This is a genomic window from Pseudomonas spelaei (assembly GCF_009724245.1).
Lineage (GTDB): Bacteria > Pseudomonadota > Gammaproteobacteria > Pseudomonadales > Pseudomonadaceae > Aquipseudomonas > Aquipseudomonas spelaei.
Genome location: NZ_WNNK01000021.1, coordinates 1 through 55,881, shown reverse-complemented (window position 1 = coordinate 55,881; position 55,881 = coordinate 1). Strand labels below are relative to the sequence as shown.

General features: G+C 59.3%; 57 protein-coding genes and 1 pseudogene (1 of these 58 only partly in view). 18 read left to right on the top strand and 40 right to left on the bottom strand.

The window, feature by feature from the left end:
* Positions 1-389 carry the start of a LysR family transcriptional regulator gene (locus tag GNF76_RS22160; protein WP_155585212.1) on the bottom strand. 526 nt of this gene lie to the left of the window's left edge, so only the first 389 of its 915 coding nucleotides appear in the window; its start codon is at positions 387-389; its stop codon lies off the left edge, out of view.
* Between the two features lie 106 nt (positions 390-495).
* Here GNF76_RS22160 and GNF76_RS22155 point away from each other — a divergent pair, with 106 nt between their 5' ends.
* Positions 496-2,235, top strand: coding sequence for an amidohydrolase (locus GNF76_RS22155; RefSeq protein WP_155585211.1), 1,740 nt, complete (start codon positions 496-498; stop codon positions 2,233-2,235).
* Positions 2,236-2,316: 81 nt separating this feature from the next.
* Here the strand turns inward: GNF76_RS22155 and GNF76_RS22150 are convergent, their stop codons facing one another.
* Both GNF76_RS22150 and GNF76_RS22145 read right to left on the bottom strand, forming a co-directional pair.
* Positions 2,317-3,771 carry a serralysin family metalloprotease gene (locus GNF76_RS22150; protein ID WP_155585210.1) on the bottom strand — a complete coding sequence of 485 codons (1,455 nt, stop codon included), beginning with the start codon at positions 3,769-3,771 and terminating at the stop codon, positions 2,317-2,319.
* Positions 3,772-4,175: 404 nt separating this feature from the next.
* The gene (locus GNF76_RS22145; protein ID WP_246211957.1) at positions 4,176-4,997 is read right to left on the bottom strand and encodes a helix-turn-helix domain-containing protein; all 822 of its coding nucleotides are present in this window, start codon (positions 4,995-4,997) and stop codon (positions 4,176-4,178) included.
* 121 nt (positions 4,998-5,118) lie between these two features.
* Between GNF76_RS22145 and GNF76_RS22140 the strand changes: the two genes are divergently transcribed.
* Entirely contained in the window at positions 5,119-5,433 is a 315-nt protein-coding gene (locus GNF76_RS22140; protein ID WP_155585209.1) for a DUF2834 domain-containing protein, read from the top strand.
* Here the strand turns inward: GNF76_RS22140 and GNF76_RS22135 are convergent.
* A complete protein-coding gene (locus tag GNF76_RS22135) occupies positions 5,427-6,314 on the bottom strand; it encodes a LysR family transcriptional regulator (protein ID WP_155585208.1) in 888 nt (295 codons plus the stop codon). The two genes, GNF76_RS22140 and GNF76_RS22135, sit on opposite strands and share 7 nt — an antisense overlap.
* Before the next feature lie 132 nt (positions 6,315-6,446).
* Here GNF76_RS22135 and GNF76_RS22130 point away from each other — a divergent pair, with 132 nt between their 5' ends.
* From GNF76_RS22130 to GNF76_RS22120, 3 genes are all read left to right on the top strand, one after another.
* On the top strand, positions 6,447-7,433 hold the full coding sequence (locus tag GNF76_RS22130; RefSeq protein ID WP_155585207.1) for a zinc-binding alcohol dehydrogenase family protein: 987 nt from the start codon (positions 6,447-6,449) through the stop codon (positions 7,431-7,433).
* A 17-nt stretch (positions 7,434-7,450) separates the two neighbouring features.
* Entirely contained in the window at positions 7,451-7,930 is a 480-nt protein-coding gene (locus GNF76_RS22125) for a YybH family protein (RefSeq protein ID WP_155585206.1), read from the top strand.
* Positions 7,931-8,290: 360 nt separating this feature from the next.
* Positions 8,291-9,010 carry a glutamine amidotransferase-related protein gene (locus GNF76_RS22120; protein ID WP_155585205.1) on the top strand — a complete coding sequence of 240 codons (720 nt, stop codon included), beginning with the start codon at positions 8,291-8,293 and terminating at the stop codon, positions 9,008-9,010.
* A gap of 10 nt (positions 9,011-9,020) precedes the next feature.
* On the opposite strand, the gene GNF76_RS22115 is transcribed toward GNF76_RS22120, so the two are convergent.
* From GNF76_RS22115 to GNF76_RS22100, 4 genes are all read right to left on the bottom strand, one after another.
* Positions 9,021-9,641, bottom strand: coding sequence for a LysE family translocator (locus tag GNF76_RS22115; protein WP_155585204.1), 621 nt, complete (start codon positions 9,639-9,641; stop codon positions 9,021-9,023).
* Between the two features lie 169 nt (positions 9,642-9,810).
* Positions 9,811-11,025 carry an MFS transporter gene (locus GNF76_RS22110; protein ID WP_155585203.1) on the bottom strand — a complete coding sequence of 405 codons (1,215 nt, stop codon included), beginning with the start codon at positions 11,023-11,025 and terminating at the stop codon, positions 9,811-9,813.
* Positions 11,026-11,154: 129 nt separating this feature from the next.
* Positions 11,155-11,847, bottom strand: a complete 693-nt coding sequence (locus GNF76_RS29985; protein ID WP_257034192.1) for a methyl-accepting chemotaxis protein — start codon at positions 11,845-11,847, stop codon at positions 11,155-11,157.
* Between the two features lie 992 nt (positions 11,848-12,839).
* A complete protein-coding gene (locus GNF76_RS22100; protein WP_155585201.1) occupies positions 12,840-13,733 on the bottom strand; it encodes a LysR family transcriptional regulator in 894 nt (297 codons plus the stop codon).
* A gap of 94 nt (positions 13,734-13,827) precedes the next feature.
* On the opposite strand from GNF76_RS22100, the gene GNF76_RS22095 reads away from it, so the two are divergent.
* Complete coding sequence (locus GNF76_RS22095) at positions 13,828-14,994, top strand: MFS transporter (RefSeq protein ID WP_155585200.1); 1,167 nt, start codon at positions 13,828-13,830, stop codon at positions 14,992-14,994.
* A gap of 175 nt (positions 14,995-15,169) precedes the next feature.
* On the opposite strand, the gene GNF76_RS22090 is transcribed toward GNF76_RS22095, so the two are convergent.
* Complete coding sequence (locus GNF76_RS22090; protein WP_178123484.1) at positions 15,170-17,665, bottom strand: hypothetical protein; 2,496 nt, start codon at positions 17,663-17,665, stop codon at positions 15,170-15,172.
* A 428-nt stretch (positions 17,666-18,093) separates the two neighbouring features.
* Here GNF76_RS22090 and GNF76_RS22085 point away from each other — a divergent pair, with 428 nt between their 5' ends.
* On the top strand, positions 18,094-18,954 hold the full coding sequence (locus tag GNF76_RS22085) for an EcsC family protein (protein ID WP_155585199.1): 861 nt from the start codon (positions 18,094-18,096) through the stop codon (positions 18,952-18,954).
* 37 nt (positions 18,955-18,991) lie between these two features.
* Here the strand turns inward: GNF76_RS22085 and GNF76_RS22080 are convergent, their stop codons facing one another.
* The 5 genes from GNF76_RS22080 to GNF76_RS29635 form a co-directional block, all read right to left on the bottom strand.
* Positions 18,992-19,618, bottom strand: coding sequence for a glutathione S-transferase family protein (locus GNF76_RS22080; RefSeq protein WP_155585198.1), 627 nt, complete (start codon positions 19,616-19,618; stop codon positions 18,992-18,994).
* Positions 19,619-19,879: 261 nt separating this feature from the next.
* Positions 19,880-20,920 (bottom strand): alpha/beta hydrolase family protein, encoded by a 1,041-nt coding sequence (locus GNF76_RS22075; RefSeq protein WP_155585197.1) that lies wholly within the window; start codon positions 20,918-20,920, stop codon positions 19,880-19,882.
* 92 nt (positions 20,921-21,012) lie between these two features.
* Positions 21,013-21,387, bottom strand: a complete 375-nt coding sequence (locus tag GNF76_RS22070; protein WP_155585196.1) for a GFA family protein — start codon at positions 21,385-21,387, stop codon at positions 21,013-21,015.
* Positions 21,388-21,593: 206 nt separating this feature from the next.
* Positions 21,594-22,064, bottom strand: a complete 471-nt coding sequence (locus GNF76_RS22065; RefSeq protein WP_155585195.1) for a hypothetical protein — start codon at positions 22,062-22,064, stop codon at positions 21,594-21,596.
* Positions 22,065-22,471: 407 nt separating this feature from the next.
* A complete protein-coding gene (locus GNF76_RS29635) occupies positions 22,472-23,389 on the bottom strand; it encodes a fimbrial protein (RefSeq protein WP_246211956.1) in 918 nt (305 codons plus the stop codon).
* 458 nt (positions 23,390-23,847) lie between these two features.
* On the opposite strand from GNF76_RS29635, the gene GNF76_RS22055 reads away from it, so the two are divergent.
* On the top strand, positions 23,848-24,390 hold the full coding sequence (locus tag GNF76_RS22055; RefSeq protein WP_155585194.1) for an AAA family ATPase: 543 nt from the start codon (positions 23,848-23,850) through the stop codon (positions 24,388-24,390).
* A gap of 86 nt (positions 24,391-24,476) precedes the next feature.
* Positions 24,477-24,656 (top strand): annotated as a pseudogene (locus GNF76_RS22050) (GrpB family protein); the annotation flags it as partial.
* 13 nt (positions 24,657-24,669) lie between these two features.
* On the opposite strand, the gene GNF76_RS22045 reads toward GNF76_RS22050, so the two are convergent.
* The 8 genes from GNF76_RS22045 to GNF76_RS22005 all read right to left on the bottom strand — a co-directional run bounded on the left by GNF76_RS22045 (position 24,670) and on the right by GNF76_RS22005 (position 28,673).
* Positions 24,670-25,125 (bottom strand): hypothetical protein, encoded by a 456-nt coding sequence (locus GNF76_RS22045; protein ID WP_155585193.1) that lies wholly within the window; start codon positions 25,123-25,125, stop codon positions 24,670-24,672.
* 222 nt (positions 25,126-25,347) lie between these two features.
* Positions 25,348-25,566 (bottom strand): DUF4287 domain-containing protein, encoded by a 219-nt coding sequence (locus tag GNF76_RS22040; protein WP_155585192.1) that lies wholly within the window; start codon positions 25,564-25,566, stop codon positions 25,348-25,350.
* A gap of 331 nt (positions 25,567-25,897) precedes the next feature.
* Complete coding sequence (locus tag GNF76_RS22030) at positions 25,898-26,428, bottom strand: GNAT family N-acetyltransferase (RefSeq protein WP_155585191.1); 531 nt, start codon at positions 26,426-26,428, stop codon at positions 25,898-25,900.
* Positions 26,429-26,522: 94 nt separating this feature from the next.
* Positions 26,523-26,732 carry a YXWGXW repeat-containing protein gene (locus tag GNF76_RS22025; RefSeq protein ID WP_155585190.1) on the bottom strand — a complete coding sequence of 70 codons (210 nt, stop codon included), beginning with the start codon at positions 26,730-26,732 and terminating at the stop codon, positions 26,523-26,525.
* A gap of 90 nt (positions 26,733-26,822) precedes the next feature.
* A complete protein-coding gene (locus tag GNF76_RS22020) occupies positions 26,823-27,299 on the bottom strand; it encodes a periplasmic heavy metal sensor (protein WP_155585189.1) in 477 nt (158 codons plus the stop codon).
* A complete protein-coding gene (locus GNF76_RS22015; protein ID WP_155585270.1) occupies positions 27,296-27,733 on the bottom strand; it encodes a hypothetical protein in 438 nt (145 codons plus the stop codon). The genes GNF76_RS22020 and GNF76_RS22015 overlap by 4 nt, the downstream gene beginning before the upstream one ends.
* Positions 27,733-28,311, bottom strand: coding sequence for an RNA polymerase sigma factor (locus tag GNF76_RS22010; protein WP_155585188.1), 579 nt, complete (start codon positions 28,309-28,311; stop codon positions 27,733-27,735). The genes GNF76_RS22015 and GNF76_RS22010 overlap by 1 nt, the downstream gene beginning before the upstream one ends.
* A gap of 50 nt (positions 28,312-28,361) precedes the next feature.
* A complete protein-coding gene (locus GNF76_RS22005) occupies positions 28,362-28,673 on the bottom strand; it encodes a YXWGXW repeat-containing protein (protein WP_155585187.1) in 312 nt (103 codons plus the stop codon).
* Positions 28,674-29,169: 496 nt separating this feature from the next.
* Here GNF76_RS22005 and GNF76_RS22000 point away from each other — a divergent pair, with 496 nt between their 5' ends.
* Positions 29,170-29,598, top strand: coding sequence for a TOBE domain-containing protein (locus tag GNF76_RS22000; RefSeq protein ID WP_155585186.1), 429 nt, complete (start codon positions 29,170-29,172; stop codon positions 29,596-29,598).
* Between the two features lie 49 nt (positions 29,599-29,647).
* On the opposite strand, the gene GNF76_RS21995 is transcribed toward GNF76_RS22000, so the two are convergent.
* The 8 genes from GNF76_RS21995 to GNF76_RS21960 all read right to left on the bottom strand — a co-directional run bounded on the left by GNF76_RS21995 (position 29,648) and on the right by GNF76_RS21960 (position 38,810).
* Positions 29,648-30,265 (bottom strand): class I SAM-dependent methyltransferase, encoded by a 618-nt coding sequence (locus GNF76_RS21995; protein WP_155585185.1) that lies wholly within the window; start codon positions 30,263-30,265, stop codon positions 29,648-29,650.
* A 79-nt stretch (positions 30,266-30,344) separates the two neighbouring features.
* Positions 30,345-30,896 carry a GNAT family N-acetyltransferase gene (locus GNF76_RS21990; protein ID WP_379652594.1) on the bottom strand — a complete coding sequence of 184 codons (552 nt, stop codon included), beginning with the start codon at positions 30,894-30,896 and terminating at the stop codon, positions 30,345-30,347.
* 45 nt (positions 30,897-30,941) lie between these two features.
* A complete protein-coding gene (locus GNF76_RS21985) occupies positions 30,942-33,128 on the bottom strand; it encodes a GAF domain-containing protein (protein ID WP_155585184.1) in 2,187 nt (728 codons plus the stop codon).
* A gap of 64 nt (positions 33,129-33,192) precedes the next feature.
* Positions 33,193-34,044: a CAP domain-containing protein gene (locus tag GNF76_RS21980; protein WP_155585183.1), complete on the bottom strand. Its 852-nt coding sequence runs from the start codon at positions 34,042-34,044 to the stop codon at positions 33,193-33,195.
* Between the two features lie 80 nt (positions 34,045-34,124).
* Entirely contained in the window at positions 34,125-35,450 is a 1,326-nt protein-coding gene (locus tag GNF76_RS21975) for an MFS transporter (RefSeq protein WP_155585182.1), read from the bottom strand.
* Between the two features lie 59 nt (positions 35,451-35,509).
* Positions 35,510-36,703 carry an L-2-hydroxyglutarate oxidase gene (gene lhgO, locus GNF76_RS21970; protein ID WP_155585181.1) on the bottom strand — a complete coding sequence of 398 codons (1,194 nt, stop codon included), beginning with the start codon at positions 36,701-36,703 and terminating at the stop codon, positions 35,510-35,512.
* Between the two features lie 112 nt (positions 36,704-36,815).
* Positions 36,816-37,526: a FadR/GntR family transcriptional regulator gene (locus GNF76_RS21965; protein WP_155585180.1), complete on the bottom strand. Its 711-nt coding sequence runs from the start codon at positions 37,524-37,526 to the stop codon at positions 36,816-36,818.
* Positions 37,527-37,580: 54 nt separating this feature from the next.
* Complete coding sequence (locus GNF76_RS21960; RefSeq protein ID WP_155585179.1) at positions 37,581-38,810, bottom strand: MFS transporter; 1,230 nt, start codon at positions 38,808-38,810, stop codon at positions 37,581-37,583.
* A gap of 285 nt (positions 38,811-39,095) precedes the next feature.
* On the opposite strand from GNF76_RS21960, the gene GNF76_RS21955 reads away from it, so the two are divergent.
* Both GNF76_RS21955 and GNF76_RS21950 read left to right on the top strand, forming a co-directional pair.
* On the top strand, positions 39,096-40,022 hold the full coding sequence (locus tag GNF76_RS21955) for a LysR family transcriptional regulator (protein WP_155585178.1): 927 nt from the start codon (positions 39,096-39,098) through the stop codon (positions 40,020-40,022).
* Positions 40,023-40,073: 51 nt separating this feature from the next.
* Complete coding sequence (locus tag GNF76_RS21950) at positions 40,074-40,754, top strand: GNAT family N-acetyltransferase (protein ID WP_155585177.1); 681 nt, start codon at positions 40,074-40,076, stop codon at positions 40,752-40,754.
* Positions 40,755-40,919: 165 nt separating this feature from the next.
* Here GNF76_RS21950 and GNF76_RS21945 read toward each other — a convergent pair whose 3' ends face one another.
* Together GNF76_RS21945 and GNF76_RS21940 are read right to left on the bottom strand one after the other, a co-directional pair.
* On the bottom strand, positions 40,920-41,513 hold the full coding sequence (locus GNF76_RS21945) for a hypothetical protein (RefSeq protein ID WP_155585176.1): 594 nt from the start codon (positions 41,511-41,513) through the stop codon (positions 40,920-40,922).
* Positions 41,514-41,816: 303 nt separating this feature from the next.
* A complete protein-coding gene (locus tag GNF76_RS21940) occupies positions 41,817-42,428 on the bottom strand; it encodes a TetR/AcrR family transcriptional regulator (RefSeq protein WP_155585175.1) in 612 nt (203 codons plus the stop codon).
* A 65-nt stretch (positions 42,429-42,493) separates the two neighbouring features.
* On the opposite strand from GNF76_RS21940, the gene GNF76_RS21935 reads away from it, so the two are divergent.
* A complete protein-coding gene (locus tag GNF76_RS21935) occupies positions 42,494-43,108 on the top strand; it encodes an NAD(P)H-dependent oxidoreductase (protein ID WP_155585174.1) in 615 nt (204 codons plus the stop codon).
* Positions 43,109-43,115: 7 nt separating this feature from the next.
* On the opposite strand, the gene GNF76_RS21930 is transcribed toward GNF76_RS21935, so the two are convergent.
* Both GNF76_RS21930 and aroA read right to left on the bottom strand, forming a co-directional pair.
* Complete coding sequence (locus tag GNF76_RS21930) at positions 43,116-43,505, bottom strand: hypothetical protein (protein ID WP_155585173.1); 390 nt, start codon at positions 43,503-43,505, stop codon at positions 43,116-43,118.
* A 32-nt stretch (positions 43,506-43,537) separates the two neighbouring features.
* Positions 43,538-44,794 (bottom strand): 3-phosphoshikimate 1-carboxyvinyltransferase, encoded by a 1,257-nt coding sequence (gene aroA / locus GNF76_RS21925; RefSeq protein WP_155585172.1) that lies wholly within the window; start codon positions 44,792-44,794, stop codon positions 43,538-43,540.
* A 212-nt stretch (positions 44,795-45,006) separates the two neighbouring features.
* On the opposite strand from aroA, the gene GNF76_RS21920 reads away from it, so the two are divergent.
* On the top strand, positions 45,007-45,360 hold the full coding sequence (locus GNF76_RS21920) for a DUF1428 domain-containing protein (protein ID WP_155585171.1): 354 nt from the start codon (positions 45,007-45,009) through the stop codon (positions 45,358-45,360).
* A 225-nt stretch (positions 45,361-45,585) separates the two neighbouring features.
* Positions 45,586-46,215, top strand: a complete 630-nt coding sequence (locus tag GNF76_RS21915; protein ID WP_155585170.1) for a lytic polysaccharide monooxygenase auxiliary activity family 9 protein — start codon at positions 45,586-45,588, stop codon at positions 46,213-46,215.
* A gap of 60 nt (positions 46,216-46,275) precedes the next feature.
* Here GNF76_RS21915 and GNF76_RS21910 read toward each other — a convergent pair whose 3' ends face one another.
* Both GNF76_RS21910 and GNF76_RS21905 read right to left on the bottom strand, forming a co-directional pair.
* The gene (locus GNF76_RS21910; protein WP_155585169.1) at positions 46,276-46,830 is read right to left on the bottom strand and encodes a UPF0149 family protein; all 555 of its coding nucleotides are present in this window, start codon (positions 46,828-46,830) and stop codon (positions 46,276-46,278) included.
* Positions 46,831-46,872: 42 nt separating this feature from the next.
* Positions 46,873-48,180 carry a chloride channel protein gene (locus GNF76_RS21905; protein WP_155585168.1) on the bottom strand — a complete coding sequence of 436 codons (1,308 nt, stop codon included), beginning with the start codon at positions 48,178-48,180 and terminating at the stop codon, positions 46,873-46,875.
* A 148-nt stretch (positions 48,181-48,328) separates the two neighbouring features.
* On the opposite strand from GNF76_RS21905, the gene GNF76_RS21900 reads away from it, so the two are divergent.
* Positions 48,329-49,099, top strand: coding sequence for a class I SAM-dependent methyltransferase (locus GNF76_RS21900; RefSeq protein ID WP_155585167.1), 771 nt, complete (start codon positions 48,329-48,331; stop codon positions 49,097-49,099).
* A 91-nt stretch (positions 49,100-49,190) separates the two neighbouring features.
* Positions 49,191-49,976, top strand: coding sequence for a sulfite exporter TauE/SafE family protein (locus tag GNF76_RS21895; protein ID WP_155585166.1), 786 nt, complete (start codon positions 49,191-49,193; stop codon positions 49,974-49,976).
* A 129-nt stretch (positions 49,977-50,105) separates the two neighbouring features.
* Here the strand turns inward: GNF76_RS21895 and pcsA are convergent, their stop codons facing one another.
* The gene (gene pcsA / locus GNF76_RS21890; RefSeq protein WP_178123482.1) at positions 50,106-50,822 is read right to left on the bottom strand and encodes a phosphatidylcholine synthase; all 717 of its coding nucleotides are present in this window, start codon (positions 50,820-50,822) and stop codon (positions 50,106-50,108) included.
* A gap of 155 nt (positions 50,823-50,977) precedes the next feature.
* On the bottom strand, positions 50,978-51,916 hold the full coding sequence (locus tag GNF76_RS21885; RefSeq protein ID WP_155585164.1) for a class I SAM-dependent methyltransferase: 939 nt from the start codon (positions 51,914-51,916) through the stop codon (positions 50,978-50,980).
* Between the two features lie 191 nt (positions 51,917-52,107).
* Here GNF76_RS21885 and mdeB point away from each other — a divergent pair, with 191 nt between their 5' ends.
* On the top strand, positions 52,108-54,786 hold the full coding sequence (gene mdeB, locus GNF76_RS21880; RefSeq protein WP_155585163.1) for an alpha-ketoglutarate dehydrogenase: 2,679 nt from the start codon (positions 52,108-52,110) through the stop codon (positions 54,784-54,786).
* A gap of 121 nt (positions 54,787-54,907) precedes the next feature.
* On the opposite strand, the gene GNF76_RS21875 is transcribed toward mdeB, so the two are convergent.
* Positions 54,908-55,396 (bottom strand): DUF1289 domain-containing protein, encoded by a 489-nt coding sequence (locus GNF76_RS21875; RefSeq protein WP_155585162.1) that lies wholly within the window; start codon positions 55,394-55,396, stop codon positions 54,908-54,910.
* A 52-nt stretch (positions 55,397-55,448) separates the two neighbouring features.
* On the bottom strand, positions 55,449-55,881 hold a 433-nt coding region (locus tag GNF76_RS21870; RefSeq protein WP_178123136.1), incomplete at its 5' end, for a ribonucleotide-diphosphate reductase subunit beta.

The window sequence follows — 55,881 nt, the reverse complement described above, 5'->3', positions numbered from 1 at the left end:
TCATCGGTGAGGTCGACTTCGAGGCGCATCATTGGGTATTGCTCGAGAAAGCGGCAGCACGCTGCATTGAGAAACGCCGGCGCGAAGGAGGGTGGAGCCACCACGCGTAAGGTGCCGCACATCTCCTGCTGCAACTGGTCAATGTCTTCGCGGGCCTGCTGAAGCTGTGTCAGCACCTGTCGTGCACTTGCCAGGTAGATATGCCCGGCCTCGGTCAGGGCAATCCGGCGCGTGGAGCGCTCGAACAGGCGTGTTCCCAGTTCCGCCTCAAGGTGGGTCACGGCCCTGGTCAGGGCTGAAGTCGTTTTGCCCAGATAAGCGGCGGCACGGGTGAAACTGCCGTGGTGTGCGGTGGCCACGAACATGGTAATGGCGCCAAGCTGGTCCATTCGTTTTTTCCTTTTGGGAAAGTATGTGTTTCAGGCATCAAGTATTCTTAACCTCATCTGACTTGGCTAGTCTCTCGAGCACTCTTATAAAAAAGGTGTTGGGGCGATGAAGAACGTTCTCAGAGCGACACTGGCAATGGCGGTTGCTTTTTCATCAGTGGAAAGCATGGCGGCAGCCGATCTGCTCTTGTACAACGGCAAGGTGTTCACCGCCGAGCCAGGGCAGGCACTGCAACAAGCCGTTGCAGTGGTCAATGGCCGGATCGTCAAGGTGGGTAACGACGCCGAGGTGCTTGCGCTGAAAGAAGCCGGCACACAAGTGATCGATTTGCAGGGCAAGGTGCTGATGCCCGGCTTTATCGACAGCCATAGCCATGCGATTTTTGGCGGGGTGAAACTCAAGTCGGCCGACCTTGAATCGCAGATGCTGCCCTTCGATGAACTGGAGCAGCGTTTGCGTGCGTGGCGAGATGACGGCAAGGCCCGCCACGGTGACATGCTCAGTGTCGGTGGCTTCCCTTCGACCTACTGGAGCCAATTGGCCGAACTGGAGAGGCGCTTCAACCAGGGTGGATGGGCGGACACACCGATTGCCTTCATCGGCTGGGACTATCACACCGGTTGGGCCAACAAGGCGATGCTCAAGCGAGCAGGCATTGACGCCGAGCGGGTCAAGTCACTCAAGGGTGAAGCCGTGGCAACCATCGGCCATCATGCAGACGGCACGCCAAATGGCTTCGTGGCCGACGCCGGATTGTCGGCGGTGGTGTCTCAGCTTCCCGCGCCAACCTTTGACCAGTTGCTGGACGCAGGCCGGGCGGCGCGTGACCTGAATCATCGCCTGGGCATCACCGCACTCATGGACCCGGCGGCCAATGCGATGCCAGGCGACGCGGTATTCGATTTCAAACCTACCGCGCAGACGGTGGGGGTCTTGCCCGTCTACAAAGCGTTGTCGGACAAGGGTGAACTTGAGTTGCGGGTGGCCGCTTTGATGGTTGCCAACCCCAAGAGCACGCCTGCCGATCTGGCGGTGCTGGATCAGGTCAGAAAGCAGTTCTCCGGCGTCGACAACCTCAGCCTGCCGGGTATCAAGATCTTTGCCGATGGCGTGGCCGAGGTCCCCGCGCAAACCGCATCCTTGCTCGAACCCTACAAAAACTCAAAAAAAGCCGGAGAGCTGTTGATCGACCCCGCGCATTTCGGTGAGCTGGTCAGCGCCGCCGATGCACGCGGCTGGCTGGTGCATGTGCATGCGATTGGCGACCGTGCGGTACGCGAGTCGCTTAATGGCATCGAGCAGGCACGCCGCGACAGACAAAGTGAGGTCACCCATTCGATCACCCATCTGCAACTGGTCAACCCCAAGGAGTTTGCCCGCTTCAAACCGCTGAACGTCATTGCCTCGATGCAGCTGTATTGGGCCAGTGCGGACGAGACAAGCATTGACTTGCTCAAGCCCTATATCAACGCGATGCAATTCCAGTACATGTACCCGGCGCGCTCGCTGCTGAAAAATGGCGCCACCATCGCGGGCGCCAGCGACTGGCCGGTCAGCACCCCGGAACCCTGGAAAGCCATTGCCCAGGCAATCAGTCGCAAGGGGCCCAAGGGTGTGCTCAACAAAGACGAGGGGATTGACCGGGAAACGATGTTCTATGCCTATACCCGCAACGCCGCCCGAGCCATTGGCCTTGAGCAAGAGATTGGCTCGCTCACGCCGGGTAAACAGGCTGACCTGATCGTTCTGGATCGCGATGTATTCAACGTGGCTGACGAGCAATTGGCCGATACCCAGGTACTCAAGACCTACTTTTCCGGACGTGAGGTCTACAGCCAACCCTAGACGTTTGCGAGGGTGTTCATGAAAAAGGCCTGGATGCAACGGATTGCATCCAGGCCCTTTGATGACTACACGGGTTTTGCCTCAGGCAACAATGTCAGTGGCTGCGGCCTGACCTACCGTGGTGACGAGGAAATCCGCCACGCCCAGACCGGAAAAGTCGATGGCCAGGGTGCCCAGGTTGGTGGCCGAGGTGAAGGTCAAGACGGCATCGCCCGCTGCACCGGTGAAGGCATCGACGTAATGCAGGCCGGCGCCTTGGGTGATGCCGGTCAGGTCGATCTTGTCGCTGCCGCTGGTGAAGTCGAGGATCTGATCGGCTGCCCCGGGTTTGGAGTCAGAGCTGGCGCCAAACACGAAGGTGTCCGCGCCTGCGCCACCCCACAGTTGGTCGGCACCGCCGCCGCCGTAGAGCACGTCATTACCCGCACCACCCTTGAGGATGTTGTCTGCTGCGTTGCCCACCAGCAGGTCGTTACCAGAGCCGCCGATAGCATTTTCAACGGTCACACCCTTGGCGATGGAAACGTTACCCACCAAACCACCGACGTTGGAGAACGAACCTTCATTGAGGTTGATTTGCTGGGCTTTGCTGAAGCCGGAGAAGTCCAGGGTGTCGTTGCCGCCGCCGTCCCAGACAGCGAACACCAACTTGTCCGTCGAGGACGTGGCGCTCAGGTAGTCGCGGTCGGTGTTGGAGTTGAAACCGTAAGTGGTGTCGGTGGCGCGGGTGTCGTAGTTGGCGCCGTAGTGCTTCTGGATCGCGGCGATGTCATCGATCAGCGGCCCAGCCGAATAGGCGCGGGAGAAGTTCTGGTCGGTGTTGCTTTCGCTCCAGTAGCTCATGATGCTGTAGCCACGGGTATCTTCGGCATAGGACGCGCTCGAAGAGTAAGTCGGTGCGACGGTGTCACTGGCGTTGTAGCTGCCAGGGTGGGCGAGTCCCAGTGCATGACCGATTTCGTGGGTCAGGGTCTGGCGCCCATAATTACCGTTATCGGGGGTGCTGTTGACCTGATAGTCCTTGCTGATCTTGTACCAGGTTTCACTGGTGCCGCTGCCATTGGGATACTCACCGAACGCCGCGCCTTTGCTGTTGACTTTGGAGTCATAGTTGCCAAAGGTAATATGCGCCTCACCCTTGGTGTCGGACTCGGTAAACGAAAGCTTGGCCACATCACTCCAGGATTGGAGGGCGAGGGCGGCCTGGGCTTTTTGTTGATCGTTGAACTCGGTGACGCCACTCAATCCACGGGATTTGAAGGATGAGTTCTCATCCAGAAAACTATAAGTAACGCTGACAGTGCCATCGGCGTTTTTATCGTTCCAGTGGGGAATGTCGCGCACGTTTCCACGGGAGTCGGTGGAGGTCGTCAGTTGTTGTACGGCGCGCTCGATGGAGTAGGAGTCCTTGCCGTCTTTTACAAGACCATTTCCGCGATCATAGGCGTGACTGAAACTGTCCACCTGGGTAAAGCTTGAACTGGGTTGTGCGAGCGCCTCATTAGAGGTGGTGAAGAGTTTTTTGAGGTTTGCCATATCCCTATATCCTTGAGCTATAAGCTGAATAGAAAAGTTTGAACGGTTATTGGCTCTTGCAAACACCCGTGCAGATTATTCGTCGGGTAAAAAAATACTGACACTGGAGTGGGGGACTGTCCAAAAGTAATCGGGTCAGATGCCATCCATTGATGATGCGGACAGTTATATTTTTCTTTTTTAATCAGTGGGCTGACGGGATAAAGGTGCTTATATTTAATTATTAAATAGTGCTCGCCCTAAATTTTTGGTGGTGTTGAACGTCACGTTATTCAGGTGTATTCATTTAACGACTAAGTACTTAACAAAACGGTATGAGGCGTTGTTTTTCTTCGGCGTTGATATAGCCGGTTCACTTGCCATTTAATAAATATGCACTTTAACCGTGCGCTGAGTAGTTGCTTTCAGCCTGTGCCGAGGGTACTGGGTGACTGCGCATAGGCCGTAGTCATGACGTGCCATGTATACGCATCAGCCGGAATCAGGTGCTCGATCCGCAACGACGTCACGGTGATGTCCAGCGGCATGCCGAAGGTCGTGAAGGTCGACAGGAAACTCAACTCACCTTGCCGTGAATTGACGCGGGTCAGCACCAGTGGCGGCAGTTCATTGTCCATGGGCGCGAGGCTGTCCGGGGTCGGCAGGCTTTCCACGAGGCTGGCCAGTGCGGGGTTGTTCAGGGCCTCTCGCGATGCCCGCTGCCAGGCAATATTTCTGATTTCGTCGGCATTGATCAAGTGATCGCCGAGACCTCCAGGCCGCAGCAACGTGACCAGTAGATTCAGCCCTTCGGTCGCGCCTGGCGCCAGCCCCACCAGATCGAACAACACGCCAGTACTGGCATTGGCGGCGAGGACTTCCCAGTGGCTACCCAGCACAATCGCAGGGGCGGGATTGTTGGCGTGAAGCACATGGCTGATGGCGTCTCGAATTGCATCCATCGACGGTGAGGAGAGCGGGGTGGCCTCATAACGCGGGGCATAGCCCGAGGCCAGGAACACGTTGTTGCATTGTTCCAGCGGCACCTCCAACGCCATCAACAGATTGTGCAGCGTGCCAGGGCTCGGTTTGGCGCGGCCGGTCTCGATGCAGCTCAGGTGGCGCTGGGAAATCCCGGTGATCAGTGCGAGATCCAGTTGGCTCAGCCGGGCCTGCCGACGCAATTGGCGTAATTGCGCTCCGGCGGGGGTTGGGGGAGTCGTTCGGGGAAAAGTTTGGGGGCTCATGGGTTGACTCTGGCAGTGCGGGTCAATGACGTCCATGACCTGAGAGGTCATTGAGGGCAGGGCGACGTTATCACTAACGTGCTCAGGTCGATCAGACACTTTTGTCTCCAAGGAGGAGAAAATGCAACGACCCTATCTCGCCCTCGTCACCCTGCTGGGATTTTCCCTGTATACGGCGTACACGCTGGTGCTGGCTGATCAATCCCTGATTGCGTTCGGCCTGGAGCTCATGTCCCGTCCGGACACCGCGCAAGTAGTCATCGACCTCTATGTGCTCGCGGTCATGGCGTGCGTCTGGATGTACCGGGATGCGCGCTCGAAAGGACGCCCACTGGTTTCCATCCTTCCTTACTTGCTGATAACCGCGATCTTCGTGTCGATCGGTCCGCTGGTATACATCGTGGTCAACGGCTTCAGCCGCAGGCCCGGTCACTGATTCGCCGACGACACCTGCGCCAGATACCCCATGTACCCCTGCGCGAAATCCAGGTACGCCCGCACGATGGCAGACGGATGACGGTGTGAGGGGTAGAGCAGGTTGATCTGCTGTTCCGGCAATGGATGGTTGGGCAGCAATGCCATCAGCGTCCCTTCGCGGATGGCTGGCGCTGCCAGAAAAGGCGGTAGCTCCGTCACCAGATCACCTGACAGCGCCCGACTGCGCAGGTGTGCATAGTCATTGGTGGACAGCATCGCTTCGGGCTTGAAGAGCACGTCCCCCAACTGCCATGTTCCATGGCTGCCCCGACTCCAGACGCCGCAGGGAAAACCGTGTAATGCCTCGACATCGGCAGGTACGCCCAGCCGCTCAATCAGCGTTGGGCTGGCCACCAGCAAGTGGCGATAAGTCAGCAGGCGGCGGGCAACCATGGTCTCGTGGGTAATCATGCCGACCCGTAGCGCTACATCCACCCCGTCCTCGATCAGGTCGATGCGCCGCTCGGTGGTATGGACGCTGACCTGGACTTGCGGATAGCGGCGCTGGAACGCCGACAGGACGTCCCACCAGGGATCAAACGAGGGCGGCAGTGACAGCCGCAGGCGTCCTTTCAGCAGCGCCTGATCGCTGATGACTGCCTGTTCGCCTTCCACCAGTGCCTCGATGCCACGGCTGGCATGTTCATACAAACGCATCCCCGAATCGGTGAGCTTGGTGCCCCGTACCGAGCGTTCGAGCAGTTGTACCTTCAGTTGCTGCTCAAGCTCGCGAATGCGTCGGCTCAAGGTTGGCAGCGGAATGTCCAGGCGTTCGGCAGCGGCGGACAGGCTGCCGGTCTGCGCCACGCTGACGAACATGCGGACGGCGTTGAAATCCATGCTTAATCCTCTCATTTATGAAAGGAAGCTTATCTCGTGTGTGGATTATCTTCCAGTTTCGGTTGATGGATAGTGCAGCCACTTGCCTCAACGGCAATGTCTCAACCCACTACGTACTTGAGGAACACCCCCATGAAAGCTTACGTGATCGAACAAACTGGCGGCCCCGACGTTCTGCAACTGCGGGATATCCCGTCCCCCGAGCCGACGGCTGACGAAGTGCAGATCCGCGTCCGCGCCTTTGGCCTCAACCGCGCCGAAACCTATCTGCGTGCCGGCAAAATGGGCGACATCAGCGCACCTCGGGTGCCGGGTATCGAGGCGGTAGGCGAAGTCATCCAGGACCCCTCCGGCGTGTTGCGTACCGGCCAGCGCGTGGTGACGGCCATGGGCGGCATGCAATTCACCCGTAATGGCAGCTACGCCGAACAGGTGACGGTGTTGCGCAATAACGTGATCGCGCTGGACGACACCTCGCTGTCCTGGGAACAACTGGCTACGCTGCCGGAAGCCTACCTCACGGTCTGGGGCGCGCTGGACAAGAGCCTGGGCATTCAAAAGGGCCAGAGCTTGCTGGTACGCGGCGGCACGTCATCGGTTGGCCTGGCCGCTATCACTTACGCCAAGGCTCGGGGGTTAAAAGTCATCGCCACCACCCGTAGCGCTGAGAACAGCCAGCGCCTTTACCTGGCTGGGGCTGATGTGGTGGTGATCGACAACGGTGATATTGCCCCGCGCATCCGCGAAATAGCGCCTGAGGGGGTCGACGCGGCCCTGGAAATCGTTGGCGCCCCGACACTGCGCGATACCCTCAAGGCAGTACGCCCCTTCGGTGCGGTGAGCGTCATCGGATTGCTCGGCGGCGCGCCAGTCCTGGAGCAGTTCCACCTGATGCAGGACCTGCCTGGAGGTGTGCGGCTGAACTTCTTCCCGAGCGGTTTATTCGGCACACCCGCCTTGCCGTTGCAGGACACACCACTGCCGTGGCTGGCCAGGGAACTTGCCGCCAAGCGGATTCCTTCCATCCATACCCGAACCTTTGCCTTTGACGAAGTCCGCCAGGCACACCGCTTGATGGAGAGCGATCGTGCGTTGGGCAAACTCGTCGTTGTGCTTTGATATCAAGGAGAACAGTCATGCGTATCCCACTGATCACACTGTTTCTTGGCGCATTGTTGCTACCGCTCGCAGCCCAGGCGGCAACGCCTGCCACCGAGGAGGCGGTAAAGGCACAGGTCACCCAGCAGCTCAAACGCTATGAGACGGCACTGAATGCATCCGACCTTGACCAGGTCATGAGCTTGTATGCCCGCGATGCCGTCTTCATGCCGCAGAACAGCCCGCCAGCGGTAGGTCGTGACGCCGTGCGCGCGGCGTATCGCCAGGTCTTCGACCTGATCAAGCTGGACGTGCGTTTCACCCTTGATGAAATCCAGCCGCTGTCACGGGACTGGGCGTTTGCCCGGACGCGTTCCAACGGCACGGTCAAGCTGCTGAAGGGTGATCAGCCGGCCAGCGCCGAAGGCAATCAGGAGGTGTTCCTGTTGCATCGGGAAGCCGACGGGCAATGGCGATTTGCGCGGTACATCTTTGCGAGCACGCAGCCACCCAAGTAGACGGTAAAAATGCTGTTCACTTAAGAACAAACGCTGCTTGTCCCGACGCGGGCAAGCGGCGTTTGTGTTGGACCGCACCGAAAAAATTACACCGCTTCAGCCTGCTTTATTTTCTGTAGCCGCTGCCGAGGTACGAGGCTGCGATGCGGGCCGCAGGACCGCCCACCAGGGCCGCTATGTCGGAATGCCGCCCAGCCCCATCGCAGCAGTGGCTACAAGGCGAATGGAAGCTGGAAACTTTCGGTCTGGCGGTTGAACGTTGATGTGAAAATGAAGGCGGTAGGGTAACGGACTCTTGCATATGACACTATGTGTCATATACGATCTTTGGTGTTATGCGCCCGTTATTGAGGAACTCCAATGAAAATTCATTTCGTCGTTCACGAAGCCTTCGAGAGTCCCGGCGCCTATGAGGCGTGGGTCAAGGCGCGCGGATATGAAGCCAGCTACTCCCGTGTTTACGAGCACAGGGCCTTGCCCGGCAATGTCGACAATATCGACCTTCTGGTCATCCTCGGTGGCCCGCAGTCTCCTGCCACCACCCAGCAAGAATGCTCCCACTTCGACGCCGCTGCCGAATGTGCCTTGATTGCCAAAGCGGTCAAGGCGCAAAAGGCGGTGGTGGGGGTGTGCCTCGGTGCCCAACTGCTCGGTGAGGCCTTGGGGGCCAGGTTCGGTCACAGCCCTGAGAAAGAGATCGGCAAGTACCCGATTACCCTAACGGCGGCGGGCAAAACCTGCGACAAGCTTGCCGGTTTTGGTGACGTGCTGGACGTTGGCCATTGGCATAACGACATGCCCGGCCTGACGGACACCGCGAAGGTCCTGGCCTATAGCGAAGGCTGCCCAAGGCAGATCGTTGAGTACGGCCCGCTGGTGTATGGCTTTCAGTGCCATATGGAGCTCACTCGCGACGTCGTGGGGTCACTTATCGCTGCATCCGAGAGCGAGCTGGCCGCTGCGACGGACCGTCGTTTCGTTCAGCAATCGGCGGCGCTACTTGCCAACGACTATGACGAAATGAACCAGAAGCTTTTCGGCTTTCTGGACAAGTTGGTCGCGGACTACACCTTGCAATAACGCCGCCCCGTCAGGCCCGCCGCGCCATCAACAACACCGTCGCCGCCGCCGACAACAGCCCGGCGCAGCATCGATTGAATATCCGCTTGCCCCGAGGCTGTGCAAACCAGCGGCGCATATGCAGGCCCATATAGGCGTAGGCGCTGATGGCGATCCATTCCAGGGCCAGGAACATCGCGCCGAGCAGGGCGAATTGTGGGGTGATGGGCTGCGCAGGATCGACGAACTGCGGCAGGAAGGCGGTGAAGATCAGGATTGCTTTTGGGTTGCCCGCCGCCACCAGAAACTCCTGCCGCGCCAGCGCCCACAGTCCAATCTTGGCCGCCGTCGATTCGGCCTCTGCCTGCGGATTGGTGCGCCACAGTTGGTAGGCCAGATAAAACAGATACGCCGCCCCAAGAATCTTGATCCCGTAGAACAGCAACTCCGACGTTTGCAACACCACCGCCAGCCCGGCGGAGGCGAGGGCGATCATGCCGGCGAAGGCCAGCAAGCGACCGACACCGGCCAGGCACGAAGTGCGGTAGCCATAGCGGGTGGCGTTGCTGACGGACAGCAGGTTGTTCGGGCCGGGGGCCATGTTCAGGGCGAAGCAGGCGGGGAGGAAGAGGGTGAGGGTGGCGAGGTCCATGAACGGCTCCGGAAGGGCGGACGGGGAGCGTTAAACTGCCATTATCGGAAAGCCAGGGGCAAGCTCTATATTGCCCATCATCAGGCCTGGCTTGACCTTCCTCTGAGCGGATACCGCTGAATGATTCGCTTAGCTATGTGCTACCCGGCGTCGAGGGTAGGTAAAGCACTCATTGGGCGCGATCACCGGGTCCAGTGTCGTGGCGTTTGGAATAGGAGGCCCCCATCAGATAGAAGCACCCGCCCGCCACGATAAACGCCGCGAGCATATAGAACATGAAATGCGCCGGCTGTGATGCCAGGGCAAATCCGCACAACACCGGCCCCATCGCTCCGCCGAGGTTGGACAGGTTTTGCGCGCCGTAATACATACCGCGCAAGTGGTCCGGCGCGATGCGGTCGATGAACATGTACTCGGCCGGGAAGACGATGATTTCGCCTACGGTGAATATCGCCACGGCCAAGGCCCAATGCAGCACGCTGGTGGACAACGCAAAACCGACGACGCCCAGCAGGAACAGGCTGAAGCCTGCTGTCAGCCACTGATTCAAATGCTCATTGGTAATGCGCTTGCCCACCATGTACTGCAGGCAGATCACCACCGTCGCATTAACCGCCACCACCGTGCTGATGACCTGGTAGGTAAAGGCCGGTGTGCTTGTGGTCACCAGGTATTGCGAGATGTAGCCGGTGAACTGGCCGAACGCCACAGCGCTCAACGCGCCGCCAACCGTGAAGCAGACCAGGCGATAGTCCCTGAGCAGAATGCGCCCCACCGCGACGAACGACACCGGGGCATTGGCCGGGTCAGCGGAGCTGAGGGTCCTGTCGCCCCAGACCATGTAAGTCAGGAAGTAGCTCAGGCCCAGGATCGCTGACATCAAGAACGGCAGTTTCATATTCATGTGCGCGAGCCCAGCGCCAATGAACGGCCCCACCGCGTAACCAATGTTGATCAGTGTGTAGCGCACCGAAAACACTTTGCCGCGCTCGGCTTCCGGCAGCAGTTTGCCAAACGCAGCCTTGACCACGATGTCGATCACTGAATAGGCGAAATTGAACGACACCAGAAACAGGAAAAACAGCCACAGGTGCCGCGTGATGCACATGCCGATGAAACCTACGGTGAAAAACCCCGTGAAGCTCAGGATCAATCGATAGCTGGAGATTCTGTCTGTCAGGTAGCCGCCGTAAAGGCTGAGCAGCGAGCCGACCAGCATCGCACCGCCCACTACCAGACCGATGTCGCTGATGCCCAACGTGAAGTTGGATGACAGATAAATCACCATGTACGGCAAGGTAATGGCGCGACCCAGTGTCAAAAACAACGCAGACGACAGCAGCAGATTGACCGAAAACGGGTAGTGTCTGAAGGCAGTGAGCATCCGCGTTGGTTCCTGTCATGAACAGTATCAAGGGCTGGGACACATATGGTTACATAGCCAGCTTTGACTTGACAGCGGGATTTGTTGGCGTAGGCGTGCTACGCACGAGGCTCCGTACCATCCTCCCACTCACTGATGAAACCGGCGCCCCAACGCATCCAACCGCACTGCAATCGGCGGCAACCGCTCACTGCTCCTGGCCAACGTCTCCACATCCTGCGCCGTACTCTGCGCAATGCTCTGCACCGACTGCAGCCGTCCCACAATCTCCACATTCGCCGTGGATTGCTCGCGGGTGGTCGACACAATCCGTCCATTCAACTGATCAATGTGCGAAATGTCATTGCCCACCGCCTGCAGCATCTGCACCGCCAACTGGCTGTCTTCCACGCACCGCTCCACCCCCTGGCGGCTAGCGTGCATGGCTTCAACCGCCAGCCGGCTGCCTTGTTGCAACCCTTCAATAATGGTCTTGATCTCCTGGGTAGACACCGCCGTGCGCTGCGCCAGGCTGCGGACCTCATCGGCGACTACGGCAAACCCGCGTCCTTGCTCACCCGCGCGAGCGGCTTCGATGGCAGCGTTGAGGGCTAACAGGTTGGTCTGGCTGGCGATGCTGCTGATGACTTCCAGCACCGAGCCGATTTGCTGGGCTTGCACGGCCAGCCCCTGGACCGTCTCGTTGGTGTCGTGGAGGCGGGTGGCGAGCTGGGTGATTTCCTGTTGGGCGCGGCCGACGCTTTCCTGGCCGCGGATGACTTGCTGGCTGGCTTGCCCCGCGTGTTCGACGGCCTGTTCGACGTGTACGGCGATGTGGCCCATGGCGTCTTCCATGCGTTGCATGGAACCGGTCATTTGGGCGATTTCCGCCAGTTGGTGGCGTGCGCCTTTTTCCAGCGTGCCGCTGGCGTGGGCCAGTTCCTGGCCGAGTTGGCCGAGGCCGTGGGAGTCGCGGGCGACGCCGTCGATCAGGCCGGTGATCTGAGTGAGAAAGTGGTCGAAGCGGGTGGCGAGGGAGACGTGGATTTTTTCCGGATCGTCCTTGGCCGCCTCACTGCTGAACCGGGTGGTGACGGCGAGCATCTTTTCAAGCATTTCCTGGCTTTCTACCGCGTCGGTCTGGCTGTGCACGGCGAGGTAGAGCAGGGCGACGGTCTCCATTATCACGTAGAAGGCGTGGACGAAAATCATGTTCCAGCCTCCGTGGTGCTCCATCACAAACACCGGGAAGCCCTGGTGCTGCAAGGCATGGAACACCACGTGGTGCACCGCGATGGTGACGGCGGCCACCAGGATTGGCAGCCAGTCGCGGTAGAAGGTCAGCACCGCCAGCAGCGCGAAGATGCCGAAGTGCGATTCGATGACGCCTTGGGTCTGGTTGATGTGCAATGCCGCCATGACCATCAGGCCAACGCCAAGCGCGCAACGCATCAGGCGGGTGCCGCCGATGACGCGATAGGACAGGGTGAGCACCACGCAGGTGCCGCCACCCACGAAGAGCGCTTGAAGCAGGGTGTCGTGCCAGAACGCCAGGCCCAGGGAGAACAGGCCCATCAGCCAGATCAGGGCGAGCATGATGCGGTCGGCTTTGCGGTAGTGCTCGATGAATCGGGCTTGCGCAGGCATTCACTCGTACTCCATGTGGTCTGGCCAGGATCAAGCAAGCATGCGAGGTACCACACGCGCATGCGCGGAGCGAATCGGACGTAAGGGAACGCTGATCGATTCATGCAAGAAGGTTATCGGCATCATCGGGATGGGCTTTAGGTCGGTAACGGCCACGCGCCCCCGGAAGAATCAGGTGACGCCACCGTTTACATTCGGTGATGTTCCATCAAGAAGTCCACGAATAACCGTACCCGAGCCGGCATTGCCGAGCCACCGACGAACACCGCATGAATGGGTTCCTTGTCACCGGGGTTCCAGGCTTCCAGCAGCGGTATCAGGTCGCCGCGCCGCAGGTCCTCGCTCACACTGAACTCGCCGATACGCGCAATGCCGGCACCTACTCGCGCGAGTTGGGCCAGCGCTTCACCACTGCTGCATTCGATGTTGCCACTGACCTTCAGGGAAAACGCTCTTGCGCCGCGGATGAACGGCCAGTTGGGTTCGGCACGCCGGAAGTTGAAGCGTAGGCAGTTGTGCCGTAGCAGGTCCTCCGGTTCCTGGGGGATGCCGTTGAGCTGTAGATACTCGGGCGATGCCACCACTACCTGGCCGGTGTCGCCGATCCTGCGTGCGGTCAGTGGGCTGTCAGGCAGATGACCAAAGCGTACCGCCACGTCGGCCTGGCCGCCGAGAATGTCGACCACTTCGTCGCCGAGCGTGAGGTCGACGATGATGTTCGGGTAGCGGGCGCTGAACGCTGCCACCAGGGGAACGATGGCCAGCCGGCCATGGCCAAGGGCGGCGCTGACCCGCAATCGCCCCCTTGGTACGCCTTGGTCGGCAATGGCCTCTTCGACCTCGGCCATGTCGGCCAGGATACGCCGGGCGCCACGCAGGAAAGCCTCGCCCTCGGCGGTGAAGGTAATCGCTCGGGTGGTACGTAACAGCAGTCGGGTGCCGAGACGTTGTTCGGTGCGCGCGATGATCCGACTGACCGCCGAGGGTGTCAGCCCTAGTGCACGCGCGGCGGCCGAAAGGCTTCCTTCCTGCGCCACGGTGGCGAACACGGCCATTTCACCTGACCTTCCGTTGAACTCCATCTGTGCCTCTTACGCAAAGGTGATTGCCGAAAATGCTATCTACTGCTTGAAAAGGTTGGATCGTAGCATTAGCGGCATAGATGAGGAGCCTTCCATGCGTATCAACCCACCACTTGTCGCACTCGCCATTGGTGCCTTTGGCATCGGCGTTACCGAATTCGCCCCCATGGGCATGTTGCCGAGCATCGCTGCGGATCTTGGCGTTTCCATTCCAGCCGCAGGTCTGTTGGTCAGTGCTTACGCGCTGGGTGTACTGCTCGGCGCGCCACTGATGACCCTGACCACCGGCAGGATTCCCCGGCGCTATCTGCTGATCGGACTCATGGCGATTTTCACCCTGGGTAATCTGATGTCAGCACTGGCTACTGATTACTACAGCCTCATGGTCGCCAGGGTGGTGACCTCACTGAACCACGGTGCGTTCTTTGGCGTTGGCTCCATCGTCGCCGCCAGCGTAGTCGCTCCGCAGAAACGTGCTGGGGCGGTTGCGGCAATGTTCATGGGCCTGACCCTGGCCACCATCGGCGGTGTGCCGCTGGCCGCCTGGTTTGGCGAACTGTTCGGCTGGCGCACCGCATTTTGGGGTATTACCGGCCTCGGCGTGGTGACCATGGCCGCGTTATGGTTCGCCCTGCCTAACCTGAAGACGCCGCAAAGCGTCGGTGTACTGGCCGAAATTCGGGTACTGGGTCGTGGTCCGGTGCTGGGGGCGTTGGCGCTGACTGTCGTCGGCTCGGGTGCAATGTTTACCGTCTTCACCTACATCGCGCCGATCCTCGGCAACGAGACCCACGCGTCCACCGCCTACATCACCGCCATGCTGGTGCTGTTCGGTGTGGGGTTGACGCTGGGCAACATGTGGGGCGGCAAGGCCGCCGACCGATCGATTGATCGCACTCTGATCGTCTCGCTGAGCGTGCTGATTCTCGTCTTGCTGGCGTTCACCGTACTGATGCGTTGGCCGCTGCCGGCCGCCGTTGCCATCCTGATATGGGGTATCGCCAGCTTCGCCCTGGTGCCGCCGTTACAGATGCGCGTCATGGAAGCGGCCAAGGACGCACCCAATCTGGCCTCGGCGATGAACATCGGTGCCTTCAACTTCGGCAACGCGATTGGTGCGGCACTGGGCGGAGCGGTGATCAATGCCGGGTTGGGTTATCCGGCGATCTCCCTGGCCGGAGCGGCAATGGCGGGTCTGGGGCTGCTGATGGTATTGGCTTTTGCCTGGCGTTCCAGAACGATTGCAACTGCGGTGGCGTGACCTTGATGTGAGGAGGCTGTTAGTCGCCATTTATGAGTGGCGGCTATTTAGCTGTCTTGTTACTTCATTGAGCGTGGTTTGCGGGTGATCCGCCAGACCTGGTCGTTTCAACTGTGCCAGGTGGGTGGACCACCACCTAAACAATGGTCACACCAGACGCTCGAAAGGGCTCAGGCTAAGGAGAAGGGAGAAGGCCTGACTTGCGCCAATGGCTCAAAGCCGATGCATCCAAGGCTTGCCACGCTTCCAGATGACGAAGCTGATCCTTCGCCAGCCAGAGCCCTGCGCGGGGGCACAGGGCTTCAGCGGGAAGTGCCAACAGGTCGCTCAACTTCAGCACGCTGATTGCGCCTCGGTCTCTATCATTCTTGGTTTCCCAGTCCCGCAGAAACAGACGCACCTTCAAGGCCTCGGCATTAAAACCTTCAAACTGGGGTCGATTGCGCAGCCACTGAGGTGAATGCCTCAAGGTTCGCTCCTGCACATCCAGCAGCAGGATCTGCCAGGCCATCCGGCCTGCGTGGTCATCCTTGACGTCGGTATGCAGTCGAGTCAGCGCGAGATAGCGTGCATCTTTGGACCAGATCATCGAGGGCGCGAGATCGCTGATGGCGCAACCGGACGCCGTCAGCAAATACCCGCCCAGGCGTGGGCTCTGGACGCGCAGCCAACTGTCGGCGTATTCGGTTTCACACCCGAACAGCCACGCGGCATCTTTGTCCGTAGGGGCTGGCTGGACGAAGTTGCCATCGGCTATGGCCGACTGTGGCTGTTTAACCAGGCGCCAGTCGGGCAGGGCGGTCAGGCCTTGTGGGCTGACGTTCAGCTCACACCACTCATAGTAAAGTCGCGAGTCCGCTCGATGCTCAGAGAATGCAGCGCCATCCTCCGCTTCCGGTGGCGACTGATCGAAGCGTTGCAACGGACTGCTGTGCCGATCTTGATCCAGGCGACCTCGAATGACTGCCACGCTCAGTTTCGGTCCACGAAAGTCCAACAAGCGTGCAACCAACAGTGGAGGGCTGTTCATCAACTGGCGTTCCTGTGCGTCGACCACCACCACGTGGCCGGCTGTGGCGGGCGGCAAGGTAAACGGTATCAAGGCGATGTAACGTCCAGTGTTCGACACTCGATGATCGAGTAGCCAGAGACCCGGTAACTCCCAGTCCGCAATCCGGCAGGTATAACCGCCGAGCCCCAGGCTATTGTCTTGCTGCCAGGTAAATTGCGCCCGGGTTTTATTCGCCACGGGGGCTGACTCGATCCGTGTCGCACCTCGCTGTCCATCTCCCGTCAGCGGTACGGCCAACTGCACGCGAGTCAGCTGCCGCTGCGCGACCTGCATCCGGCCGTTCGCCGCATGGCCAATCCGTGACTCACAGTCACTGTGGACGCTGTGCAAGCGGTAGCCATAACGACCGCAATCAGGCTGCGGGTAGTCGAAGTAGGACGAGAGCCGCAAGCAGTGGTCATCCAGCTCCAGGGGGTCGCTCCAACCCAGGGAGGGCTCACTTTCAGCGGGCACCCACGGGGAGGGCAGTGCTTGCCAGCCTCGGTCTACGTGCCAGAGCCAGTAGTTGAGGGGTTGCTCTGCATCCATCCGTGCATGGCACGCGAAAGAACGACCATCGGGATTCCAGATGATTGCGGTATCAGCGCTGATCAGCAACGCGGTGGGCTGGCCGTTCAGGCTTACGCGATATTCCGGGTGGCTCAGCGGGTCGCAAGGCTGCGGCAATTCGCGCAAGCTGGCCGGCAGCGCCAGGCTGGCGTCTAAACGTTGCTTGCCATCGGGGGACATATGCCGGAGCGTGTCGAGTGCAAGGTTCTTCTGCCAGTCACCGGGCTCAAGCCAGAGGTCAACGATGGGTGCCAGGCTGACTTTTTCAGCCGTTGTCAGCAGTTGCTCGAGGTTGATCTTCTGTGCGCCATTGTCGACCAGAGGGCTATAGCGCCCACTCAGGGTGCCGTCGTTAAAAGCGTCCAGCTCCCAAAATGCATCACATGAACACCGGTAGAGCTGACGCAACTGTCGATCCAGAATCACCAACCCCCAGGCCTGGCGCGAGGGCAACGGTGCGGCGAAATAGCGCCCGTCATTGGAGAAACGAGCCGACGCCCCAAGGCTCTGGAGCAGCACCCCATCGGGGAACAGGTAATCGCACAGGACGGGCCCGCCCATGGCGATTTCACTGTGGTTGAACACGCGGATGGGCTCGCCCTCGGGCGTTTCCCGGGGTTCGTCCCCACCCCAGGCACTGGCGCCGCCCGAAGACTGACCACCTGATGGCGACGACGACTTGGCCTGCTTCTTATCGACCAGGCCAAAACGTTTTTCCAGATGACTCACGCACGCCAGGCCGCAGAACATCACCGCCACGGCCCCCGCGATATCCCAATACGGCGGCAAAGCCCTGCCCAGATTAAAACCCAGGCCTATTGCGGCAGAGGTCATTAAGCTGGCAACCCTTTTGGCGGTTGCTTGCCAACCGGCACGGGCCGTCAGCCACATCAAGGCCGCACACACCAGCACGACACCCAGTGCCCATCGCAGTGGTATGACCGTTACCAGGAAGATCGGGATCAGCAATACGGCGATTTGCCAAAGCAGGTCGAGCAGCAATCGCGGCAGGCTTTTTTCGTCAGTACGTTGATCGGAGGCGTTAGGCACCGTTACCTCGATAACCGATGGGCGATTTCAAATACACGGGGCTGCGACGTAAGCTGCGGCGCGAGGTGGCAAGTGAGTTCATGAGGATAAGGGATGAGAGGCGGTTGAACAATTTAAGCTCATGCGTTGAACCACCAAGTCCCCCTCCACGGTTTATTATTCTTCTCGAAAAGGCGGCACTATGGCTAATGCCAGTCAGTTAAGCGAACGCGGTGCTCAAGGCAGAGAAGAACGAATGTGGGAGCTGGCTTGCCTGCGATTGGATCAACTCGATATACCTGAAGTATCGAGGTGTCTGCATCGCAGGCAAGCCAGCTCCCACACTGAATCTGCTTCGGTTGCTGGATCCCCACTCCTTAACTGATCGGCATTAGGCACTATGGCCCACCTCGTGGGTCTTTGGTTTATGAGAGCGCTGGAAAAACCTAATGGAGACGCCTGTGAGCATCAGAGACAACCCCGAGGATTACCAGGACCTGAAGCGGGCCGTTGGTTTGCTGGAGTCACCCTCTTTGACGGCGAGGCTGTCGGGCATGATCGGCTCACCCATCGAAAGCGCGGTAAAGGCATTGCCGGGTGTGGTGTCGAGGCGGATCAATGGCGCCGTGGCGGCGGCGCTGCACTCGTCCGCTGACGCGGCGCTGTGGAGCCTGGAAAACAGTCCGAGAAAGCCGGCGTCGACCCGATTGCACAAGGTCTATGCCGCGACCTCGGGTGCCGTCGGCGGGCTCTTCGGTATGGCGGCACTGTTTGTCGAGCTGCCGATCTCCACCACCATCATGATGCGCTCGGTCGCCGACGTGGCGCGCAGCGAAGGTTTTGACCTGGGAGACTTTGCGACCAAGCAGGCGTGCATCGAGGTGTTTGCCATGGGCGGCAACAGCCAGGCCGACGATGCGACGGAGACGGGCTACTACATGACCCGCAGTTTCACCACTCAGGCGATGCAACAGCTGTCCAAGGAACTGGCGGGGATCGCCGCCAAGCAGGGCTCCAAGGCCATCAGCAGCCTTTCCCCGGGGCAGGCCGGGAAATGGCTGGCGATACTGATCGATAAAGTCGCGACACGTTTTGGCTTCACCATTTCCAGCAAGTTCGCGGCGCAGGCGGTTCCCGTGATGGGGGCGTTTACCGGGGCGACGATCAATGCACTGTTTACCCATTTCTATCAGGACATGGCGCGAGGGCACTTCATCGTCAAAAGGCTTGAGGCAAAATATGGCTTTGAGCCGATCAAGAGTGAGTACACGGCCATCAAGGCCGCGCCTCGGTTGAACAGACGCGGGTGAAGAGCATGGGCAGTGGTTCCGTTAGCCCCCCGGCAATCTACTTCGCAAACGCATATTCCCCACCCTGTTCCAGCGCCTTGCGATACGCGGGTCTGCCCTGGAACCTTTGTACCCACGCCGCCACATTCGGGTACGGTTTCAATTTTCCCTGAGCCTTGGCGAGTTCGCCAATGAAACTCATCTGGATATCCGCCCCTGTGAATGCTTCACCCATCAGATAAGGCGTCTGCCCCAGCACGTCGTTCAGATAACCCAGGTAATTGGCCAGTTCCGACTCGATACGCGGATGCAACGGCGCGCCGGCTTCACCCAGGCGCCCGACGTACAGGTTGAGCATCAGCGGCAACATGGCCGAACCTTCGGCAAAGTGCAGCCATTGCACGTACTCATCGTAAGTGGCAGTGGTCGGGTCTGGTTGCAGGCGGCCGTCGCCATGACGGCGAATCAGGTAATCGATGATAGCGCTGGACTCGATCAACACCTGGGAACCGTCTTCAATCACCGGTGATTTGCCCAGCGGATGGATGGCCTTGAGTTCAGGGGGCGCAAGATTGGTTTTCGGGTCGCGCTGGTATCGCTTGATCGCGTAGGGCAGGGCGAGCTCTTCAAGCAGCCATAGAATGCGTTGCGAGCGTGAGTTGTTGAGGTGGTGGACAGTGATCATGGGAGGACTCCGCTGTACGAGAGTGAGGAGTCTAGGGCAAAGACTGCGCCACCGCCTTAAGGTCTTTGCAGGCTAGAGATGAAGATCTAACCGGCGATGTGAAACCCTTGTGGGAGCTGTCGAGCTTTAGCGAGGCTGCGATAGCAGTGGGTCAGGCACCCTCAATGTTGGTTGTGCTGACGTTATTGCAGCCTCGTTAAAGCTCGACACACCGCTGACTTTCACTGCCCTGAACGGGGGGGCAAGCGTATTTGACTGCGCCTAGTCGCGAGGTGATTGCGCCAGAAACTCGCTGATCAGCGCGGTAGTCTGCTGCTGGATCACCTCACGTGGCCGAGCGCCGTCGCCATCTGTGCAAATAATGCCATCGCCAGGCACCTCTTCTTCGAGCCTCGCCATCGCGCCAGGTTTGCACACCGACATAAAGCTGAAGTGGCTGGCGTCGCTGATCTCGACATAACGCGTTGACGCCTGGGGCAGCCGTTTGGCCAAATCGGCAGATTCCAACTGAGCGGGAAGCTCTTTAGACGGCACTCCCGCTGCGATCACCAGCGTCGGCACCGGCAGCGCGGCAAGGCTTGCATCGGTCATCCCGCGTGACAGGCCCAGGTCCAATGAAACAATGGCAGTGACACGTTTATCGCTCAAGTCGGCGGCCAACCGTGCCTTGGACTCCGGGGTGCTGGCGGGGTTCATCTGTTGGTAAACGGTGCAACTGGCCAACTGTGGATGGACGCTGCAGTCTTGGGCAAAACGGTCGGGGTCAAAACGTGCACCGGCGATTTCCAGGGCGGTCCAACCGCCGAGTGAGTGGCCCACTACCGCAATTCGATGCTTTGCGATCTTGCCAAATTGTTCCGGCTGGGTCATGACCGCATCGATGGCCCGGCTGATGTCGGCGGGCCGTAGCCATAACTGTGCTGCGGCTTGAGGGCTGCGGTCCTGGCTGGTGGTGCCGGGGTGGTTGACCGCTGCCACGATGTAACCCTGATGGGCCAGCGCACTGGCCAGCCATGCCTGTTTGCCCCAATTACCTTGAAAGCCGTGGGAGAGCACCACCAGTGGATGCTCACCGGCAGCCGCTGGCGCGTTTGGGACGGCAAGGACACCGACAAACACCGGATTATCGGCGATCAACTGTGGCGCGGCGGTGGTGGTACTGGGGTACCAGACGACCATCTCCAGCGGGCGCTCATTGTGCGCGTCTGGCAGTGCAGAGGCCTGGAAGCCGATAGGGTTATCGTCGGCGAATGCGTGGGTGGTCAGGCCGATCAGAAGCAGGGCGGCGAGCGCTGTTTTCATTGTTTTTATCTTCCTTGATTAGATCAAATTATCTGAATCTGAAATCCGCTGCAGGGCGCGGGGTCGACCCAAGGCGGTCACGGGGACGGTGGTCATTCATACCAGGTTGCCTTGGACTCCAGCTCTATGTGTTTCTGTTTGTCGGCAGTGAACGTGGAGTCCAGAGTGCCCATTGCTATCGAAATCCATTCGGCGAACTCCCCTTGGCTTCTTGACCAGAACAACGACGAACCGCACTCGGCGCAGAACTGACGAAGTACTGATTCAGAGGATGGGTACGATTTGATGTTCTCGACGCCCTGGACAAGATGCAGGTCGCTACGCAACACACTGGCATAGCTGGCAAACGCGGCGCCATGGCTTTTGCGACATTGACTGCAATGGCAGTGAGTAAGGGCTTTTGGTCGTGACTGGATTTCGTATTTGACGGCGCCACAAAGGCAACTGCCCTGAAAGATGTCGGTCATAGCGGACGCCATTTGATATTAAAAAGGTCTTTGAAAAACCAGTCGCATCAGGCCGGGGATCACAATCTAACCGGCGAAGTGAAACCCCTGTGGGAGTTGTCGAGCCCCAGCGAGGCTGCGATTGCGGTGGGTCCGCCAACATCAATGCTGGCAGTGCCGACGCTATCGTAGCCTCGCTGGGGCTCGACAACTCCCACCGTTGATCTTCATTGCTCGAAGCTGGGTATTTCAACCGTATTTGGCTGATTTTTCAAAGACCTTGAAAGGGCTGATATTAAAGGCGGCAATTTAACCTGCGGGCAGTTTGGGTGTCGACTGACCGCTTCTGGCCGATTGCTGCCTTTCGGCGGCAACCTAGAGGTAACCAGGTAACCAGGTAACCATGGCTCCTGCTCGATTGCTGCAACGTCTCCAACGGCCAATAGACGCCACAATTCCAAGATCTTTGTCTCTGGAACGCCCTTCATGTGGCGAGGCTCGCCGGACTCTAGGTTTTCAAAAGTGACGGTTCGTGAAAGGTTCACCGAAATGCACCAGTCAGCCTCGTCGGTCACCGAAACATCACCGTGTTCCTCATCTTCCGGGCGAGTTTTCAGTTCGGCGAGAAGCTCAGGGAACGTGTGTATGCCAGGGTTGGAGCTCATGGCGCCGTATCTGTGTGTGACGTGGTAGCTCATGTTTACCTCACGTATTAGTGGTCAAACCGCCTTAGTCTGTTTTAACCCTCAGAATTGTTCGCTAGAAATTAGCCAAAATTTCAGATGAGCTGCTACTGGCTTGAGCATCAAGGTAATCAGATCATTCTGCCATAACGCATATATTAGAAATAAAGTTGTTGGCCGATAGCCAGCCATTTCATCTGGCTGCTTTCGACCCAAAGCGGCCCTCCGTGATCGGTAGCAATCGACCAAAAGCAGACGTTCAAGTTGGTCAGCTATTAACCCTATCTGACACCGACGAGCGCCTCTTGCTCTCCGGTTTCATTGAAACTTTGCATCTTGCAAGCCGTAAACTGGCTACTGTTATTTCAGGAATAATCGAATCCACTCCGACCCTGAGGACGTAAGTCATGATTTCGAAATAGTTACAGATAGTTAACGGTGAATCTCACTGATGCATTCGCGCTACCGGCTTCCAGTGTACTGCCTGCCAATCGATAGTAAGTGGCTGATAACGGAATGTTGAAGTTGGTCGTCGAGTTAAATCCAGCGAACGTATAGGTAGTGCCTAACGCTAATGGCTGTCCAGTTTTGCCAATCAACTGTAGTCCAATTCCTTTAGCCGTTGAGCTAGAATTTAGCGCCACGATACCCTTTTGGCGGTCTAAGACTTGAGAAGTGGCATCGAGTGAATAGGTAATGCTATTGATCCCTTGCTCGCACTTCGTTAGACCAACGTTGAAATTTATCATCCGTGGAGTGCTGCCGGCTTTGTTAAATTCAGTTAGCTGATAATCGTCTCCCATCGACACCTGTATTGATGGCGCCTGGCAAGATGTCTGAGATAACACAATCGGCCTGAGTAGATTAAATTCGGCGATAGTATTTCCGTCGTATGCCTTATTGCCAAGAGAGCCGGCAGGTACTTTATTGTTTTTTCCTAACTCGCCGGACTTGATTATTTCAAATGTGTAGTTTCCTACTACTTGTGGCTTGTTTCCGGGCAGAATCGAAGTCGGCGCACGAAGGTAACTATTATTAGGCTCCATTATTCTGAATGAGAGTCCTGTTTGGCCTAAAGGAAAAACATTTCCTTCCGGCGGCGGTCTACCCAGTGATGTATTAACGTAAAAGCCGCCATACCCCATTGAGTCACATATGAGTGTCTGGTAGTCGGATGTGTGCACAATATCTTTGTAAATGACCGTGCCGACGGGTGCGTCTCGACCGACGGACAAGCCACCAGCCAGATTGCTGCCGAAGTTGATGACGCGAATCTTGCCTTGCAGATAGCAGGGCGCCGCTACCGAATCTGAGGAGTACGTCAAGACGGTAGCGGCCATGATGCTTACTAGCGTAAAAATGCGCTGTCGGATGAAAAGCATTTATATATAACTATTCTGTATAGAGATAGATCTATCTTGCTCGCTCTTTAGCGATATAAATATCAGACGTTTCTTATTTTGCCTCCCAAGACTTCTCGCCATCAAAGCTCGTAGGTTGCTTCGCTTGCGTACGCGCTGTCTTGACATTCATTTTGCGGATGTTCGCGGCTGGTTTATTCCACGTAGGGCTACGCTACTTTCGGATGCAATTCCGGAGAGTGTTTCGGCCACCTCCTTTGCTTCGATATCGGACCTCGACGAATGTCTGCTTCTGGCCGATACCCGTCATCAACGAGCAGCAGTTGCCGACTTACAACGGGCGCCCAGAGCATGAGTGCGCTTGCAGTTGACCGCGTCGCCCATTGCCGTAAAATCGCGCGCCCGAAATTCAGCAGGCATGGCGAGAGGGGGCTTCAATGCAACGGGTGATGATCATTGGTCAGCCAGGGTCTGGGAAAAGTACCCTGGCGCGCAAGCTTGGCGAGCGCACAGGGCTGCCGGTCGTGCATATCGACACGATTCATTGGCAGCCGGGGTGGGTCGAGCGGAGCCGGGACGAGAAGACGCGTCTTTGCCATGAGGTCGAGGCCTATGAGCGCTGGATCTTCGAAGGCGGGCATTCGACCACATGGAACAACCGGCTGGCCCGCGCTGACATGTTGATATGGATTGATCGCTCGGCGCCGCTTCGATTCTGGCGCGTGCTTCTCAGAACGATGCTTAACCGCGGCCGATCCCGGCCTGACTTGCCGGAAAACTGCCCGGAATTGCTGGCCAACCTGCCGGAGTTTTTCAGGTTCATGTGGCGGACAAAAACCTCGTCTAGGGAGGCGATGAAGCGATTCGTGGCTACAGCCCCGTCGGTTTGTCGCGTGGTCTGCCTGCGGACCAATCGGGATACCGAGGTTTTTCTCGCGAGTATGAGCACGCAGCCTGATCAGATTGTGCAACGTCATTAGGTGCTCGATCGCGCTTGATTGGCTGCAGACACCTGCCGCGAAGGCGCATCAGAATGCTCTAATCTGCCCAAGGATGGCCCACGGCGCTGACCAGCAAAATCACTCCCTACAACCCCACTTGGCCCGCCCGATTTCTGGCAGACAAGCCACTCATCGCTTCGGCCTTTGGCGATGAACTGATTGCCATACACCATGCTGGAAGCACCTCTGTTCCAGGGCTCGCGGCGAAGCCCGAGATTGATGTGCTCATCGAGGTTCACGATCACTCCCTCCGCCAAATCAAATCTCAAACGTGGCCTTAACAGTGCGCACGTAGGGGGCTGAGCTGAATACGAATGGGCCAACCCCAGGGATTACGCGAGGTTCTTCATATCCATTTTCGTAAGCAAATGCCTCCCAAATGATCTCACCACAGAATCTGCGAATTTGCACTGAGTAGGCTCCGCACCCGATGTCTCCACACTCGGGGCAGATATAGATGAGCACCCGATAGGGCTCTGCCTCGGGCTGGTCGCATCGAAGCAAGCTCTCGGCAAAGCGGAGGTTCTGTTCTGGATAACCTGATACGAACCCACTCATGTAGTCAGAATGCCCACCGTCAGCGGTCACCAGAATTTCCAGTAAAGAACGCTCGTCGATTTGAAAATCAGCAAAACAACGCTCAACACTGCTACAGCCGTCCGATGAGCTTCCGGGGCGAACCGTATCCTGAAAGGTCATAGTGCTATGCGGCATGCCTTACTCCTTGCATAAAGATAATCAGGATTAGACACAGTGGGCATGAGTCAGGCAAGGCCGGAGGACTCCGGCGAATGTCCGGTTCTGGCAAGTTGCGGAAACACTCTTGAGAAACTCAGCAACCTGCCGGGATATTTAAGATTGCCCCTCATAAGGCTTGGCGCTACACCCCCAAAACGCCTGACGTACCCGCGCCAGCGCTTATGAAAGTTTGTATTGTCAGTCGATTTTTGCGGTAGCCAGATAGTACGCAACCAACGCGTTGGCGTGGCCATGGCCCATACCATGCCCAGTTTTAAGCAAGGCCACCATTTCCATATGCTTCTTGCCGCTGGCGGTCTTGAGCAGATCCAGCCAGTGGGTGATTGGCTGCCCATACTTTTTTTCAATTGAGGGGAAGTACGACGCTGGTCCTTTTGTTTTTGTGTCGTCGGTCATGATGCAAACTCCCTTTGGCTCAGGTGATAGTGCCCAGAGTAATACGATAAGAATGATCTCGCACCGGCGGCATTCGGAACTCGAAGGCCGACTGGGCAACGTTACCCATTTGCGCTCATTGGGTCCACCGTTCGCCCCTGGACCCGATCGGATACTCAGCAGGTTGCTCCGGAGCAGAGGTTTTTCAACATCTCTTCAGGCCGGTACAGGTACTCGTTGCGCGGGGTCGCAGAAAAAGCTTTCTTCGGCAATACGTTCGCCTTCCCAGCGCTGATAGGTGATTTCTTCGCAAGGTTATTGGAGGCATCAAGCCAGGAGGGGTGATCAGGTTTCAGTCCGTATGCAAACGCGCATACAGGTCGAAGTTGCCTGGACGTCCACGCACCATCCGAAATGCTCTCAGCTTCCCTTCGTATTGAAAGCCACAGTTTCTCAGGACGTTGGCTGAGCCAAGGTTACTTTCAAGAACAGAACCCTGGATACGGACTAAGCCGTATTCCAGAAACGCCCACTGCGTGACCGCCGCACATACCGAGCTGGTGATGCCTTTACCCCAATAAGCCGGCGCAAGGTCGTAGGCAATCTCTGCGCTTCGGTTGACGTCACTGACCGTGTGCAAGCCTATGGTTCCGATGAGGTCAGGTCCGTCGATGATTGCCAGCCGCCTGATCGAAGTGGGGCACATCGAGTCGATAGCGTCAAACAACGGCAATAGGTCTTCCTGTGTATTCAGGTTCCAGCTGGTATGTTGAATCACCTCTACCTGCGACAGGTAGGCGTACCAGGCGGGTATATCTGTTCGCTCCAATTGCCGAAGCGACAGGCCGGGGTAACTCAACTCAGGCGCTTTCTTGATTCTCATGGTGCTCCGGCACTGGGTAGTGAGGTATCCCGAGCATAAGAGAGGAGGCGACCGCCAGACAACCCCGCGCGCCGCCTCCGTAATGGCTTACACCTCAATACCGCCAATGCCCCGGCACCCACAACCACTGGCCGCCACCCCAGCGATAGTGCCCGGCGACCCAGTGATAATTCGGTGCCGGTGCGACGGGCACCACTTCAACCAGCGGCGGTGGCCGGCGCGGATGAACCGGTTCGACGATGCAGCCGGACAAGGTGGCCGCCATCAACGTTGCGACCAGCGTGGCCTTGAGTATTCTCGACATGGCTCGATTACCTGGGTAAGGCTGGGCCCTCACCGGATTGGCAGGCCTGTGACAGTTAAACGTCTCCACCTGCCAAATCCGTCGCTGATCTCACTCATTTTTTGCCGCTTTGCCTTTGGCCTGGCCATGTGAATACAACGATTGCACCAGCTTCTGACGCTCATCCCGTGGCAGGGTGTTGGCGAAATTGGCCAGGGTGTTGTCGACCAAAAGCCGCAGTGCCGTATCGGCTTCACGAGCCTTGCCCAGATCGACCAGCAGCGCTGCGCGATCTAGTGTCGGCGCCTCCAGTTGTTTGATCACATCCAGCCGTGCCTCGCGCCCGGCGGTGATCAGGGGCTGGCTGTCTGCACGGTTTTGACGCAACAGTTGGCGCAGCTCGCGCCGCCGTTCCGGCGGCAATTGCACCATCGCCTGGCGCAGGCCGTGCTGATTGACAGCAGCCTCGACCGGCTGGGTGTTGGCCAGCCAGTGATACAGGCCGCCACCCACACCACCGATCAGGAACACATTGAGCAGGACCGATATAACCAGCAGCGGTTTCAGGTAGTTGGGGGGTGGGGTCATTGCTCGGCTTCCTCTGCGTTCACGGTGAAGACCATCTCGGCGTCGCCCTGGTCGAAGACACTGGGCAGTATGTCGGGTGCCAACCTGGGGGTTGGCAGGCTCAGGGACGCCACCAACATGCCAACGGCAACGCCGGCGATGCCCACGCCGATCACGCCGGCGGGGGATAACCAGCCGGCGTAGCGGGTCCAGAAGGAGGTCGGCCTGGCGACGGGGGCGGACAGGCGGATACGCCGTGCCAGTGCCGGGTCCACTGGCGCCAGTTGATGGCTGTCCAGCAGGCGGTCGAGCTGGCGCGCTTGCTGCAGGGCGGTAAGTGCTGTGGTATCGCCGCTGTGCAACAGGGCCTGGGCGTCAGGCTGTTCGGCGGCGGGCCAGCGGTGCAGGTCCGCGCCATAGGCCTCGGCGAGGTGGGCAAAGCGTTCGGGTGTCATCATGTTCCCCTTCCTGGGCGGGCGTGCCCGGGTGTCTCGGCAAGGTAACTGCGCAGATTGCGTCGAGCCCGCGACAGCAGGCTTTCCAGTGCCTCGACGCTGATGTTCATCAGGGCAGCGGCGTCGATGTTCGACAGCTCCTGGTAGTACTGCAACACGATAGCCTCACGCTGGCGATCGGGCAGGGACGCCAACGCGGCCGCCATCTGCTCGCTGCGGGCAGCCGCTTCCAGCTGTTCGTCGGGTGTCGGGGTGCTGTCGAGCACCTCGTGCATGTCCTCGTTTTCGTTCAGTGGGCGTTCCTTGCGCCGGCGCAAGTGGTCGCGGCACAGGTTGAGCGCCACCCGGTGCACCCAGGTATCAAAACGCGCTTCGCCGCTGCGCCAGTTTGCTGCCTGGCGCCAGATGCGCAGGAAGGTCTCTTGCGCGATATCCCTGGCCTCATCGGCATCGCCGAGGATCCGACTGGCGAGCGCCAACAAACGGGGCAGCTTGCGCGACACCATTTCATTGACGGCCGTCGGGTCCTGATGACCGATGCGGGCCAACAACTCAACGTCCGGATCAGTCTCTTTCAATAGGCAAGTCTCGGTCCGGTGGCGATGGGGCCGTTAAACGGGTAATTGATTCAGCGGTTCCAGCGCCCTTCGCTCCAGTACCAGTTGGGGCCACGGGCGTCCCAGTGGCCCGGCACCCAGCGGGCGTTGCGCATCACCGGTTGCCAGTGCCCGGGCATCCAGGCGTAGCCACGTCTTTCCCAGCGCCAGTGCCCACGATCCCAAGCGTAGCCTGGGCGGCCTACGGGGATCATTTCGACGCGCATGGGCGGCGGTGCCTCGCGGATGATGACTTCGGTCCGGGCAAAGACCGGTGTGCTGGCAAGGGCGGCCAAGGCCAAGGGGATCAGCAAGGCAAGGCGCAGAGGTCGTGCAAGTCTCATGACAACTCCTTCAGGCGGCAGATGAACGTCAACGCTGCTGATGGGTTGAACGGCGACTCTGCGGGAAATCCGTCGCGCGCCTGTGAATTTTTTTATCGCAAGGCGCTGTAAGGGAAGTATTGCCGAGGGTTTGCCGGAGCTTGATGAAAGTTTTGACAGTTGCGACGGATTTACCGGAGTGCTTGCGTTCAAGGGTTAACCGTTGCCAAACAACGCCCACCGCACCCATGAGGTACTCACCATGTCACGTCGTCTCTCGTTGCTTGTCGCTGCCATCCTGCTCCTGAGCCTTGGCGGTTGTGTGATCTTGCCGGGTCACCGGGATCATTGTTGCTGGCGCTATTACGGGGCTGTTTCGTCCGCAAGCGAGGCCGTGGTCTCCTGACCCTGATCCTGAGTTTGAATGATTCACTGGCTATAGTTGTTTTTACACAGCGCTAAGCCTGATGATGCGCGGCAATTCCTAACTCCAAAGTCAAAAAAAGGATCGCTCCTCATGAAAGTCAGTGCACGCAACGTATTCAAAGGCCAAGTCAGCCAGGTTCAGGACGGTGCGGTTAACGCCGAAGTGGTGCTAACCCTGCCGGGTGGCGAGCAGTTGGTAGCCGTAGTGACCATGGAAAGCGTGCGCAATCTGGGCATTGCCGTGGGCAAGGAGGCCGTCGCCCTGATCAAGGCGCCGTGGGTGATGTTGATGACTGAGTCCAGCGACATTCGTTTGTCTGCCCGCAACTGCCTGGAAGGCAAGGTGTTAAGCGTCAACGACGGTGCGGTCAATGCTGAAGTGGTGATCGAGCTGGCAGGCGGTTCGAAGGTCTACTCGATCGTCACCCGCGACGCCGTGGCCGAGCTGGGCCTGGCACCCGGTGTCAGCGCCACGGCGGTGATCAAGGCTTCGCATATCATCCTGGGCGTTCCGGCCTGATCAATGGCCCTGCAGGTCCTGTATTTCAGCGATGCAGGACCCGCTCTCCTCAGATCGCCTTGCGGCAAAAGCAGTAGACGAACTTCTGTTCGCCGCCCGCAGGTGTAAGGTGAGACTCCTTTTCATGCCCCAGTAGAACAAAGGGCTCGCCAAATTCGGCATGCAGTTCGTTGGCGTCATAGCGCATGACCGGCAAGCCACTGCATTGGCTCGGCCCATCCTCGGCGAACGTCGCGACGATGACCAGCCCACCCGGTTTGACTGCACCAAGGACGGCCTGGACATAGGCCTGGCGCTCTTGTTCGGTGGTTAAAAAATGAAAGACGGCCCTGTCGTGCCACACCTCATAGGTGTGAGGCTCCAGATGAACGTCGAGGATATTGGCTTCCAACCATTGTACGGTTGAGGCTTGTTCACCGAGCCTGGCCTGAGCCGTGGCCAACGCTGCCCCAGAGAGGTCCAGGACCGATATCTGCTGATAGCCGTCCGCCAACAAATCATCGACCAATGTCGACGCTCCCCCGCCAACATCAATGATTGAAGCGCCAAGCAGCACACCGGCCTCACGAATCAACTTGAGCGAGAGGGCGGCATGCGGCTGGAACCAACTCACCTCATCGGCGGCCTTGGCCGTGTAGACGTGTTCCCAGTGGTGTTTGGATTGCATAGTGATTGCTCTGGTGACGTTGACCTGGCACTTAACCTATCGACCCATCAGGCCGATGTCCATCCGTTGGCTTTCGGCATCAATCACGGCCTTGGCGAACGTCTGCGGTTCGTGTGGCCTGATAAACCAGGCTCGGTGCCTGCCCGGGAACGTCGTCCAGTTCGTCGATGCGCCGCATGCCGATTTTTTCCAGGACATTGATCGAGGCCTGATGAGCCGGCCTCACCACGGCATACACCTGCGGCTGGTCCAGTTCGACAAACCCATACTCCAGCGCAGCCCTGGCCAACTCGGTGGCGTAACCGTTGCCCCAGGCGCTGACCGCAAAGCGATAGCCCAGGTTGATACGCTCAATCTCGTTGTACCCGTACAGGGTGATACCGCCGAAGCCGATCACGCGGTCCGGCGAGTCCTGGGAGACGATGGCCCACTGGCCGAATCCCTGCTCGGCCCAATGCTGCAACCAACGATCAAGCATTGATTTTGCCTGATACCGGTCAGCCAAGGGCCCGGCCGGGTTGTAGCGGTTGGTCGCGGGGTCGCCGTAAATGGCGAAGACAGAGGTGACGTCGTCCTCGGTTGGCCGCCTCAGGATCAAGCGTGAGGTGGTTTTTTGCTGGGGCATTGGCATCGAATTCTCCTGGCCAGGACGACTTTCCAACTGACGTGACCTCGTTCAGTGCTTGAGTATGGCCTTGGCCAGGATGCGCGAGACTTGATCGGCGGAGTAGGGCTTGGCCAGGAACTCGAAACCGTCATAGCCGCTTTCTGCCAGTTCTTCGCTGTAACCGGAGGTCAGGATCACCGGCAAGTCGGGTCGGCGGCGGCGCAGTTCCCTCGCCAGGGCTACTCCCGTGATGCCGGGCATGACCACATCCGAAAAAACTGCGTCGAACGTGAGCACTTGCGCGCCCGCAAGCTCCAGCGCTTGTTCGGCGTTCGTGGCCCAGGTGGTCTGGTAGCCCAGGTCCTGGAGGATCTGGGTGGCGAAGCGGCCTATCTCCAGGTTGTCTTCCACGATCAGAATGCGGCATGGAGTGCTGTGCGCGAGCAGGTCAGGCTCCGCTTGCCTGGCGTTTTCAAAAGCTGCTTCGGGTTCCACTTGCGGCAGATACAAGGTGAACACCGTGCCCTGGCCCAAGGTGCTGGCCACGTCCACGTTGCCACCGGATTGCTTGGCGAAGCCGAACACTTGTGACAGTCCAAGCCCGGTGCCTTTACCCACGTCCTTGGTGGTGAAGAACGGTTCGAAAATTCGTTCGAACGTCTCGCTGGGAATTCCACTACCGGTGTCCGCCAGGGAGATCGCGATAAAGGGCTTGCGTGACCCGGCATCACCGCGGATGCGCGGCAGCGGCCGATCGCCCTCGACGCGCAAGACCAGGGTGCCCTGGCCGTCCATGGCATCCCGGGCGTTCAGGGCGATGTTGATCAGCGCGGTTTCAAATTGACTGGAGTCCGCGCGGATGTGACAGGGACGCTCGGGCAGCTCGATGTGCACATGAATCCGCGCGCCGGTGACCGTCTCGAGCATCTCGCCAATGTTGCTCACCCGTTGGCCAACGTTGAAGACTTCCGGGTTCAGCGGCTGGCGTCGGGCGAAGGCCAGCAACTGACTGGTCAGCTTGCTGGCGCGTTCCACGGTGTCGGATACTGCGCTCATGTAGCGCTGGCGCCGTTCTTCGGACAAATTGGGTTGGCGCAGGAAGTCGACGGACGAGCGGATGATGGTCAGCAGATTGTTGAAGTCGTGGGCCACGCCGCCAGTCAACTGACCGATCGCTTCCAGTTTTTGCGATTGGCGCAGCGCCGCTTCGGTTTGGGTCAGCCGTGTGGTTCTTTCCTCGACCCGATGCTCCAGGGTCGCATTCAACTCGGCAAAGGCGGCCAGGCCCTCACGTACGGCGGAGTCGGCGCGTACCCGTTCGATATGGGCCCAGGACCGTTCGGTGACTTCGCCCAGGAGCGCCAGATCGTAGGACGACCAGGTGCGGGCTGATTTGTCATGGATGGCCATCAACGCGGTCAGGCGGCCGTCCTTGATCAATGGCATGCAAATGGTCGCTGTGACCCCCAGGGCCTGAAAGCTGACGGCTTCTTCAGGGGGCAACTCCAGCAGATTGTTGCGGATGATCAATGGCCGGCCGGCCCGTAGACAGCGGCTCGCCCGCTGTCCGAAATCCTCCAGGCGATAGCGCCCCACGATACTGGGCGAGCCTTCTGCCGCCCAATTACCGCGAATGGTGAAACCGTCTTCATCAGCGTCCATGTCCGCATAGGCACAGTTGGACACCTGCAAATGCGCCGCCAGCAGCCGGGTGGTTGCGTTCATGATGGTTTGGGCATCGGTAGCCTCGGCCACGGCGTTGCCGATGGCATCGAGTACGGCCAGGCGTCGGGCCAGGAAAACGGTCGTGGTGGTTTCCGTGACGGTGTCGAGCATCCCCACGACCTTGCCTTGGGAGTCGCGGATCGGGCTGTAGCAGAAGGTGAAGTAGGCTTGCTCCGGCCCGTCACCGCGCTCGATCAGCAGGGGGAAGTTTTCGATGAAGGTCGCTTGCCCTGCGAAGGCCGCCGCTGCGATGGGGCTGACCTGAGGCCAGACTTCTTTCCAGATCTCGTTGAAGGGGCGCCCCAGTGCGTCAGGCTTGTCGCCAAGAATGGGGATGAACGCATCGTTGTACAGCGTGATCAGTTCCGGTCCCCAGACGATGGCCTGGGGGAAACTGGAAGCAAAGCTCAGCGCCACGGTGGTCTTCAACACGTCCGGCCAGTGCTCGAGAGGGCCAAGGGGCGTGCTGGCCCAATCGTGGTGCCGGACCTGCTCGGCCATTTCGCCGCCGCTCTGCAGCCAGTCAGTCATTCGGTTAACCCTTCTTTGCCACGGTTCCCATATCGCTTGAAGTCCTGTGGCGTTTCACAGGTCGCTATTGCGTGCCAAACATGCCCGTCCAATAAATCCCTGCGTCGCTCTTCGGGTCCATCGCATAGGCCGCGCCCATGTCGTGAAACTGCGGGTTCATCAAGTTGGCGCAATGCCCGGGGCTGGCGAGCCAGCCGTCGACCACCTTGCGCGGTGTGTCCAGGCCGGCGGCAATGTTTTCGCCGATCTGCTGGGCTATATAGCCTGCCAGTTCAGCCCGGTCACCCGGAGTACGGCCATCGTGATCCAGATGATCGAAGAAGTTGCCGTTGGCCATTTTCTGCGAGTGGCCGGCGGCGGCAGTGGCGAGTGTGTCGTTCCAGGCCAGGGGTGTGGTCGCGGCAAAAGACTGGTTGCCACACTGGCGCGCTTGTCCGCGGGCGGCGTTGATCATCGCCAGGACCTGTTTGCCTTCGGTTGGTGATTCGCCCAGGCCGCTGGTGAGCAATGGGCGGGCCAGGACAATGCGCCAGTCCTGGCCATTGCTGCTGACGCCGATATCGACGAACTGCGGGTCCAGTACCACGCGGCAAAAACTTTCTTTCACGGCTTTCATGGCCGCCTCGGCATTTTTGGGGCCGGACAGGCTGATGGCCTGGACATTCACCATCGGGTAGGCGGCCCGCGCCAACGACTGCTGCAGGTCGCCGACACTGTTGACCGGCAGCACCAGTCGCGCATCGGTGGTCAGCGGCGGCAACTCCTGGGAGCCCTGGTCGCCACAGCGTTGCACCTGGTTGCGGTATTGGTTGATCGAGTCCACTAATTGGCTTTCTTCGCTCGCCGACGCCGTGATGCAAAACACCATACTGGCGGCCAGCGTCGTAAGCCCCATCATCAATGACAGAACGCGCATGGACGTTTCCCTTGAGCTTGAAAGTGCCCATGATGCGCGATGAAGGGGCATCCATGCACCCGTTGACCGATTTTTTTCGGTCAGTTCTTGAATGCCGAGTGTTTGCGACCCTGGTCGCACAGGGCGAAAACCACCACCAGCAATGCCGCAATGGCCAGGATGATCACCACCCCATCCGTGGCATGGGTTGGCGAGGCGGCCACCAGCGACAAAGCACCTAATGGCGCCAGGCCACCGGCGATGGCGGTGCCGATTTCGCGCCCGGTACCAAAGCCCGAGGAGCGGGTTTGGGTCGGGAACTGGCGGCTCAGGAACGAACCCTGAGGCGCAAACATCATCGGTGCGAGGAGACCGGTGCCCACACCAATGGCGAGGTAGATCATCAGGCTTTCGCCTGTATTGAGCAGCGCCAGGAACGGATAGGCGAACAGCAGCGAGCACACGCCACCGAGCACCAGTACTTTTTTACTGCTCCATTTGTCGCACAGCCAACCGAAGCACGGCACGGCCACAATCGCGATCAGGCTGGCAATGGTCACCGACAGTGAGGTGACGTGCACATCGACGCCTTTGAACTGAGTCAGGTAGGCCAGGGAAAAGGTCTTGAAGATATAACTCAGGGCGTTGTAGCCAATGGCCACAAAGAACACCACGGCCAAACCCTTCAGGTCGTTCTTGAACAGGGCTTTGAGTGGCGAAGCCTTGGCCTTGGCGGTTTCCTTGCTCAACTCCTTGAACTCCGGGGTTTCCGGAATGCTGTTGCGCACCCACAGACCAACACCCACCAGGGCGATGCTGCAGATGAACGGAATACGCCAGCCGCCCGCCAGCATGAAATCGTTGCCATTGATGGTCAGCAGGTACACGGTCAGGGAAGACAGCAACAGCCCCAGGTTCAGTCCCAGCGCCGGCCAGGCGCCCTGGCTGCCACGCTTGCTTTCCGAGGCGTGCTCATAGGAAGTGACTGCGGCACCGGACAACTCGGCCCCGGCGCCCAGCCCCTGGATGATCCTGATAAACACCAGAATGATCGGCGCCCAGATGCCGATGGAGGCGTAGCTGGGGATCAAGCCGATCAGGGTGGTGCACACGCCCATCATGCAGAAGGTCAGCACCAGCACTTGTTTGCGGCCGAACTTGTCCCCCAGGTAACCAAACAGAATCCCGCCGAACGGGCGGGCGATAAAGCCGATGGCAAAGGTGGAGAAGGCCATCAGCGTGGCGGTTTTCGGGTCGCTGTTATCAAAGAAAATCTTCGAGAACACGATCGCCGCCATGGTGGCGTACAGGTAAAAGTCGTACCACTCCAGCATCGAACCAAAGATGGTGGCGGCGGCGACTTTACGCAGGCGCTTTTTGGTTTGTGCAGGGGTTTCCGGGACAGAGGTATGGGGTGTTGCCGTCATTCTGTACTTCCTTCTGAGTCATTATATTTATTGTCGAAGTGATGCGTGTTGCGGGGCCTTCAGTCGGGCTTGAACATGCGGTCGGCGATCATCGCGCCGATGGGAATCGCCGAGGTGGCGGCGGGTGAGGGGGCATTGCAGACGTGGAGCATGCGCGGCGTCTGGGCGAACAGAAAGTCGTGCACCAGGGTGCCATCGCGCATCACCGCCTGGGCACGGATGCCGGCTTCATAGGGCAGCAAATCTTCGATATTCAGCGATGGGCAGTACTTGCGGCATTGCTCCAGATAGCCGGACTTGAACAGCGAGTTCTTCATCTCGACGCTGCCGGATCCGAGGTTCTGCCAAAGGGTTCTCCAGAAACCCGGGAAGCTGGCGTACTGCGCCACGTCGCGCCAGTTGATGGAAAACTTGCGATAGTTCTCCCGTCCAAGGCCCAGCACCGCGTTGGGGCCGACGGTGACGCTGCCATCGATCATCCGCGTCAGGTGTACGCCGAGGAACGGCAGTTCAGGATCCGGGATCGGGTAGATCAGGTGATTGACGATGTGGTTTTTCGACGCGGGCAGACGGAAGTATTCGCCGCGAAACGGGATGATCTGGTGGTCGATCTTGACTCCGGCCATTTTCGCCAGCCGATCCGACTGAAGACCGGCACACACCACCAGATGCCTGGCTTGCCAGGCTTCACCGCAGGTACTGATGGTGACTTTGTCGGTGTCTTCCTGGATCGCGGTGACGGTGCGTTCCACGCAGATTTCGCCACCACGGCGGCGAATGACCCGGGCCATGGTTTCGCAGACTTCGCGGTAATCGACAATGCCGGTGGCGTCGAGAAACAGCCCGCCGAGACCCACAATGTTGGGCTCACGCTGGCGCAGTTGATCGGCGTCCAGGCGTTCAACCTTCAGGTCATTCAACTGCGAGCGGGCATACAGCGCTTCCATCCGCTGCATTTCCAGCGGGGTAGAGGCCACCAGCAGCTTGCCGCACACCTCGAACTTGATCCCGTGTTCGCGGCAGAACTGTTGGGTGGCCTCGGCGCCGCGCTTGCACAGGTCGGCCTTGAGGCTACCGGGGGCGTAATAGATGCCGGCATGGATCACGCCGCTGTTGTGGCCGGTTTGATGCTTGGCCAGCGTGGCTTCTTTCTCCAGGATCACCAGGGACGCGGTGGGTTGGCGCTTGAGCAGCTCCATCGCGGTGGCCAGGCCGACGATGCCGCCGCCGATGATGCAAAAGTCATAAATCATGCTTGAAGGTACCTAGGGTTTGCACATTTCAGTCTGCTTATCAGGTTGTCAGACTAATGTTTTTGTTAAAAAAATGGCGTGCCCGAGGCACGCTTCAAAAAGCTTGGATCGTTCAGTTCGTGGCAGGCAGCTCAAGTTGCAGGCGCTTGGCGGCAGCGCGCAGGTGAGCTTCGGCACTCGCCGCTGCACCTTGGGCATCGCCGTCGGCGATGGCCTGGTAGAGCGCCTGGTGTTCCTGGGTAGCGTCGGCCGAGCCGCTGGCAAAACGTGATGCCGAATTTTCCCAGGCGGTTTTGCGGGCAGTGGCCAATTGGCTTCTGAGGAAGTCATGGAAGGCCACGAAGTAGTCGTTCTTGCTGGCTTCGGCGATGGCGCGGTGAAACTCGACATCGGCCAGCGCGGCGGCATCGAGGTCGGCGCGCTTATCGTGCATTTCCTGTAGCGCCTGCTTCATGCGTTGCAGGTCGCCGGCATCGCGGCGCCGGGCGGCAATGGAGGCGGCCTGGGTTTCGATCCACAGGCGCACTTCAAACATTTGCGCCAGGTCCGGGCGGTGCCCGTCTTTTTCCGGGAAGCGAAACACCGTGCCGGCAGGGGTCTTGGAAATGAAGGAGCCGAGGCCACGCTTGGCCGTCAGCACGCCATCGGCCTTGAGTTGGGCGATGGCCTCGCGCACTACCGAACGGCTGACGTTCAACTGTTCAGCCAACTGTTGTTCGGTGGGTAGACGAGCTTCGGGCGCCAGTTGGCCGGAATCGATTTCTGCGCGAATGGCGCTGACAACGCGCACGACGAGCGAATCAGGGCGCTGGAGCTCAAGCATGGTAAAACCTTAGTAGTCAGGTTGTCAGACAATAGAGGTTACAGTTTTGCCTTGTCAAGAGATGTCTGGAAGCTGTGCGGCGGCAGGGCGGCTTCGCCAGGCGCAGAGCAGCGCCAGGGTGATCAATCCCAGGGCGACCACAAAGGTGGTGCGCATGCCGTTGCTGATCGCCTCGGGCGAGGCCACCGCGAGGTCACCCGAGACGAAGGCAAACACCGCACCCAACGCCGATGCGCCGGTGATCAGCCCCAGGTTGCGCGACAGATTCAGCAAGCCGGCGATCGCCCCACGCCGGTCCGTCGCTACATCGTTCATCACTGAGGTGTTATTGGCCGCCTGGAATTGGGCGTAGCCGAGGGTGAGGAGGATGAGAGGGCCGATATACCCGACAACGCCCCAGTACGACGGCATCAGCGACAACAACAGGCAGCCGGTGACCATGGCCATCAGCCCGATGACGGTCATGGTATGGCCGCCGAAACGGTCGGTCAGACGGCCCGCGGGTACCCCCGCCAGCGCAGAAACGCAGGGGCCCACCGCCATCGCAAGGCCCATCCACGTAGGGGCAAGCCCCACGCCACGAGCCAGGTAAAACGGCCCGACCACCAGCGTCGCCATCATGACTGCAGAGACCAGTGCGGTCATGGTTAGCCCGGCCCTGAGGGGCGGATTGCGTAACGTCGACAGCCAATTGAAGCCGGTGTGCGTCGACGTTTGCTGATTGCCCTCACGGGGCAGATAGCGGCGGGCGAGGACGAAGGCCAGCGCACCCAGGGGCACGGTGACGAAGAACAGCGCCTGCCAACCAAACCCGACGATCAACACCCCTCCCACGCTCGGCCCCAATGCGGTGCCGATGGCCGACATCGTGCCCAGTAACCCCATGGTGCGGCCGGCTCGATCCTTGGACACCGTTTCGCCGACCAGGGCCATGGTCATCGCCATCATGATCGCCGCACCCAGCCCTTGCAGGGCGCGAGCGGCGACCAGCAGCCCGAGTGACGGTGCTATCGCGCAAAGCGCAGACGCCAGGGTGAACAGCAACAACCCGGCCTGTAACAGACGGCTGCGTCCTACGATATCTCCCAGGCGCCCGACACTGACGATCACGGCGGTGATCGCCAGCAAGTAGGCAAGGACGATCCACTGCACCGCTTGAAACGATGCATCAAAAGCTTGGGCGAGGCTCGGCAGGCCAACGTTGGCGATGCTGGTGCCCAGGGAGGCCAGCAACATGGACAGCGACAGGCCGGCGAGGGCACCACGGGAGGCAGGGGCGTTCATCGGGAGTTCCTTGTTCTGATGGGTATCAGAAATCTACGCCGTCACCTAACATGGCGGAAGGCGCAGCATTTGCACTTTATACGTGCACCTGGCGCCCTATATTGCTCAAGCAGAAATACCCCCTCTGTGGCGAGGGGGCTTGCCCTAATGCCGTTCAGTTAAGGAATGGAGATCCGGCAACCGAAGCAACTCCCACAGTTGATCTTTGTAGTCTTGAGCAGTGCGTTCGCTTGACTGAACGGCATTAGGGCTTGTCCCCCGTTGCCACATAAAGGGGGAAAAGCCATGTCGACACCCGACTTCAACTTGCTGGTCACACTGGATGTATTGCTCGCCGAAGGCAGCGTCGCCCGTGCGGCCCAGCGTTTGCGCCTGAGCCCGTCGGCAATGAGCCGTTCCCTGGCGCGGCTGCGTGAAACCACCGGCGACCCGTTGCTGGTACGCGCCGGCCGTGGCCTGGTACCGACCCCGCGAGCCCTTGAGTTACGCGATCAGGTCAGTCAATTGGTGCAGGACGCCGAAGCGGTATTACGTCCTGCACAATCCCTTGATCTGACGCAGTTGGTCCGCACCTTCACCTTGCGCACCAGCGACGGTTTTGTCGAAAGCTTCGGCCCGGCGCTGCTCGCCCTGGTCGCCGAACAAGCGCCGGGCGTGCGCCTGCGCTTTATGCACAAACCTGACAAGTTCAGTACGCCGTTGCGTGACGGCAGTGTCGACCTGGAAACCGGTGTCGTCGACAGCAGCGCCAGTCCCGAGGTGCTGACCCAGGCACTGTTCCGCGACCGCTTTATCGGTGTGGTGCGCCGGGGCCACCCGTTGAGTGAGGGCGAGGTCACGCCGCAACGCTTTGCGGCGGGCAAGCATATCTACGTGTCTCGACGCGGGTATGACCGAGGGCAGATTCATGAAGCGCTGGCAGCGCTCAACCTGACGCGTGAAGTGGTGACCATCGTCGCCGGTTTTTCCACCGCGCTGTCCCTGGCCTGCAACACCGACCTGATCGCCAGCGTGCCGCAGCGGCACACCGCCAACCTGCACAGTGACTTGTACTGTTTCGCGCTGCCATTTGCGCTGCCGGAATTCACCATTTCGATGCTCTGGCATCCGCGGTTGGACGCGGATCTGGGCCATCGCTGGTTGCGGGGGTGTTTGCGCGAGGTGTGCGCTGATGGCGTAGGCAATATGAGCGCTGATGTGCGACGGTCTTAAGCTCACACGGTACAATCCGCCCAGCCTTGACGCGAAATACCAGGAATTTGAATGTTCAGCCTTACCCACTACGAAACCCCATGCCCCGAGCCGATCAACAGCCAGATCTTGCAGATGGTGGTCGACTACCTGACCGACATCAGCATGGTCGCGATCCCGCCGAGCAATCTGTTGTACAACGTCTATCAATACGCGATCGGCTATGAGGTGCACCTGTATCTGGAAGCAGTCGGCGGGTCGAAAGGGATTGCCGTCGAGTTGATCGTTGCGATGGATGAGCAGGATCCGGGCAAGGTCTTGGGCTTTTTGTTGTACTTGCCGGTCAAGGACGATCCAGAGGCGTGTGGCGTGGCGTATATGGCGGTGCGGGCCAGTCACCGGCGCCGGGGTGTAGCGCGGGCGATGATGCAGGACATGCTCGCTCGCTATCCCCATGCCGAGCTGACGTGTGCGGTGGAGAAAGTGCCGGCGTTCGAGTCCCTGGGCTTTCAGGTTCGCGGCGTGCGTGGCACTCAGGTGCTGATGAACACGCGCGACTACAGCACCGATGGCTTGATGGGGTTGCTCGATGTTGCGGCGATCTACAGCTCCCTGGAAGTGCGGCAGATTCACACCTACCTGCTGCAAAAACATGGCAAGCGGGCAATGATTGATGCGGAGAAGCAGCGTGACCGCCACTTTGATCAGATGACCCGCAAGGCCCAGGCGTTTGTGCGTGAACGCCAGGGCTAACCCGGGCATCGCTGGACAAGGGCACTGTTGAGGTGCTCTGACGGCCAGGGTTTACTTGGAAAGGCTGTCAGAGCATTTGCTTAATCGAACTCGACTCGGATTGTCGTTTTATATAGATTTTAGTGATTTTTTAGTTGCCATTTTTAGGGGTTTATTTATCTCGATTTAAACACCCATGAGATTAAGCTTTATACTGATAATGCGCTCCTCCAATGTAAAGTTTTCAGGTGCGGCTTCGTACATCTTGTTCATGACGTCCAGTTCTTTCTGGGTGAGGTCACCCTTGTTTGCCAGGATTTTCAGTAGGTCTTTTGTGTGGCTGTTGAGTTGGGTGTTTTCTTGGCTGTCTTCAGCGGTCAGCAATTTTTTAATTTCATTTTCAATATTTTCAAACTTTGTGTGGGCGAGCTTTTCTTCTGCCGTAATCGGTGGTTTTCCATCGAGCTTGTTATACAGCTGCAGATCCCGTGGTGTAATACTGTCGAGGTTTTTCAGCGCAGAGCTTTGGGTGTTGTCCAGCGAGGTGCGTTTCTTTTGGAGGGGGGGCGTGTGTGGCGCAAGCCCCAAATCCGAGAGCGGAATCTGCATGGCGTCTGGGTGAGTCGAACGTTTGGATGTCCCGGCCGGTGGATTAAAAGAATCTGGCTTATTGTTTAATGACGCCGGCTGATTTGAGTTGCAATTCTCGCATGAGGTATTTTGATGGTGCTCATAAAAACTTGGGCTGAGGCTTCTTGCTGTTGAGAAATTATAGTTCATTCATAACTCCACTAATTGGTTGGGGTGATCGTCGTTTTGAATTGCGCAACGTTGTTTGTTAGTTGCAGGATCTTAGTGGGATGAGGCAGGTGAACGTTCCGCTTGAAAAAGAAGCAGAATATTACGTTGTGGTTTTTTGTGTTTGGGCAATCGGAGTAAGCTGCCGCAAGTGTAGGGGAGATGGAAGTGTGACGGGCGCAAAGTTTCTTGTAATCACAAGGTTGTGCGATCGTCACAGGAAGGAAGTAACTATTTCAGACGTTATCGGTTTACTTGCCCGTCTGCTTTACGTTCTCCGAACGTTCAGTGCTTCAAGCCTGCTCCTCGGTTGACCATTGCCTTGATGGTCTCGAACAGTTCTTCCTGAGCTTCCCAAGGGCTGATTTCACCGCTGGCCGCCGCATGAGACAGCGCCTCGGCCGCCCCCAGCATGGCCCGCAGACTCGCCAGCGTGATGTTGCCTGAGGGCGCGAACGGCGCTAGAACATCACGGCACTTGACCAGGAAAATCATCTCGTATTCGCGCTTGAGGATTTCCAGTTCCGGCGCGCCCGTCAGCGCGGCAATCACCCCCGGTATCTCGCGGCCCTGAAGCAGCACGCAGTCGACATAGGACGAGGCAATCACCCGCGCCCGGCCTTCAAGGCTCGGTTCGCTGGCCTCCAGTGCGGCATCCATCAACGCGTTCTGGCGTTCGTCAAAATCCTTGTATAACGCCGCCAGCAAACCGGCCCGGGTGACGAAGTGGTCGTACACCACCGGTTTGGTGACACCCGCCATTTCGGCTAATCGGCCCAGGGTCAGCGCTTCAGTGCCTTCTTCACGAACCAGTTGCCAGGCCACGTCCAGCAACTGGCGCAGGCGATCCTCCCGGGACAGGCGACGGCGAGGCGTGTGTGTGTCGGTGCTTGACATGCTTATATACCAAAAGTAACTTACTAATCGTAACTTAACTTCAGCTTAGCACCGGAGCATTCGCCATGCATGCACTTATCGTTGTTGCCCATCACGATCCACGTTCATTGACCCACAGCCTGGCCGCGCAAGTCGCGTCAGGTCTTGTCACCCAGGGCCATACCTTTGAGATCGCCGACCTGGCCGCCGAAGGCTTTGATCCACGTTACACCGCCGCCGATCACGCCGTGCACCGTACTCTGGCCACACCACCCGCCGATGTGCGGGTCGAGCAGGCCCGTATCGACCGCGCCGATGCGCTGGTGTTGGTGTATCCGGTTTACTGGTGGTCGATGCCGGCCCTGCTCAAGGGCTGGGTCGACCGGGTATTCACCAATGGCTGGGCGATGGAGTACGACATGCAGACCACAAAACTGATAAAAAAGCTCGGCCACCTGCAGGTGCATCTACTGGGCGTGGGCGGGGCGGATGAAGGCACCTTTGAGCGTCATGGTTATGCCAAGGCCATGAACACGCAGATTGACCACGGGATCTTTGGTTACTGTGGGGCGCAGGTGGTGAGTTCGCAGCTGTTGTTGGCGTCGGAAGTCCGCGAGCCGAAGGGGCATCTGGAAGCGGCGTGGCGTACGGGGCAGGAGCTGTTTGCGGCGCAGAGCCACCGGGTTGCGTTGTCGAGCTAGTCGCGGTTCAACCGTCCCGAAACAAATCATGGGCATCCAGCAACCGATAAGCAATCTCCGGCCGCTTCTCCAACCCCCGGCGAATCGCCGTCGGAATCGCCTGCCGGGTCTTGCGACACAGCCCGGGCAGTTCGTCGATGACAATCTGAATGCCGCGCATGCTTTTGACTTCGGTATGACCGGGGGCAATGTGCACACGGATGCCCAATTGCTGGTACATCAGGTGCTGCATATGCTCCAGGTCCGGCAGGCTCTTCAGGTCTTCCAGACGATCCAGCAGGCGTTTTTCTTCCTGGCGGGTCAGGTGCAGGATGCGCAAGTCTGCGCCCGGGGCGTCCAGCAGTTGTTCGCGCTCGCACACGCAGGCGCCGGGTGGGCAGGGTTGGCGAATCGTCATGAACACTCCCTCCCCATACCGACGCTGATGGCTCAGTAGCTCAGCTTGACGCCCAGGCTACCCAGCATCTTCCAGTACTCAGGATAGGTCTTGCCGACGCAGTCCGGATCCTGAATCTTGATCCCCGACACTTTCAGCCCTGCCAGTGCAAAGCACATGGCGATACGGTGGTCGGCGTGGGTGTCGATCAGTGCGTTGCACGACGTGCCTGCCAGGGCCGGATCGCTGGCCACCAGCAGGTCATCGCCTTCAATGGTCGCCAGGCCCGGACGGATTTCGTTCAGGCCGTCATGCAGCGCCTGGACCCGATCACACTCCTTGACCCGCAGGTTAGCCAGCTCGGTGAAGCGCACCGGCGTGTTGTTGAAGGCCGCCAGCACGGCGAGGGTAGGGATGGCGTCCTGCATCTGCGAACCGACTACCGTGGCCGGCATGTGCGGGAACTCGGCAATCACCGCCTGGGCCTTGGCATCCGGCTGGGTGAAGTCCTGCGGCGCGACGCCCAGGTCGATACTGCCGCCAGTCAGTACTTCGGCAGCCCACAGGTAAGTGGCGGCGGAAGCATCCGGTTCGATCAGGTAGTCATTGGCGGTGTAGCCGGTTGGGGCCACGCGCCAGGTGCTGTCGTCGACCACTTCGATCTGCGCCCCGAAGGCACGCATGCAGTCCAGGGTCAGGTCGACATAACCGCGGGCACCAATGTCCTTGCCGGTCAGCGCCACTTCGATAGGCGCCTCACCACAGGCCGCCAGCATCAGCAGCGCCGAGACGTACTGGCTCGACAGGCCACCGTCGATCTCGAAGCGCTTGGCCTGGACCCGGCCGACGCCATGCACGGTCACGGGCGGGCAGCCGGTTGGGCTTTCAACCTGGATGCCGTTCTGATTCAAGGTCGCGAGCAGCGGGCCGATGGGGCGCTTTTGCATGTAGTCGTCGCCATCGAGGACCACCGTGCCTTGCACCGTGGCCACTGCGGCGGTCAGGAAGCGCATCGCCGTCCCGGCATTGCCGAGGAACAGCGGCTGCGGCGGCAACTGCAATTTGCCCTGGCCCGTGACGACGAAGGTCACGTCGTCCGGCTCATCAATGGTCACACCCATCTGCCGCAAGGCCACCGACATGTGTCGGGTGTCATCGCTTTTCAGCGCACCGCTCAGGCGGCTGGTGCCCTTGGCCAGGGCGGCCAGCAGCAGGGCGCGGTTGGTAATGGATTTGGAGCCGGGGGGCGCTACCTTGCCGTTCAATGGGAAGTTGGGCGGTGTAACGGTCACGGTTTTCTGCGAACTCAAGGTACAAGGCTCCTGATTCAAGGCATGGTGGCGGGGAGTGGCCGGCTGGCGGACACGAATAATCGGCCAAAGACGATGTGCTTGTCGAGCGGGGATCACCACTGGTCGGTGTTTTCCGCAGGGCTGTCGATTCGTTGGCCCATGAAACGACTACACACAGAACGGCCTGTTTCACCCTTGGCTGTTTATCCCTTCCAATCAGGAGAGTGACCATGTCTTACGTCGACGGTTGTGTCATCGCAGTACCCACCGCCAAGCGCGAACAGTTCATCCAGCACGCCAAGGCCGCCGCCGTGGTGTTCAAGGAGCACGGTGCCCTGAAGATCGTCGAGTGCTGGGGGGATGATGTGCCCCAGGGCCAGGTCACTTCGCTGCCCATGGCGGTCAAGCTCAAGGACGATGAAACCGTAGTGTTTTCCTGGATCCTGTGGCCGTCCCGGCAAGTGCGCGACGCCGGAATGCGCAAGGTGATGGAGGATCCGCGGATGAAACCCGAGGTCAATCCGATGCCGTTTGATGGGCAGCGCATGATTTATGGCGGCTTCGAGATGATCCTTGAGAGCTGAAGGCGCCGGTAGATAAGCGGTTGTCTTCGGTACACGTAGCCCTATAGCACATGGGCTGGTAGGACGGGAGGCTGGAATGCTGTAGGAAAATAGCTGGTAGCCAGCAAAGTCGAGGGAAAAGAATTGTGGAGGCAAAAAATACTGGCTGGATGTCCAGTATTTTGTGGGGTAAGTTCGAGCCACTTCCCAAGACGGGGAGTTCTCAAATCTCAAGGAGTGAATGCAATGAACAAACCTCAAACTGAACTCCGACACGGTCGTGTCGTAACCCCTGCCAGCCGTGGTTCGGTGGCTGTCGAACGTGGCCTGCTGGAGAACTGGCAAGTCAATGAGATGGAAGGTGGCAAGAACTTTCCGTCCCTCACCGCCGGGCCGTTTCCTGCGCCCTATGACACCGACGATCAAAGTGTCACACCGCCAGCCGACGGCCATATCCTCAGCGGTGGCAAGACCGATGCCCGTGACTGCATCAACTTTACCGACGAGGAAATGAGCAAGAAGCTCAACACTCCCTTTAGCTGGCCGCTGTTGAATGTCGATGCTGGCCAGGTATTCAAGGTGCAGTGGGCGTACACCGCAGCGCATACAACCCGTGGTTATCGCTGGTTGATCACCAAGGATGGCTGGGATCCCAAGCAACGCATCAGCCGCGCGCAACTGGAAGCCAAGCCGTTCTTCGAGGACTTTTACACCCAGGTGCCGTACTACCAGCATGCGGCCGAACTGAAGGCCAAGGTCGAACACGAGGTGACGTTGCCAAAGGGCAAGAAGGGGCGTCATGTGTTGGTGCTGATGTGGATCGTGGCCAACACCGGCAACGCGTTCTATCAAGCGTTTGATGTGGACTTCAAGTAACCGCTGAGTACGGGTTACTGCACATGAGAAATGTGGGAGCACGCTCCCACATTTTTTTGCTTAGCGTTTGGCCAGCCAATAATAATGCAACGCTCGCGCAGCGGGTTCGATAGCGCTGACCCGTTGCTGATGCAAAGCTACATCCAGGTCCGCCGGCAGTTCGAAATTATCCTGCTCGGCACACCAGGAAATCTTTTCCAGTTGCCCGGCCTGTTCGGCTGGCAGTTCTGGCCAGTTGCCTACGGCAACCCCACGGATATAACCAAAGCACCATTCTTCCGCGAGGGTCAGCGGCAGGTCCTGGTGTTCAGTCTCTTCAAAGCGGGCCTTGAAGCCTTGGGCGTTGGTCGCCAGTTGGGTGGCGATGGCGTTCATATGGCGCACGCTCAGGTCGAGGAAACGTTTGGCTTCCTCAGGGCTTTCCCAGGTCGGATTCTGCCCACCCCAGATGGCCGGGAACCATTCGGCGACGTCTACTTGCGCCGGGCTGGAGACCAGGGCGGTGAAGTAGCCATCCAGTTCAGCCAGGTTCAGCACTGAATGGTCATCGCCGTACTTCAACAGGGTTTCTTCGATGAACTCGAAATCGGCGGGCGCCAGGGGTTGGTTGAGCATGGAATTGTCCTTTGTTCGTCGTGCGCCACTGATCAGGGCGGCCTAAAGCGCGGAGGATGGCGCTTGCAAGGGTTTTAATCCAGCCTCTTTTTGGCTTTTTTCCCACTGCTGGCACAGCTTGCTGACACACACAGAACCCACCACCGCAAGGATGATCGGCACCAGAAAGTCATGGTCGATACGGGTGAATTCCGCCACCAGCACAATCGCGGTCAGCGGCATGCTCATGCTGGCGCCCAGGAACGCCGCTGCGCCAATGATCGCAAAGGCACCCAGCGGTACGCCGGGCCACAGCAGGTTCCACGCCCCGCCGAGGATAATCGCCAGCAAGGCGCCGTTGGCCAGCGCGGGTGTCAACAGGCCGCCTTCGGCCCCGGCCCGCAGGCTGCTCGCGGTGATCAGCACCTTGACCAGCAGGAGTACGGCGGCCAGCCCGATGGTCAGTTCGCTGTCGAAACCCAGTTGCGCCGGGCCTTTGCCATTGCCGAGGATCTGCGGCAGGAAAATCGCCAGGCCACCGATAATCGTGAAGTTGATCAACGACAACACCGGCAGGCGCCAGCCACGGGCGGCGTTGGCCCGTGCTGCGCCGGTCAGGCGTGTGAAACCGTAGGCTGCCAGGCCAAACACCGGGCCGCTGACGATGGCCCAACTGATCAGGCCAGGGTCGAGGGTGAAGTGCGGCACGACATACTGCGCCTCCGTGCCCAGGCCGATCCCGGCTACTGCAGCGCCAATCGCTGATGTCGTCAGGGCAATCACCGCTGCTGGCCAACTAAAGGCACCTACCAGCACCTCCAGAACAAACACCGCACCGCCCAATGGCACGTTGTACACCGCCGCCAGCCCGGCGCCCGCGCCACCGGCGACGATCAAGCGATGCATGTCGGGTGTCAGCCGAGCCCGTTGAGACAGCCAGGTAGCAGCCAGGGCGCCGACTTCCCGGGGCGCCACTTCACGGCCCAGCGGCGAGCCCAGGGCTACGGTGATGATCTGCAAGAGCGCGTGGGCGAGGGTGGTCTTGGGCGGCATGATCGGCGCCTGGCTCGACACGGCTTGTTTGATGCTCACCAGCGGCCGGCCGTAACGATAAATCAGCCACCAGCCCAGGCCCGCCAGCAGGCCGCAGCTCATTAATACGAGCACCCGACGTTCCGGCGACGCAGCGGTAACACCGAGCAGGAAGGTTTCGTGGCTGATCAGGCTGTCGAGGCTGTAGCCGTAGGCCAGGTGTTGAATGCCGTGGAGCAGCAAGGCCAGGAACATCCCGCCGAGGCCGGCGCCGATTCCGGTCAGGATCACCACCAGGGCGAGGATCAACAAGCGTTTAGCGGTGTGGCGAGCAGACATGATTGCAGCCTGTAAAAGAGTCAGCCGATTTTATAGTGGGTGCCCATAAATGCAGGCCCTGTTTGTATGGGGCTTCTGCAAAAGGTCCGCCCATAACATTTTGTTACCTTACACTGTGCCTGCTGCCAACCAAGAGGAGAGATTGACGATGTCCGGTGTTCACAAGTCTGCTCAACAGGGGTTCTCTACCCAGGCCACCACCTACGCCCAGGGCCGCCCGGATTATCCGCGGCAACTGACGGGTTGGTTGACGCAGGCGCTGGCGATCAATGCCCAGTCGACGGTCATCGACCTCGGTGCGGGAACTGGCAAGTTCACCCGTTTGCTCAACACTGTCGCGCCCACCTTGATTGCCGTCGAGCCTGTGGATGCCATGGGCGCCCAGTTGCACAAGCTGCTACCGGATGTCCGCTTGCTGTCTGGCACTGCTGAAGCCATCCCGCTTGAGTCCGCCACCGCCGACGCGTTGGTCTGCGCCCAGGCGTTCCACTGGTTTGCCACAGAGGCCGCGTTGCGTGAAATCCACCGCGTACTGAAGCCCGAAGGCCGCCTTGGGTTGATCTGGAATGTGCGCGACGAGTCGGTGGACTGGGTCGCCGCTATCACCGAAATCATTACCCCTTATGAAGGCGATACCCCGCGCTTTCACACTGGCCAGTGGCGCGAGGCATTCACCGGGCAGTATTTTTCCGATCTTGAAATGACCAGTTTTGCGTATAGCCATGTCGGCAGCCCGCAAGAGGTGATCATGGATCGCTTTCTGTCTGTCAGCTTTATCGCGGCCCTGCCAGCCGCCAAGAAGGCGCGGGTGACCGAACAACTGCAAACCCTGATCCATACCCACCCGGCATTGCAGGGGCGCGACACGGTAGCTTTTCCTTATCAGACCCAGACCTATCGGTGTCAGCGTCTGGCATAAAAGGAATAAAGTCAGATCGTATTGATATAAGTAGTTATAAGAAAAATCGCTATGCTGCGGCCAGAAATTTATAAGGCCGCAGGTAGTTGTAATGGATGTGGGTAATTTTGGTTTCGTGGTGGCTGGCCTGGTTGTGGGTTTTATCGTTGGCATGACTGGCGTAGGTGGGGGCTCCTTGATGACCCCGATCCTGCTGTGGTTTGGTATCAACCCGGCGACGGCCGTGGGTACCGACCTGTTGTATGCGGCCATCACCAAGTCCGGTGGCGTGCTGGTGCACGGCAAGAATAAAAATATCGACTGGAAAATCACCGGCTGGCTGACCCTGGGCAGCGTTCCGGCGGTGTTAGTGACCTTGTGGTTTCTCCAGAACCTGCACACCGACCCCAGCGCCATGAACGCGGTGATCAAGCAGGCACTGGGTGTGGTGCTGTTGCTGACGGCCCTGGCGATTCTGTTCAAGAAAAAATTGTTAGCCTTCGCCCAGCGCCATGCGGGTGATGACTACCACATGAACCCACGCAACCTGAACGGCCTGACGGTTGTCACCGGCGCGATTCTCGGCACCATGGTCGCCCTGACCTCCATCGGTGCAGGCGCCCTGGGCACCGTGGCGTTGTTTATTCTGTATCCGTTCCTGGCCACCCGACGCCTGGTGGGCACGGAAATCGCCCACGCCGTACCGCTGACCCTTGTGGCGGGCCTGGGGCACGCGAGCATGGGCAATATGGACTGGCACTTGCTGGGCTTTCTGCTGATGGGGTCGCTGCCGGGGATCTACGTGGGCAGCCATATGACCGGACGAGTGCCGGACGGGATCCTGCGCCCGTGCCTGGCGGTGATGCTGGCGATGATCGGGTACAAGTTGGCGTTTTGACGCCATTCGGTGTAGCCGCTGTCGAGGCACGAGGCTGCGATGTTTGGTGCGGCATCCCGACGAAGCGCCCCCGGAGGGCGGTCCTGCGGACACGCATCGCAGCCTCGTGCCTGGCAGCGGCTACAGGGGTTACTTGGATTTATCCAGCCACTCCACCGCCGTACGCCAGATACAAATCCCCAGAAAATACGCCGACATCAACAGCCACAGCCCCATGGTCAAGTGGTTGGTGTACGGGTAGTTCATGACCAGCAGCATGCTGCACAGCAACCACACCGTGGTCACTGCGATGTTGATCGGCATGAAGCGCTTGACCCGGAACGGGTGCAAAAACTTCATCGGCGTTACGGTCAGCAGGGCCAGACCGATCACCGTCAACAGCGTCACCCAAGGCGCCGGGGCGATGATGTAGACGCACAGCGCGACGACGTTCCAGGCGGCGGGGAAGCCCTGGAAGTAGTTGTCCTTGCTCTTCATGTTGACGTTGCAGAAACAGAACAACGACGACACCAGGATCACCGATACCGTGAACAAGTGGGTGAAGTCCGGCAGGTCGATATAGCGATAGATAAACAAGGCCGGGATAAACACATACGTCAGGTAGTCGATCACCAGGTCCAGCACCGAGCCGTCAAAGCTCGGCAGTACGGTCTGTACATTGACCCTTCGCGCCAGCGAACCGTCGACGCCATCCACCACCAGTGCCAGGCCCAGCCAGAGCAGGCAAGCCTTGGGTTGGTTCTCGAGCAACGCCAGGGTCGCCAGGAACGCCAGAACCACGCCAGTGGCGGTAAAGCCATGGGCACCCCAGGCTTTGAGTCTGGCTACATGTAGAGTCGATATCACTAAGGCGTTCTCCAGAAGGTAAAACGGGACAGCCGACGGTTGGATGATGCGCCGTCGAATCTGACCAAGGGGTGCATGTATCGACCGGGTGACGGGGGATAAGGTTCACCTTCCCGGCGTAACGATTAGCGTAGCAAGCGTTCGGCGATTCGGCATCAGCCTTGGCGGAACACCAGCGCTTTTAAACCACTTTGAGGGTCGACATCAGGGAATTCCGGCGGGTTTTCCAGGCGCTGCTCAAAGCGTAGGCCAGGGGCTTCGCGGGTCACCCCATCGATGAGGAAGTCTTCGCCAAACGCAGGGTCGTTCATGCACGCCAGCACGGTGCCCTGCGGGCTGAGCAGATCCGGCAGACGACGCAACACCCGCTGATAGTCCTTGGTCAGCAGGAAACTGCCTTTCTGAAAGGAGGGCGGGTCGATGATCACCAGATCGTAAGGGCCGCTGTGGGTGACCTTGGCCCAGGATTTGAACAGGTCGTGGCCCAGGAATGTCACCTTGCTCACGTCATGGCCATTGAGCCGATGATTGTCACGGCCCCGACTCAGGGCGCCACGGGCCATGTCCAGGTTGACCACGTGGTCGGCACCACCTTCGATGGCCGCCACGGAAAACCCACAGGTGTAGGCGAACAGGTTCAACACTCGCAGGCCCTGGGCTTGCTCGCGGACCCAGTGGCGGCCATAGCGCATGTCGAGAAACAGCCCGCTGTTCTGCTTTTTGCCCAGGTCGATCAGGTAGCGCAGGCCGCCTTCGGTGATGATCAACTCGTCGACCGACTCCCCCAGCAACCATTCGGTGGTGCTTTGCGGCAGGTAGCGATGTTGCAGCGCCAGGGTATGGGCGCCGCACTGCTGCCATTCTGATGAGACCGTGACTTGCATCAGCTGTTGTTTCAAGGCCTCGAGCTCGGCCGCTTGGGGTTCCTTGAACAGCGAGACCAGCACCACTCCTTGCAGCCAGTCCACCGTCAGTTGCTCCAGGCCCGGCCAGCAGCGGCCACGACCGTGGAACAGGCGCCGGGTTTCTGCCGGGGCAGTGTGCAGGGCGGTGAGCAAATGAGCGTTAAGGGTGGCGAGTGCGTCTGGGTTCATCGGGCAGCGTCGGTCGTTGAGCGGGCGGCATTTTAAACACAATTACCGGGGTTCAGGGCGTTGAAGCACAACGTGCTTTGAATTTCAGGATTGACAGGGATTTGTGCTCAAAAAGGATCCTGGGTCGGGCGATAACAGTCAAAAAAACCTGAGGCGCCGACATAAACTGGAAAAAAAGCCCGGAGGTGCCCATGAACGGTTTCGCGAGTGCAGTGAGTCAGACAGCGATGGATCAGGAAGAACTGGCCGAATGGCGCGATGCCCTGGAATCGCTGGTGTCCAACGCCGGCGCCGAACGCGCCAGGGAAATCCTCGACATGCTGGCCGCCGTCGGTGGTACACCCGCGATCGGCTGGAAGCCACGCCATGGCACGCCCTATATCAATAGCATTGCCCCGGACCAGCAACCGCGCTTCCCCGGCGACTTGGCCACCGAAGAACGCCTGGCCTGCGTCGTACGCTGGAATGCGCTGGCCATGGTGGTGCGGGCCAACCAGGCCTATGGCGAGCTGGGCGGCCATATCGCCAGCTACGCCAGCGCCGCCGACTTGTTTGAGGTGGGGTTCAATCACTTCTTCCGTGCCCGCAATGACCGCTTTGGTGGCGACCTGGTGTTTTACCAGCCGCATTCCGCTCCAGGCATCTACGCCCGGGCCTTTCTTGAAGGGCGCTTGAGCGAGGCCGACCTGGCCCACTATCGCCAGGAACTCGGCGCCCTCAAGGCTGGCGCCCGCGGCCTGTCCAGTTACCCGCATCCTTGGTTGATGCCGGACTTCTGGCAATTTCCCACCGGCTCCATGGGCATCGGCCCCATCAGCTCGATTTTCCAGGCGCGTTTTATGCGCTACTTGCAGCACCGTAATTTGCTGGACACCACCGATCGGCATGTCTGGGGGGTGTTCGGTGACGGCGAGATGGACGAACCGGAAAGCATGTCGGCCCTGACCCTGGCCGCCCGCGAAGGCCTGGATAACCTGACCTGGGTGGTCAACTGCAACCTGCAGCGGCTCGATGGCCCGGTGCGTGGCAACGGGCGGATTATTGATGAACTGGAAGCGCTGTTTGCCGGGGCCGGCTGGAATGTGATCAAAGTGGTCTGGGGTTCGGACTGGGATGCCTTGCTGGCCAAGGACACGGACGGCAGCCTGGTGCGCACCCTGTCGCAGACGGTGGACGGCCAATTCCAGACCTTTGCCGCCAAGGACGGTGCCTACAACCGTGAGCACTTTTTTGGCCAAAGCGAGGCCCTGGCCAAACTGGTGGAGGGCATGAGTGACGAGCAGATCGACCGTCTCAAGCGCGGCGGCCATGACATGCTGAAAATCCACGCGGCCTATCACGCCGCCCGACAGGTCAAAGGCAAGCCGACGGTGATCCTGGCCCAGACCAAGAAAGGCTTCGGCATGGGCGAAGCAGGGCAGGGCAAGATGACCACCCACCAGCAGAAGAAGCTCGACCGTGAGTCACTGATCGCCTTCCGCAATCGCTTCCAGTTGCCGCTGTCGGATGAGCAGACCGAATCCCTGAGTTTTTACAAACCGGCTGAAGACAGCCTGGAGATGCGGTACCTGCACCAGCGCCGCGCGGACCTGGGCGGTTATGTGCCGAGTCGTAGCCAGCAGGCGCCGCCGGTGAGCGTGCCACCGATGTCCGGCTACGGCGGCTTTGCCACTCAGGCCCAGGGCAAGGAAATGTCCACCACCATGGCCTTCGTGCGGATGCTCAGCAATCTGCTCAAGGACAAGGACCTTGGCCCTCGCATCGTGCCTATCGTTGCCGACGAGGCGCGCACCTTCGGCATGGCCAACCTGTTCAAGCAGATCGGCATTTATTCCAGTGTCGGCCAGCGTTACGAGCCGGAAGACATTGGTTCGATCCTCAGTTATCGCGAGGCCACTGACGGGCAAATACTCGAAGAGGGCATCAGCGAAGCCAGCGCTATCAGTTCCTGGGTCGCGGCGGCCACCAGCTATTCGGTGCATGGCCTGCGCATGCTGCCGTTCTATATCTACTACTCGATGTTCGGATTCCAGCGCGTGGGCGACCTGATCTGGGCCGCCGCCGACCAGCGTGCCCGGGGCTTCCTGCTGGGGGCTACGGCGGGTCGTACCACCCTGGGCGGTGAAGGCTTGCAGCACCAGGATGGCAGCAGTCATCTGACCGCTGCCACCGTGCCCAACTGCCGCGCCTATGATCCGGCGTTTGCGGGTGAGTTCGCGGTCATCCTCGACCACGGCATGCGCCAGATGCTGGAGCACGATGTCGACGAGTTCTACTACGTGACGTTGATGAATGAAAACTACCCGCAGCCGAGTCTGCCGGAGGGTGTCGAGGCGGCGATTATCAAGGGCATGTACCGCCTCAGCGGGCAGGACAAAGCCACGGTGCGTTTGCTCGGCTCCGGCACGTTGGTACGCGAAGCCCAGGCGGCGGCGCAGTTGTTGGCAGATGATTGGCAAGTGACAAGCGAGGTGTTCAGCGTCACCAGTTTCAGTGAGCTGGCCCGCGAGGCGCGAGAGGTGGAGCGCTGGAATCGCCTGCATCCACAACAGCCGGCGCAACGGAGCCACCTGGCTGAGTGTCTGCCCAAGGGCGCGCCGGTGATTGCGGTGTCCGATTACGTGCGGGCGGTGCCGCAGATGATTGGGTCGTACCTGGATTCAAGCTACACGGTACTCGGTGCCGATGGGTTTGGTCGCAGCGACACCCGGGCGGCATTGCGGGACTTCTTCGAGGTGGATCGTTATCACATTGTGCTGGCGGCGCTGACGGCGTTGGTGGAACAGGGCGCTCTGGATCGGCAGGTGTGTCAGCAGGCGATTGAGCGTTATGGGGTGGACACAGAGCGGGGAGCATCCTGGACCTGCTGACTGTGTAGCCGCTGTCGAGGTACGAGGCTGCGATGGGTTGCGCAGCAGCCCCCGACGGTCCTGCGGACACGCATCGCAGCCTCGTGCCTCGGCAGCGGCTACAACGGGTTTATGGTGTTCTTTAAAGCGTGGCTATCAACGGCGGCCCGAATGCTTCGCGCAAAAAAACCGGCGCGATATAGCGCTCGTAATGCGCCTCCGACAGCAGGAAAAACTCCCGGTCAATCGCATCCCGCAGATCCGTCAGCTCCCGCTCACGAAACTCCGGCAGCAAGGCCAAACCATACGCATCCAGCCTGGACATCACCCGCGCGCCCCGGGCGATCAATTGATACGCCCAGCAGTACGGCGACTGGTGAGGCATGAAGCGAATCTTGCGGTCTTCCAGTTGCTGGCGCAGACGCTGAGGATCGAGCACTTCCAGCTTACTGGCCATCACCTGCACCAGCAGTTGTTCAAGGCGCAGCCACACGGCTTGCTTCTCTTCGCTGCTGTAGCCATTCCACTGGATCACTTCATGGTGATACCGCTTGCACCCACGGCAGACCAGATCCCCGTAAACGGTAGAGCACAGGCCGACACAGGGTGTCTTGATGGTTTGATTAGGCATAAAAAAGCATCAGCACATAAAACAAAACGGCCCCTGATGGGGCCGCATGAGATCAATCCCAGCTCAGCGCGCCGCCGGTTTGATACTCGATCACACGAGTCTCAAAGAAGTTTTTCTCTTTCTTCAAGTCCATGATCTCGCTCATCCAAGGGAACGGGTTAGTCGTCCCTGGATACTCTTCCTTCAAGCCAATCTGCGACAGGCGACGATTCGCAATGAACTTGAGGTAATCCTCCATCATCGCCGCATTCATGCCCAACACCCCGCGCGGCATGGTGTCACGCGCGTATTCAATCTCCAGCTGAGTCCCTTGCAGGATCATCTGGGTCGCTTCTTCCTTCATCTCGGCATCCCACAAATGTGGGTTTTCGATTTTGATCTGGTTGATCACGTCGATACCGAAGTTCAGGTGCATCGACTCATCCCGCAGGATGTACTGGAACTGCTCGGCCACGCCGGTCATTTTGTTGCGACGGCCCATGGAC

Coding starts and splice junctions, on each gene's coding strand:
- GNF76_RS22155 (WP_155585211.1), top strand. CDS start 496: ATGAAGAACGTTCTCAGAGCGACACTGGCAATGGCGGTTGCTTTTTCA.
- GNF76_RS22150 (WP_155585210.1), bottom strand. CDS start 3,771: ATGGCAAACCTCAAAAAACTCTTCACCACCTCTAATGAGGCGCTCGCA.
- GNF76_RS22145 (WP_246211957.1), bottom strand. CDS start 4,997: ATGAGCCCCCAAACTTTTCCCCGAACGACTCCCCCAACCCCCGCCGGA.
- GNF76_RS22140 (WP_155585209.1), top strand. CDS start 5,119: ATGCAACGACCCTATCTCGCCCTCGTCACCCTGCTGGGATTTTCCCTG.
- GNF76_RS22135 (WP_155585208.1), bottom strand. CDS start 6,314: ATGGATTTCAACGCCGTCCGCATGTTCGTCAGCGTGGCGCAGACCGGC.
- GNF76_RS22130 (WP_155585207.1), top strand. CDS start 6,447: ATGAAAGCTTACGTGATCGAACAAACTGGCGGCCCCGACGTTCTGCAA.
- GNF76_RS22125 (WP_155585206.1), top strand. CDS start 7,451: ATGCGTATCCCACTGATCACACTGTTTCTTGGCGCATTGTTGCTACCG.
- GNF76_RS22120 (WP_155585205.1), top strand. CDS start 8,291: ATGAAAATTCATTTCGTCGTTCACGAAGCCTTCGAGAGTCCCGGCGCC.
- GNF76_RS22115 (WP_155585204.1), bottom strand. CDS start 9,641: ATGGACCTCGCCACCCTCACCCTCTTCCTCCCCGCCTGCTTCGCCCTG.
- GNF76_RS22110 (WP_155585203.1), bottom strand. CDS start 11,025: ATGCTCACTGCCTTCAGACACTACCCGTTTTCGGTCAATCTGCTGCTG.
- GNF76_RS29985 (WP_257034192.1), bottom strand. CDS start 11,847: ATGGGCCACATCGCCGTACACGTCGAACAGGCCGTCGAACACGCGGGG.
- GNF76_RS22100 (WP_155585201.1), bottom strand. CDS start 13,733: ATGGAGTTCAACGGAAGGTCAGGTGAAATGGCCGTGTTCGCCACCGTG.
- GNF76_RS22095 (WP_155585200.1), top strand. CDS start 13,828: ATGCGTATCAACCCACCACTTGTCGCACTCGCCATTGGTGCCTTTGGC.
- GNF76_RS22085 (WP_155585199.1), top strand. CDS start 18,094: ATGGAGACGCCTGTGAGCATCAGAGACAACCCCGAGGATTACCAGGAC.
- GNF76_RS22080 (WP_155585198.1), bottom strand. CDS start 19,618: ATGATCACTGTCCACCACCTCAACAACTCACGCTCGCAACGCATTCTA.
- GNF76_RS22075 (WP_155585197.1), bottom strand. CDS start 20,920: ATGAAAACAGCGCTCGCCGCCCTGCTTCTGATCGGCCTGACCACCCAC.
- GNF76_RS22070 (WP_155585196.1), bottom strand. CDS start 21,387: ATGACCGACATCTTTCAGGGCAGTTGCCTTTGTGGCGCCGTCAAATAC.
- GNF76_RS22065 (WP_155585195.1), bottom strand. CDS start 22,064: ATGAGCTACCACGTCACACACAGATACGGCGCCATGAGCTCCAACCCT.
- GNF76_RS29635 (WP_246211956.1), bottom strand. CDS start 23,389: ATGGCCGCTACCGTCTTGACGTACTCCTCAGATTCGGTAGCGGCGCCC.
- GNF76_RS22055 (WP_155585194.1), top strand. CDS start 23,848: ATGCAACGGGTGATGATCATTGGTCAGCCAGGGTCTGGGAAAAGTACC.
- GNF76_RS22045 (WP_155585193.1), bottom strand. CDS start 25,125: ATGCCGCATAGCACTATGACCTTTCAGGATACGGTTCGCCCCGGAAGC.
- GNF76_RS22040 (WP_155585192.1), bottom strand. CDS start 25,566: ATGACCGACGACACAAAAACAAAAGGACCAGCGTCGTACTTCCCCTCA.
- GNF76_RS22030 (WP_155585191.1), bottom strand. CDS start 26,428: ATGAGAATCAAGAAAGCGCCTGAGTTGAGTTACCCCGGCCTGTCGCTT.
- GNF76_RS22025 (WP_155585190.1), bottom strand. CDS start 26,732: ATGTCGAGAATACTCAAGGCCACGCTGGTCGCAACGTTGATGGCGGCC.
- GNF76_RS22020 (WP_155585189.1), bottom strand. CDS start 27,299: ATGACCCCACCCCCCAACTACCTGAAACCGCTGCTGGTTATATCGGTC.
- GNF76_RS22015 (WP_155585270.1), bottom strand. CDS start 27,733: ATGACACCCGAACGCTTTGCCCACCTCGCCGAGGCCTATGGCGCGGAC.
- GNF76_RS22005 (WP_155585187.1), bottom strand. CDS start 28,673: ATGAGACTTGCACGACCTCTGCGCCTTGCCTTGCTGATCCCCTTGGCC.
- GNF76_RS22000 (WP_155585186.1), top strand. CDS start 29,170: ATGAAAGTCAGTGCACGCAACGTATTCAAAGGCCAAGTCAGCCAGGTT.
- GNF76_RS21995 (WP_155585185.1), bottom strand. CDS start 30,265: ATGCAATCCAAACACCACTGGGAACACGTCTACACGGCCAAGGCCGCC.
- GNF76_RS21990 (WP_379652594.1), bottom strand. CDS start 30,896: ATGCCAATGCCCCAGCAAAAAACCACCTCACGCTTGATCCTGAGGCGG.
- GNF76_RS21985 (WP_155585184.1), bottom strand. CDS start 33,128: ATGACTGACTGGCTGCAGAGCGGCGGCGAAATGGCCGAGCAGGTCCGG.
- GNF76_RS21980 (WP_155585183.1), bottom strand. CDS start 34,044: ATGCGCGTTCTGTCATTGATGATGGGGCTTACGACGCTGGCCGCCAGT.
- GNF76_RS21975 (WP_155585182.1), bottom strand. CDS start 35,450: ATGACGGCAACACCCCATACCTCTGTCCCGGAAACCCCTGCACAAACC.
- lhgO (WP_155585181.1), bottom strand. CDS start 36,703: ATGATTTATGACTTTTGCATCATCGGCGGCGGCATCGTCGGCCTGGCC.
- GNF76_RS21965 (WP_155585180.1), bottom strand. CDS start 37,526: ATGCTTGAGCTCCAGCGCCCTGATTCGCTCGTCGTGCGCGTTGTCAGC.
- GNF76_RS21960 (WP_155585179.1), bottom strand. CDS start 38,810: ATGAACGCCCCTGCCTCCCGTGGTGCCCTCGCCGGCCTGTCGCTGTCC.
- GNF76_RS21955 (WP_155585178.1), top strand. CDS start 39,096: ATGTCGACACCCGACTTCAACTTGCTGGTCACACTGGATGTATTGCTC.
- GNF76_RS21950 (WP_155585177.1), top strand. CDS start 40,074: ATGTTCAGCCTTACCCACTACGAAACCCCATGCCCCGAGCCGATCAAC.
- GNF76_RS21945 (WP_155585176.1), bottom strand. CDS start 41,513: ATGAACTATAATTTCTCAACAGCAAGAAGCCTCAGCCCAAGTTTTTAT.
- GNF76_RS21940 (WP_155585175.1), bottom strand. CDS start 42,428: ATGTCAAGCACCGACACACACACGCCTCGCCGTCGCCTGTCCCGGGAG.
- GNF76_RS21935 (WP_155585174.1), top strand. CDS start 42,494: ATGCATGCACTTATCGTTGTTGCCCATCACGATCCACGTTCATTGACC.
- GNF76_RS21930 (WP_155585173.1), bottom strand. CDS start 43,505: ATGACGATTCGCCAACCCTGCCCACCCGGCGCCTGCGTGTGCGAGCGC.
- GNF76_RS21920 (WP_155585171.1), top strand. CDS start 45,007: ATGTCTTACGTCGACGGTTGTGTCATCGCAGTACCCACCGCCAAGCGC.
- GNF76_RS21915 (WP_155585170.1), top strand. CDS start 45,586: ATGAACAAACCTCAAACTGAACTCCGACACGGTCGTGTCGTAACCCCT.
- GNF76_RS21910 (WP_155585169.1), bottom strand. CDS start 46,830: ATGCTCAACCAACCCCTGGCGCCCGCCGATTTCGAGTTCATCGAAGAA.
- GNF76_RS21905 (WP_155585168.1), bottom strand. CDS start 48,180: ATGTCTGCTCGCCACACCGCTAAACGCTTGTTGATCCTCGCCCTGGTG.
- GNF76_RS21900 (WP_155585167.1), top strand. CDS start 48,329: ATGTCCGGTGTTCACAAGTCTGCTCAACAGGGGTTCTCTACCCAGGCC.
- GNF76_RS21895 (WP_155585166.1), top strand. CDS start 49,191: ATGGATGTGGGTAATTTTGGTTTCGTGGTGGCTGGCCTGGTTGTGGGT.
- GNF76_RS21885 (WP_155585164.1), bottom strand. CDS start 51,916: ATGAACCCAGACGCACTCGCCACCCTTAACGCTCATTTGCTCACCGCC.
- mdeB (WP_155585163.1), top strand. CDS start 52,108: ATGAACGGTTTCGCGAGTGCAGTGAGTCAGACAGCGATGGATCAGGAA.
- GNF76_RS21875 (WP_155585162.1), bottom strand. CDS start 55,396: ATGCCTAATCAAACCATCAAGACACCCTGTGTCGGCCTGTGCTCTACC.